Here is a 40,947-nt window from a genome sequence, read left to right on the forward strand (position 1 = left end):
CTCGTTAATGCCGCCCTTCCGCGCGCCGAGGAATAAGCGGATGTTGCCGGCGAACAGGTCGTCATTGTGCGCCTTATAGAGACGCTGAAGTTCCTCGGCGCTGATCGAGCCGACCCAAGCCCGCCCGTACTCACCATTATCCTCGATGTGGCCGCCACTGAAGTTCAAGGTGTCCTCGGCGATACCTCGTTCAGATGAGACCAAGGTCTTGTACCGCGCCAGGATGTCCTCCTGCGAGAAGTAGAAGTAGCCCACGTCGACGTTACGCGGGTCTTCTTGATGAGCGGTCACGGAATCGCTGATTTCCTTAGACTTTAATCCCAAGGTAATCAGACCCGCGGCGACAGCATAGTCCGGATAGCTTTCCTTAAGATTTTCTATCGTTTCGGCCATGTCGGGGCGACCGGCCTTAGCAAGCTGCTTCGGGTCGTGCACGAACGGAATGGACGAGATCACGGCGTCCCATTTCGCCTTGGAGGTTTTCTTATCGAAATTGACCGGACAATGAGCCTGGATGATCACGATTTCTTGGGCGTTCTCATCGGCGAAGGCCAGGTCGATGCCCTGATCGTTGCCGCCGTCGCTTCCTGCAGCCTCAAGAGATTCGTCTTCGTCCTGGTTAAAAAAATTAATGGCGAACCAAGCAGCGAACGCCCGCTGTCGAATTATTCCGCCCCGGAGCGCAAGTTCATCGATCGACGCCAGAATGTCGGTAAGCTCTTTATTCTTATCCATAATTTGCCCTCCCAAGGAAGACACGGGGTAACCCAGTGTGGCAGGCAGCACAAGGAAAACTTGGAAGTTCTTACGGTCGCGGTTCAATCGCTGAGGTCACCCGGCGCTTAACGGCAGCCAACTGATCCTCGACGCCCGAAACCGGACAGCCTGGTATCGGCCCCACGGCTGCCAACCCTCAATTGTTTCTCTTCCGGCCAATCAAGGCCAAGGAGAAATGAAATGGGATATTCTCGATACGCTGCAGTTCGTGGCCGGGCTGCATGGAATGCTGGAAATGGTTGGACCAAACGCCCTCTGACCCAGAAACAGATCTGGGCAATCCGCTTCTTCCTGGATCGGGAGGGGCGAGTTCGCGACCGTGCCCTGTTTGATCTTGCAATCGACAGCAAGCTTCGCGGATGCGACCTCGTCAAGATCAAGACAGGCGACTTGGTCACGGGGCCGGAAGTTCGAACGCGGGCGACCGTCATTCAACAGAAAACCGGACGTCCTGTTCAATTCGAACTCACCAGCGATGTGCGTGCCAGCCTATTGACGCGGCGGCACCGTCGGTGATCACGCTTTCCCCAGTCGGATCGACCACTCGCACCACATGAGCACGCGGCAGTATGCTCGTCTGGTCGATGAATGGGTGAGCGCGATTGGGCTTCGATCATCAGACTATGGCACGCACTCGCTGCGAAGAACGAAAGCGGCCATGATCTACAAGGCAACCGGCAACCTGCGCGCCATCCAGATCTTGCTCGGACACACCAAGATTGAGAACACGGTTCGATATCTCGGTGTGGACATCGAGGATGCGCTGCTTCTGGCCGAACGAACCGAGATCTGAACATGGAGCGGTCATTCGTTTATACCGGATGACCGCTCCGCGCGGCTGGCTCTTCGCCCACGACATCCGCAAGTGGGGTGGGAAGGGGCCGTTCGCTTTCCGCACGGATTGCGCGAAAGCGGATGTCATGGTGCTGAGCCTTCTGTATCTGCTTTGGCAAAGGCACCTGCCCGAACGCGATGAGGATCGATCAAGCGACGACGACAGTGATCAGCACCTCGCTGCCATCGAATCAGAGCGAAGGCTCAACCGAGAGCCGGATCGCACCGGTCAACCGAGGCGCGCGCTTTTCGGAATTTTGACTATTCACAGGCATTCCAACAACGCCCACCCAAGGCGCTACTCATAACTTATCATGTCTTCTACAATCACTGCGGGAGAATCACACATGGTTATGAATTTTGACAGTCTTTCGCGACCCAAGGGCATGTCGGCGCCAACGGATCCGTTCGAAATCTTCTCCAAGACCCCCAACCAGAAGAACGTTCCGAACGATCTTTGGAAAGGGCAAGCCGAAGCCCTAACCCGATGGCACAAGAGCCGCACGAATGAAGACAGCGTGATCCTGCTGAACACAGGCGCAGGCAAATCGATAGTCGGTGTTCTGATGGCGCAGAGTCTGGTCAACGAAGCGATCGGGCCCGTTGTCTTCGCATGCGCCACAATCGACCTGATCGAGCAGACGGCACGGGAGTGCGAACGTCTGGGGATCAAATATACTAAGCGTGCCGCAGGCAATTTCTCCAACGACTTGTTCGAAACGGGCAAGGCATTCTGCATCACGACCTATCAGTCATTGTTCGTCGCGAAGTCGACCTTCACAGGAATAAAAGCGCCTGCCGCTGTCATCTTTGACGACGCGCACGTCGGAGAGCGTGTAATCCGAGACGCGTTCACCCTGACTATCAGCAAGGAGCAGCACCCCGCGCTGTTCCACGAGGTCGTCGAGATCGTCCGGCCCGAGTTCGAGGGCCTCGGGAAAGGGCCGCATTTCAGTACCGTTCTGGAGCAGGTGGGCCACCAGGCGGTCACGATGTGTCCGCCTTCGACCGCCTTCCGGCATCGAGAAGCCATCCTTGATGCGATCAAGAAGATCGACTGGCGGAACTCGGACATGATGTTCCCAGCGATTCGTCTGTGGGAGAATCTCGGCACCTGCGCTGTTTTCGTGTCGGCGAACGCCATCGAGATCACGCCTCCGTTCATCCCTACCGGGGTCTATGACTTCCTCGGAAAAGGGGTCCGACGCATCTATCTGTCGGCCACCGTGGAGTTTGAGACGGACTTCGTCAGAGGGTTCGGACGGCGCGCGAAGGACCCTATCGTGCCGGACAACGACGCTGGCAACGGAGAACGACTGATCCTTCTCAGCAGCAGGTTCGATCAGAAGGTCGACAAGAAGGACGTGGCGGCGGAGATCCTGAAGACACACAAGCTACTGATCTCGGTGCCGTCGTACCCGAAAGCCACGGCTTGGAAGGTCTTCGGGACACCGCCGAAGCGCGGCGATTTCACAGACGAGTTGCAGGCCTTCCGGACTTCTAAGACAGGTTCCTTCATTCTCGTCTCCCGTATCGACGGCATCGATCTGCCTCAGGACACCTGCCGCGTTATGCTGATCGACGGCGCGCCGTCGGGATCGAGCCTCATGGACCAGTACCTGTTCCAGAACCTGTCGCTGGCGAACCTGTTCTCCACAAAGATGGCCAGCCGCATCACGCAGCTTCTAGGGCGCATTAACCGGGGTCGAAGCGACTACAGCGCGTTCGTCATCTACGGCGGAGACATCAACGTGTGGCTGAAGACCGACCGCAATGTGGCGCTGCTACCGCCGCTCATCCGTAAGCAGGTAATCCTGAGCCAAACGGTACAGGAAGGCATGGACCAGTACGACCCGGCGAAGATCGCAGATCTGGTCACGCAGGTGCTCGGCCGAGATCAGAGCTGGATGAATTTCTACCGCGAAACGGTCGACGGCTTGGAGGTCTCATCCGAGGCGTTGGAGAAGGTGAAGGAGCGCGAAACGCAGCTCGCCGCATCTGCCGAGGCCGAGTGCAAATTCATGACTAGGTTGTGGCAGGGTGACATTGACGGTGCCCGGACAGCACTGCTTGACGTTCTGGACGACACCGCGCTGGCGGATGCTAAGCTTGCCGGCTGGTATTCGGTTTGGCTTGCCGCCTCATACGAAGCCGAAGGTGACAGCGAAACGGCGATAGCCCATTTCAAAAAGGCAAGGGCCAGACTGTCGCCGAAGCTTAACGTTCCGGCTCGAAGCGAGTTGGACCGCGAGTTCGAGAAAGGCGGTGCGAAGACACTGCTTCAGAGGCGCCTTCTTGAAGTGAACCACCATGGCCCGCAGGCGCTGGGTAATCTCATCGCCAAGCTCAAGATACAAGCCAAGATACTGGGGGACACAGCCTCTTCGTCGAATGCCAAGGAAGAGGCCGTCCGTATGTACGGTGAGCTGATCGGCTTCTCGGCCAGTCGGCCGGACAACGAATTTCATCATGGGCCCGACGTAATATGGAAGGACGACGAGGCAGCGACGCTTGTAGCGTTCGAGCTGAAAACCGAGAAAAACGAGCCAGCGCAGTACACGAAGGCAGAGGTCGGACAAGCCCACAATCACCTGCAGTGGCTGAAGGACAGCGAGGGAGAAACCCGGTCCGGCGGACTTCTCCTGGTGGGTCCGCCTGGTATCTGCAAGTCCGAAGCCAGCCCGTCCGACGACATCTATCTTGTCGAGACCAGCGCTCTCGTCGAGAGGATGCGATCGTTCATCTCCAAGATCGACGACACTAGAGGGAGAACGGCCATCGATCGCTGGACGCTACTGAACGAACTAGGTGGTCTTGCGGAATGGCAGCCGACCGGTTTCTTCGGGGCTCTGGCAACTAAGACGTTGAAGTCGCTGAAGGTGCCTTGAGCCAGGCGGAATGACGGTTCAGGCGGCGACCTCAGCCGCCCTACGTCCGCTTTCGGGCGCCTTCAATCAGTTGCGGGATGGCTTATACGAGGTCGGTTGCCGAACGACGGCTTACTGAGTTTTTCCGCCAGAACCGGACAGGCAGCAGACGGCCTAATATGAGACGTGCGTTACCTCGCTGGATGTGGGGTGCCGACCGAGACATCCCCGGCCAAAAATGCAAAAAACCGTCCCGGTTAGACCGGGGCGGTTAGCGTGTTATGACAGAAGTGGCTGCGGGGAGGCGCAGCATGTATCGTCCATGAGGAAATAGGGCGTCTGTGGGCGACGGCGCCAGTGCGGCGACCAAGGGCGGCGTGCTCAAGCTTGACGTGGCGATGCGACAGGCTTGTAAGTGATCAGACACTGCAGGTAACCGATGGCAAGCCGACAAGTCCAGAGCATCACGGAGCGACTGCCCTACTCTTTGAGAGAAGGTGTGAACGGCTATGTTGACGCCGTTGCCGCGGTAGTTCCTGACATCGCTAGGGACGCGCGCGTCGAGATCAGCGGCGATAGGCTGGACCAATTCCTGCTCGTCGTCGCCATCCGGAGGATCTGGTCCACTGTAAACAGCCAGTTCTGGATCATGAACGACTGCATCAGCGTGGCAACGCGAACACCTCCGGGGTCGGAAGGCCCGCCTCAAACACGCGGCTTCCGCATCGGGCGGGACGAAATCAGCCAAGATTCCTCGGCAGTCGTGGAAGGGAGAAACCTTCGTCAGGAACTCTATAAGTTGATAGTTAAGCTCGACATCGAACATCTCGTTGCGGAAAGCAGCAGTCTGAGTGATGTGGCCGCGAAGATGTTTGTGAGGGAAGGTTGAACGTCGCCGAAATTGAGAAAGAGCTTAAAGCTTTCATCAACAAGCACTCCGTTCAACTCGAGCACCTGGCGGTTAGGGAGACTGCGCTTCTAGAGCTGGGCGCCCTCACTATGGCGACCGAACATTACCGGCTGGCTGGGTACACGATCACGGTGGAGAACGCGATCAACGGCCTCTTCGTAGCCAAGCTGTCGTCTCGCGGGTACCCTTATAATTTCTCATGGTTCAAGTGTGTTAAAGGTGACGAGCTTTACGAGATACATTCCAACCTCTCGGTCATGGGTGGCCATAATGATGAGGCAGTCTATGTCGTCGACGTGGCTGTCGTTGTAGGCGACGACAAGGTGCCAAAGGCTAAGCCAAAGCAGAAATGGGTAGCGCTGGACAACAAGGCGCTGGCGACGTTCGCTGAAGTGAAAAAGCTGGTCGTGTACCCGATGCTACTCGCTCAGTTCATCGGAATTGTGCACGAAATCACGCCTTCAAGGCTCAAAAAGCTGAAGGCCAGCCTGCCTGCCGACAACCACTTTCCGCCTTCTCTGATCACCCTAGGGTATCTGACCGCGACCTCAAGCAAGGCCCTGAAGGGGTTTGCGAAACGGAAGTTCAGGGTTTGCGTCGTCCACAACTTCGATATGTATCTCTCGCAAATGAGGCGAGGTGAGGCATCGAAGTCGCCTTTCGTGATGGTCCAGACCATCCTGTAATAGAAACCCGCCTGAAACCGGGTCCGTGGCAGGTCGGCGTAGAGAAGAAAGCTCACGGGACACATCGCGTTCCGCCAGCTGCTGCCGTTTTTGGACAGGGTGAGCCGGTCCATAAGCCATCGGCGAGCTTTCCATGAAGACCGTTGCGCCGCCGGGCTATTCCTTGCGTTGCGGCATGAGGGGAACAAAGGAACCATGATGTGGCCGCTTCCGCCGCAATGCTGCCGGGCCGCAGTGCGCCTCATCTCAGTCATTCGATCGCCGGATCTCGATTCCGGGAGCTGCCGTTCGCCGACTTGGCTATGGATCCGTAGCTCGCATTCTGATTAGTCTTGGCGTATTGCTGCGCTGTCAGTTCCCCGACTGCTTGAATATTCGCCCGGTTGGTCGAAAAGGACGCAGCGCTGCTGAGATTGGGTGAATCCGAAGGCGATGCATTGGTCCAGTGCCGAGCAGCCCCGTTCGCACTCGTTGCGAGAGCGGGCGCTCAGCACCCGGAACCCGTTGCCTGAAAAAGCCTTGCCGTTGAAATACTCGAAATAGGGAGCCGCACTCGACGCCGGCGGCATGTCATCTCCCGAGATAACGCCGCTAGTAGCGCGGGCGTTCATCAAGAGTTGACCTTGTCGCTTCTTGAGAAAGCACTTTCGGTTCCACGCGTCGTAAGTGAAAGCCCTGCACCAGCTCTCCGAAGCTCGGCACATGGATTCACACTGTTCCACGTTGTCAGCTTGACGGGTCTCTGCGGCCTCACTCTTCAGATCCCTGTTGAGGAAACGCCTGAAAGATCCGGATGGCGGCGTGACGGCCACCGCCTCCTCTTCCAACTCGCCAGGCTCCGGCGGCGGTTCTGCAGCCTGTGGAGAGGCAGGTGGATTGACTGGCGGATGATAGCCAGTGACCAGACTGCGAGTGCCGGCCGTGTGTCCTTGGCTTTCCTGCGCGCCTGCTACGCTCGAGAACAGCCTGCAGACGCCGCCATCCGACGAATGATCAAAGCCCGCGCACCCCGAGCGCGCGGAACAAAGCTTGCTGCAGGCCTCAAGCGGCACGCTGACCGTGGCGCTGACCGCCCCGTTCAGGAAGGTCTGCGGGTAGCGGAAGAGCTCCTGGGCCGATTGCGCGTTTGCGGGCCGACCTCCGGCCGGCGGAACAATAGCAGCCGCAACTGCGACCACAAACCCTATCAGTAGTCCAACGGTTCTGCCGCTTAATTGCCGACGACAAATGCGATCAGCAAACATCCGCGGGCAGGCAGGATGCACGTCCGATGGTGGCTCGGACACTTGGAGCACCTGCGGATTGTTCATCTGTGACATTGGTTGCCTTTCTCCGCCGTTTTCCGAAGAGAGCCTCAAAAGCTTCCGGGACCGCTCAGCGGACATTTCCGGGATGCGAGAACCGAGAAGGTCCCAAATTGGTTGTTGCAGATGCGGAACTTAGACGGACGTGCCGTCGACGCCGAGGAGGTCGGATCTGGTGAGGCCGCTTTTGACTTTGCTGCCGGCCGCTGACTTGTCGCCTCTCGTTGTTTTTTACGTCTTGGTTTCGCTCGGACGATCGCCGCAGGCTTGCCAGTCTTTTGCGATGTGGCGCTTTTCTGCTTCGTCGCTTCCGCTTCTGACGCACCTTGGCTCCGCTGCGGTGTCGGTTGAGCTGCGACTGGCGGATTGGCTGGCGGACGGTAGCCCATGACGAGACTGCGTGTTCCGGCGATGTGTGGCGGCTCTCACCCGCGCCAGCCACGTTCGCGAACAGCCGACAGACACCGTCGGACGACGAGTAGTCGAAGCCGATGCATCCCGAACGCGCGAAGCAGAGGTTTCTGCACGACTTCAGCGGCACGCTGACCGTGGCGCTGACGGTTCCATTCAGGAGGGTTTGTGGATAATCGAAGAACTCTCCTGTCGACTGCGCGTTCGCTGGCAGAATCCCCGTTGGCGGCACGACAGCAGCAAGCGCGCCCGCAAGTCCCAAAAGAAGTCCCGCCATCCCGCGACGAAGACCACCTGCCAGCATGTTTCCTCCTCGCCTGCTCAGCCTCGCGCTACCGTTCCTGTACAATGGTCGTGTCCGCGGAAACGGCCGGTGCGAGCTTCCTTTTCAGGCGGATGATGTTCTCGTAGGATTTCTGTATCCGCTCAAGCATTTCCGGGTCCTTGCGCGCTTCCTCAGACAGGAGGGCGGCAACCTTTTCCGGGACCAGGGGGTCTGGATGTTTGTCGTTGGCGAATATCAGGATGTCGTTCCCTGCCAAAACGGCTCGGCGCACCGAGTCCTCGAAGCTGATGGTGTTGGTAATGGCCTGCATCTGCATGTCGTCGCTGATAACCACGCCCTTGAAGTGCATCTTGTCCCGCAGCAGCCCGGTTAACGTCGCGCGGGAAAGCGAGGAGGGGATTTGGGCCGAAAAGGAAAGCTTGTTATTTATCACATGGGCCGACATGACCATGTCGACATCTCCCGACGCGATCAGGTTCTTGTAGGGGAGAAGTTCCTTATCGCTCCATGTCTTGGAAACGTCGGCCATGCCCTTGTGGCTGTCCTTGGTGCTGGAACCGTGCCCAGGGAAGTGTTTCAAGACCGTTAGCACTCCCTTCGCCCGATGCGCTTCGACGAAAGCCTTCGCGTATGCCTCGACCGTCTGCGGATCGGCGGAAAAGCTCCTGCCAAGCTTGCCAATGATGGGATTTGCCGGGTTGACGTTGACATCGACGACGGGAGCCAAGTTGAGGTTGAATCCCAGATCCGAGAGAGCGGAAGCGAGGTTCTGGTAAACCACGCCGGCCTCGTCTGGACTCATGGACTTAGCCACAGTCGCCTCGCTCGGCGTCTCGTTGAACCCCATGGCTCCAGTGAACCTCTGGATACGGCCGCCCTCCTGGTCGACAGCAATGAGCAGCGGGGTTGCCGCGAAACGCTGCAGGCCCTCGTTCAGTTGCCGCACTTGCTTCAGGCCGTCGATATTGCGCCCCAGATAAATGACGCCCGTGATCTTTCCTTCCTCCGCTTGCCTGACGACTCTCGCGTATCCCTCGGCATCGGGCTCGCTGCCGACAAAGCCAACCAACACCATCTGCCCGATCATCTGACGCAGCCTGGCGTCTTCGATTATTCGATGCAGGTCGACGATTGGGATGCGGGCTCTCGGCACTGGGGGGTCAGCCTTCAGCGGTGAGGAAAGACAAAAGAAGGCGCAGGCAACAGCGGTGAGAAATGCGATCCGCGGCGGCATGTTTTAGTCCCTCGGAGCGACGGGATGTACAAAGTCGGGAGTGACCGTCCGGCTGTTTTTTCGCGCCGACGTCATGCCTTTTCGCCGCACCGGGTACAGGTTGGTTCCCTGGACCAGGAAACATCGGTTGGGTCTCACGGTCACCCACGTAAACCCACCGCATCCACCGTCCGAGTGACATTGCCCCATGCATTCCTGATAGGAGATCGCAGGCGATTCCATGCCGTTTCCAATGAAGCCGCTCAGGGTGAAAAGCTCCCAGTCGGCAGTCAAGGTCGGAGGAGGGGCCGATGGTTTAGCCTTGAAATAGAGGCCGGACCGTCCCAAAGGGTAGGATTGCACGAAATCGAAGCCCGATTTTAAAAAGCATCGATTCACCTCCTGATTGTAGGTGAACGCCCGGCAGGAGGTTCGGCTGTCACACAGAGCCGAGCAGCTTTCGGCGTTGGGCGCATCGATGCCTTTTGACACGAGATCGCCCCCCCAAAGGTCAACCCCGCTGAAGGACGCATAGTACCAGGACTCGGCATTGGCGGGATCGTGATAGCCTGGAATCCGCTGGCGGGTGCCGCCGGTCGAGAGCGGGTCAGGTTGTGCTGAGGCGACCGCTGGAAACAAACGGCAGAGGTTGGTTGAAGAGGAGTGATCGAACCCGGCGCAGCCCGAACGCTCCAGGCAGATTTTCCGGCAGTCGTCCAAAGGTCGCCGGAACTCGGCACTGGGGGTTCCCCTCAATGCGGTCTCTGGATATTCGAGAAGTTCGCCTCCTGACGCCTGCGCCAATGCCTGCGTAGCAATTCCAGGCATCGCAAGCGAAAATGTCAGCAGAAACGCCGCCGACGCTGTTCCGACCACGCGCAACCAATGCCGCCTCCGCTGCATTCCGCTTCCCTTGGCCCAACCCATGAAACCGATATGTAAGAGCGGTTGGGTCAAGGACTGATCGACCCTTCGCAGTAGGTGGTGCGAAGGAAATTCTCGTATGCGTTGGCGTGGTTCGAGCCCGTGTCGCTAGCGTCGACGCAAAGCGAGCTCAGCAGGTTGTTGGCTTGCGCATTGCCCTCTAGCGCGAGTTCGAAATACGAACGCGCCGCCTTATTGGAGTCGATCGCGTCCACGCGGTCCGGCGCGAAGGTCCTTGGATCATACCATTTCGCCATTTCGAGCTTCGCGTCCTGGTTGCCTCTCTGCATTGCGAGATTGATCGCCTGCAGCCCGACGCTCCGGTCTCCGCGCTTGAAAGCCTCCTCGCTTAGCGCGAAGAGTTCATGGCCGTCAGTGTCGGTTTCCTTGAGCTTCGCCAGCCTGGCTGCAAGCGGAGGATTTGTCGGGTCGGTGTAATTCGAAAGCAGGCTGCGCGTCGCAGCGGTCGAACCCACGTTCACGCGTCCGGCGCCCACGCTCGCGAACAGGCGGCACTCGTCCTTTTGAGAATGGTCAAACCCCTGACATCCCGAACGCGCCTCGCAGAGTTTCCGGCATTCTTCTATCGGCTTGGAAAACTGGGCGCTGACGATCCCGTTCAGCAGAGTGTCCGGGTAGTTGAAAAGCTCGTTCGCCGCGGAATTTTCCTGTGCTCCCGCTGACAGGGTCATGCCCAGCAAGATTGCAGCAGCCATAGCCGCCATGTACCCCCTGAAGTGGAGGAAATACTTGTCGAAGCTGCTCTTCAGCATGCCATTGTCCCTCTGACGGTTCCATAGGCGGCGAATTGCCGGACCTTGTGATTTTCAATCATTATTCCAGCGTCCCCTCGCAATAAGTGTCCTTCAGGAACCCATTGAACCCAAGGTCTTGAGGAGAACTCGCGCTCTTCGCGCAGAGGGAGCGGAGCATTTCCCTGGCCGCTGTCTCGCCTTCTACCGACAGTTCGAAATAGGCCCTCGCCGCCCTGTTCGCATCCGGTCGATCTGCTCTGCTGGGCTCGAAGGAGCTTGGATCGTACCAGCGCGCAATCTCGAGTTTCGCGTCCTTGTTGCCCCGCTCCATCGCAAGATTGATCGCCTGCAAGCCGATTCCGCCGGCGCCTTCCCGGTATGCCTCGCCGCTTAGGGCGAACAGCGCAACGCCGTTAGTGTCCGTCAGCTTCAGCCTCTCGAAACGCGCGAGCAAAGGCTCGGGGTTGTTGAACCAACCCCTGCTGTCGGCAATGTAGTATCCTCCCCCTGCCAGAAGCAGCGCCAACGGGATCAGTAGGTACAAGAACCGCCTCTTCTTTGGCGGCTGGGTCAAAGGCTGGGGTTTCGGCTCCACCACCCGTGGCAGCTCAACAACCTGTTCGAGGGCCTCTTCAAGCTCCCGTTCTATAGCCTGAGGAATGGACATCTTGAAAGGGGTCAGTTCCTGGGACCAAGCTCCCGGGCTAGGTGGGATCGGCGGCCAGAAGGCGCTCCCCTCAATGTCATGGCCTTCGACTTCGATCTTCACCTGCAGGTCGACCGGGATCTGGTCGCAGACCTCGGGTCCGACGACCAGCGTGGCCGAATTCGCGCCGCGGCTGACGACCGCTGCCTCTACGGTTGCGGGACGCGCCTGCCATCCGGCGGCGCCAAGATAGGGAGCGTCCTTGGACTTGCGCATGATCGACAGTCGCAACCCCGGAGAGCTGCCTAGTTCCTGCGGGAACGTGATCAGGGCATGCCCGAACAGGCGCGTCTCGTCCTCGCTGACTTTGACCGCAACCTTGTTCATCGAGCAGTCCCAACGGGCGCACCAAGCAGCGGCGCGGACTCATCGAGCGCGTCCAGTATGGCCCTCAGGCGCTCGTTCTCCTCGACGTTTATAATGATCCCTTCGCCCGAGAGGACGTTCTCAGTAACCACTTGGTGGAAGGCGTACATCCACTCCGAGAGCGCGAGGTAGGAGAAGTTCCGCCGCTCCACCCCAAGCCCGTCGCAGTCTGAAACGCTCGGACGGCGGGCAAAAACCCTAACTTCACCGTTCTCAGTGCCGTCAGGAGCCAGAGGCCGCTTGTTCTCGGGCATCGCGTCGAAGCCAAGCGTGCTGACGAAACGGTTGATGTGGCTCGTGGCAAGAAAGCCAGCCTTCTCGAGCAGGATGTCGGACCTTTCGACTGAACTTCCCGAGAGCTTGGCAAGGTCCCTGGCTATGCGCTCTTCGAGCCCCGATCGCCGCGCGGCAGATGTAAGCTCGGCGACCAACTCGCTTGCGGACTCTTGCCCGAGGCCAATGGCCTGCAACGCATTGTCGTTTCTCGCGAGTGCGAAAAGGCCGTCCGTCCAATGCCTGATGGCTGACCGGGCGAGATAGGCTTCGCGCGGCAGCGCTTTCTGCGAAACCGACTCCCCGGAGGAAACCACGGCCGCGGCCACCTTCTTCTTGCTGCCGGGCAATGGAGGGGCGCCGGGCCGCGGAGGCGCCGGTCGCTTCTTCGCCGCGGCGTCGGTCCGTCCTTCGGAACCTTCCTCCGGCGCGTTCTGCCGCTTGAGGCGGTTGCCGTACTCGATGTGAAGGTGTTCGGAGATTCCGTTCTGCGATATCTGCAGCATCTTCATGGCGGTCCCGAACTGGTCCCGCTCCCAAACCTCGGTGAAGTTTGCGAGAATCTGGTCCGAGACTTCCCGACGCTCGGCTATCCGCTTGTTGATGTCGCTTTCGATGAAATACGGAGCGAGCACACGGCGAATATCGTGGGCTATGTCCCCGACGCGGCCTCGTATCTGTGAATACTTGATGTCGGGACGACAGATGGCCGCGAGGTTCTCCGCCAGATAGCTTACGCCGCCATCGTTCAGCCTGAGGGCCTCGTCGAAGGCCTTGGCCGGCTCGCGGAAGTGCTGCTGAACTTCACTGACCTGAAGATACGCCTCGCGCAGCGCGGCGACCTTCGCGACCTTGTCGGGCAATATCTCGGTCTCCACGCCGCCTTTGTACTTGATCAGGGACTCTGCCTTGAAGTTCGGGTTGCGCAGCCAGTAAGAGTTGTTGAAAGGCCTGTCCGGCATCCATTCGAACGGCCACTTGTGGGCCTTGCCGAAAAAGCGCGTTAGCGAGGCGCCCAGGCGCGCGCTGAAACGATCCGCCAGGCTCTGTCCTTCCTCGCCCGCCTTTTCGCTGAAGTGCATGTCGAACATCGTCAGCACCAGGAACAGCGCAGTCTCGGTCCGGGCCCGATCGAGCGGGCTTTCCCCGTGCGAGGTTCTGATCCAGTCGTCGATCATGTCGGGAAGGGTCGCGACGTCCTGGTTCGAGGGCTTGATGCACAGCAGCATGCTCGAAAGCTCCTGCTCTGCAACGTAGCGGTCGAAGAGGTAGGCAACCTTGCCCCGGACGAAGAGTTCCTTGAGCGCGTCGGGGTTGCCCTCGATGAAGGCCTGAAGGTCCACCTTCTGCCTGCTGCGAGCGCCCGGGAAGTCCAGGAGGTCTGTGTGCTCGAAGAACGGCCATGGCTGTTCCGATATCGCAATCCGGAGTTCAGCCACCAATGCGGCGATAACGGGTCTCGGCAACGAAACCGTCGATCCTTTCATTGGCCGGATCAGCAGCTCGTCCTGGCCGGATTTTCCGAGCCCCCGCAGCGTCTCGACGTCTATGATGCTGCTTTCCCGGGGAACCAGCGCCTCGACAGGGCAGTAGGCATCCTTGGCGAACCCAAGGCTCTCAAGGGCGGTGACGAGTTCGACGAAGAGATCGGTAAATTTCTGCAGACCGCCCCATAGCACGGAAAAAAGGTCGCCGCGGTCGGCAATGGAAAGCCGGGAGCCAAGGAAGGCCGCTTCCTCCCAGTAGGCCCCCAGCGTCTCGATGTTCGGCAACCCGGCGAACTGCTTCTCGAAATACTCCTGGAGGTCCCACACGTCCTCCTCGGCCAGGCCATCCGTCGCTGCCTGCGGCATAGCCCGGCTCTTCGCCCTTTCCAGGGTGGACAGGACGGTGTCGGAAGTCAGCGGCGCGCGTTTCTTCGCGTCTCCGTCAAGGAAGAAGCTGTTGCCCAGGACCTTGGCCACGTCCGTTTCGCTCAGCATCCTCAGCACAACGGGCGCGCCGGGCGGACTTGGCTCTTCTCGAACCGAAAAGCGGGTGACAAGCCCGGTCGACTCCCGATCGCCACCGGGGTTGATCTCCCGGATGAAATCGACCTCCCGCCCGAGATCGCCGAAGCGAGCCATCAAGGGCGCGCTTCCATTGCGGGCCAGGACGGACACAAGATAAGACTTGCCAGCCTGGCTGGGGCCGAACACCCCGACGCACATGGGGCGGTCTATGGCCAGCATCGCCTTCCGGGTGGCAACGATCGACTTCTTGAGCTGCTGCTCGGCGCCCGAGCGCGTGCTGCCGACCCGCTCCGCGTTTGCTGAGGCTCCGATCCAGACAAGGCCCTCCTGCGCCGATTTCAGCGCCGTGTCGCAGGTCTTCTTCAACTCTTTACGCATGCCTTCAGCTTTCACTGGATGGAGATAATTCCGGTATCGAGCCAGTAGCCGTCGCCCGCCTCGACCGCGAGCGTGTCCAGCTTCAGCTCCATGATGCGCTTGACCGGAGAGCCGTCGGCGTCCTCCGCGTCCTGAACCACGAACTCCTCGCGGGTCGCCTCGCTCGTAAGAAGCGCGATCTCGTTCGCCTCGTCGTCTTCCGGCACCTGCACATTGCGCGCGATCGTGACGCGGACCGGCTTTCGCACGCTCTGCGCCGATCGCGTCTGCGCGGTGGTCAGCTTGTAGAGCGGAGTCGCCACCCAGCGCTCCAGTGGAAGCTGCCTGAAGCCAATGCGAAGCGGGCTGTGGTAGTCGAATTCCGCCTCGGCTTCCGCCGTTGCGGCATCGAGGTCGATGTCCGAGAAAAGCAGGGTTTCGTCCGGCAGCACGGAGCTGCCCTGAAGCCGACCGATGTACCGGGCCGTCGACTTCATCCTGAGGTACTGGGAATAGAGGGTGAAGTTGGTGATCTGCCGTTCCGCGAGCGCGCACAGCATTGCGCCCACGACCGCGGTCGTCTTTGGATCGTCGATGTGCGTGTTGCTGACGCCCCGGAAGGGATACCACGTGCCGACGCGATAGTCCTTGATCGGAATGACGCGGTCAGGCCGGACCGACATCTTGTTCATGAACAGGCTTATCATCTGTGGCAGGCGCATCGGCCGCCCGGTCAGCAGCACCACGTCAGCGTCCAGATGGTTGATCGCTTCCGCGATGTTGTCGAACACGCCGTCGAAGATCGACAGGACGCACTCTTCGACCGCCAGCGGGTCGACTGCTATGTCGCAGTCGGAGACCGTGAACTCTCCGGCTCCCAGAGCCCCTATGCTGTCCTTGAGATATCCGAGGATGCGCGCGTCAACCGGAATGTCGCCTCCGGCCGTCGTTCGTCCCCCGGTCTCGAAGAAACTGCCTGCCTTCCGGATTTCCGTCTTGCGGCTCGTCGCAGGCATCGCTTCGCATTCGGACAGAACCGCGATGGCGATTGGCTGCAGAACCTGCAGAACGAACTGGCGTCGCAGGTGCTTTTCCTGCTCGGACATGTTCGGGTTGTCGCCTGCGAAGCGGTCCTTGAGATAGTTCCGCGCGTTCGGGAGGCCCGCTTGAGCCAGGCCTTCCTCGAGCCTGGGTATGACAAGCCGCTCGATAACCACCTTGAGGAGGTCGTCCCCCGCGATACGGAATCCCTCCCGAAAGTTCTGGTCGGGGAAAAGGGCGACATTGTCGGTTTGAAAATAGGTCGTAACCATGAGGTCGGTGGTGCCGCCGCCCACGTCGACGCTGGCGACGCGCAGGGACCGTTCGAGCTTCTCCTTGGCCTTGGACGCCGGGAGCGCCTTCGGCCTCTCCCTGTCCTTGCCGAGCATGTCGAACAGCGTCCTGATCGACCCGCCCAGCTTGTGCACGGCCTCGCCGTAGAGATAGACCAGATGAACTGAACTCGCCTCGTCCCAGGAGCAGTGGATTTCCGGACGCTGGCTGTTTATGCCGCTGTCGCTGTCGCCCCATCCCGACAGGGACCAGAGAAGCTTGACCGCGGCTTCCGCGCGCGACCGCAGGATGCGCTGCTCCTGGATCGGGGTCGCTGACGGGATCGTCAGGATGATCCTGCGCAGGCGTCGCGGAGAATCTTTGAGTCTTCTCTCCCGGCGGGTGCCGGGGTTGTTCATCATCGACATCGCCTGCGCAATGATTTCGACAAGCATGAACGTGAAGAAGGACGACCTCGAGAAGCAGAAGCGGCTCGCCGTCTGCAGTTCGCTCTCTTTGACTTTCAACCTGAACTGGCGCCTGTCGCTCTCGAGCTGTTCGAGGACGTCGCCGCGGTCGTTTATGAAGCGGTACATGGAGCGCTCGATCAGCGGCTCGGTTCCCGCATGGCCCGCCGAGGCCGAGCGGAACTTCCACTCCTGGAGAACCGGATCGGAACTCCACAGGTACCGCTTCGGCGAAGAAAGCCCCGTGGCCGCCTCGGTGCCTTCCGACTCCCCGCGCAGGCGGGAGGCCTCGGGGCCGATGCGGAGCAGGCTTGGCCAAAAGAATGCCCGCGGTCGGCCTGACCGCCTGGCGATGTCTTCCGCTCCGAATTCCCCGGCCACCAGTTCGCACTGGCTTTCGAACGGATCGCGATAGACGAGTTCGGGCTTGGAAAGGTCGCGCAATTCCAGCACGACGGAGTTGTTGAGGTCGACGTTCACGTCGTCCGGGAACGACTGGATCAGAAGTCCGCACGACCGCGAGTTCCCGATGTCGAGCACCAGGTCGACGTCGACTGGATGGACGTTCCTGTTGTCGCTGACCGTGTCGATGAGGGTGACGCGAACGGGCTTGATCACGCTGGCGAGAAACTGGACGAAGGTTATGTAGCGGGCGAGGTGCTCGAACTGGAAAGGAAAGTCATCGGGCCTCAGCTCCTTGCCCTTCCTCTGAAGCTTCTTGAAGGAGTGGAGGATGTCCCTCAGCCAATCGTCCAGCCATTTCTGGGCGTCCACGGGCCCTTGTCCGGGAACGTCGACCTTATGGGACAGGAACGAGATGACGTCTGGAAGCTGGCTGACGAACCGGAACGATTCTGTCCGCATCGCGTCTTCCGGACAGGGCGCGAGATAGGGACGGTTCGTCTTGCGGGGCGCAAGCGAGCTGTCGAATGCGAAGATTGCCCTGTGCGTTCCCTTCCGGTCGCCATGGGCGTTCCTGGTTTCCGTAACCCTTACCCGGACCCAGTCGGTCGGGCCCTGTGCGTAAATTTCGTTGCCCAGCGAGTCCTTTCCGGGTTCGATCTTGAAGAACGGCACCGGAACCCAGCGGTCGAGGAAGGTCTCGAGCGCCCTCGACTTCGCGATGTCGTATACCACGTCGTCGCCACTCGGGGGATACGGCGGCTGGTCAGAGTCGGGGTCGTCATCGTTCCAGTTCGGAAGCAGGCGGATCAGCGTCTTTCCATCCGACCCCGTTTCGCCCGGCGACACACGCTCGATGAACGACCTCGTAAGGCGCGGCGAAGCGTCGAAGTCAAACCCGAACTCGACGAACTGGATGCCGCTGTCCGGCACCAGCGTGAAGCCGTCGCTGAAATCGGCGAGGTTGGTCAGCATCGATTCGTCCTGTCAGGCTGGTGGCGGCTTGCTGCAGTCATGGAACATTGAACTCCGTGACTTTCATCTGCGTCGCGGCGTGAGACTCTTCAGTCACGCTGCCCGGGTAGCTTTGCGTGGCGTCACCCTTCTTGAGGATGACGTTGAAATCCGTCCGCCGGGCAGGATCTCCGCGCTTGTTGAACATTCTCAGGTAGACCTCGTAGTGTCCGGGCGGTGGCTTGCTCGCCCACGTTATGTGTTCGACCGGCTTGGTGCTCTCTCCATTGAGATTCATGTCGATGTCGTGCACGCCCCCGCATTTCGGCTGTCCGTCCAGAAGCACCATTCCGCCGTCCGGGCACTTCACGAAGAGGTCCAGGTCGGTCCGGTTGTTCCAGATGAGCGTCACCTGCGTCTGGCCTTCCGCACCGCCTGCGTTTTCGACGCGATTGTCTGCTTCCTGTGCTGGGTCAGTCTGCTCGGCCCTTGGCGCCGGAGCGGGGGGCTGGCACGAGTTCAGGTGCCGCCGCAGCTGCTCCTCGATGACAGCTTCTTCCGACATGAGTTCCCGCGTGCGCAAGCTGCTCTGGTCGACAGTCGGCTGCGGCGGCGCAAGGGCGCAGTAAGCGCCTCCGCCCTTTCCAAATGCGGTGACTCCGAACGGAAGGACCAAGCCGCAAGCGGGGAGCAGCAGCCACGCGGTCGCCCCCGCGAGTGCTACGGGAACAAGCCAAAGAAGCCTGCGGGCGACCGACTGCCACCAGGCAGGTCCAGCAGATCGCACGGGCCGCTCCGTTGCTGTGTCCGCAACAGAAGCCGTCGGCGGGCGGTCCCGGGCGACTTCAGCAATCTGTCCCTTGCCGCTGGTTTCCGCGTCATGTTTTTCGTAACCCCATGCCGTAAGGACGAGCACTCCGTCGCTCCCGTCGGAGCCGCCGGAAACCCATACGTTCTCGTCGTCGGGGAATGTCACCGCGTTGCGCAGCGCAGTAGCCGTCGAGCGGGCTGCCGGGTCGGTGCGAGCCTCATGCGCGGCGGCCGCACGAAGAACTGCGCGGACGGATTGGTCGAGCTGCGCCTTGTAGACGGACGCCGTTTCGGGCGGGAGATCCGTCAGCCGGACAAGAGGCTCGTCGCGCTCGGTATACCAGTCGATCCCAGAGCCGTCCTTGCGCGGTACCGGTTCGGCCAACTCGAGCCCGATGCCCCCGGGGAATTCCCGTCCGAGCACGGCTTGAAGCCTATGGACCGAGCGCTCCGCGGTCGACCCGAGGGAACGCATCAGGCTGAGGGTCGTGGTGGCGACGAACTGGCTCATTTGACAGGGCCTTCCGTTGGCCCTGCGGCCGCGGCTATTCCCGTGGCCGGATTACACGGCTGATCGGCGACGGCCACCGTCACGCCGTTGGCTGACAGGAACCGGATGGCGTCGCTCGCGCCGAGGGAGAAGTTCAGCTTCTGAACATTCTCCCCGTCGAGGACTATGAAGGTGTTGACTCCGACCGCCCGGCCGCAGGCGTCCGAAAGGGGACCTCCGCTGTTGCCGGGGGAAATGTTCGCGGAATGGGTAATGACCTTTGCCGCCCCGCCCTGAGGCATGGCCATGACGTTGCCCTGCGTGACGACCATCTCAAGATTGGCAAGCCCCGTGGTGTCGCCATTGAGGATCGCTCGATAAGTGCTGTCCATCGACATCACGAAGGACGGAAAGCCCCCCGCGATGACGCTGTCCAGCCTCGCGATTTCCGTAGAAAGGTGCAGGGGCCTCACAGTGCTGGGGGCATCATCCACCCGAAGGAGGGCAAAGTCCGGATTTCCAGTCTCGCTGCTTGCGGATCTTGCAACGACACGGGCGGGAACCGCACCCCCGAGTGCCTTGCTGGCGACGAATACCGTCTCCCCGGCGCCCTCGACAACGTGGTTGTTGGTGAGGATTTCCCTCTGGCTCACGAAGAACCCGCTTCCAGTGCTGAGCGAGTCCGCCGAGGGTGCGAGCACGAGGACCGTCGCCGAGTCCAGGGCGGCGAGAAGCGAATGCGGTGAGCCGGGGGCAGGCGCCTGCCCGCGGGCGGCTCCTGACGCGCCGTTTTCTGTTCCACCGCCGGACTCATGGAGCGGCGGACCGAGAACAGATGAATCTGCCTCGCATGCAGCCTTTGCGAGCTCCCTTTTCATTTTGCCGATTCGCTCTTCAAGGCTCCGGTTGACCTCCTCGTTGTTCACGAGTGGAGCTGTCGGTGGCGGCGGGAGCGCTTCCGGATAAACGAGGTTGCCCGGCGAGGCCGCGTAGATCAGGCAGGCGGCGAACACCAACGAAAGGGCAGCTATGGGCCAAAGCCAAGACTGTTTGTGTCGAGCTGGCGCCGTTGATTGAGCCTCTTGCGTGGATGCTGCGGTGGCCTCGGGTGCAATCACGCGCCGCGGGGGAGACAGTCCGGCAGTGGCGAAACCTCCCAGGGCAGCCCACGCCTGACCAGGCACCCGGGGGGACATGCCGCTTGGAAGGTAGGGGCCAATTGTCTTCTCGCTGTGCCGCACGAATGCGGCGCGGGAGGAGCGGGCTTCCTCCGGCAGCACTCCCCAATTCGTGAGGACGGCGTTCTCGCCGACGGCGACGATAGAGGCTTCGTCCGCGACATTGAGCATCGCCCCAACGGTCCCGCCGATTTCCCGGTCCGCCAGGGCTGGTCGAAGCGCCTCGATCCGCGCGGCCAAGTTCGACTCGATCCGCGACCGTTTTCCCCGATCGAGTTCGCCCAGCTGCTTCGGCTCGTCGTCGAAGCTGCTGAACCACGCCACGACCAGGCGGCCGCCCTCCTGCTCCTTGGCGTTCGGTTCCGCGAACAGCCGCGAGGTGTTGTCCCCGCACAGTTCATCTATGCGGGCGAATGCCGTTTCGCAGTCGCGCCATAGCGGTTTCCCTGCGACAGCCAACACGTCCACGGCACGCGCGGACGTTGAACGAACGAAGTGGACATTGCCCCCCCGAGCCATTAGGCACCTTCCCCTTGCCGCAATAAATCGTTAACCATGCGGCGTCCCCGGCCGCATATTTCGACGTAAAAAACGCAGTGTCAACGAGCCCTCAAGTAGATTCGACTCAGATGCTTAACCTGTAGCGGGCTCGCAGCCTATTTCACGTCTTGGCGACAGTTTCTATCTTGATTCCAATTTCGCGGTGCGCATCCCCCATTTAGGGCTGGAAATGCAAATTCTGGAGAATTACGGTCGCGCCGGGCTGGTATTGCCGAGCCCAAAAAGGGGCATTGCCTACGGCAAAGAAAAATGGGGCAACAGGAAAGATCGCGACCTGTCATGAGAATCCTGGCTGGCCGTCTAGTTCGACCCTTCACGTCGCCAGTCATGACATCAAGCCGGCGAACTTCGCTGACTTGGCGATCAAGTCCACTTGAAACAGAATAACAGCGGCCGGGGGAAACATGTTTGCGCATCTTTTTCGCTGCGGATTCCAAGAGTTCGTGCTCGGAGTCGCCGGGTCGTCTCTGGCAGCTCTCGTCCTTCTAGTCGGCATTCAACCGATCGGCGCGCAAACCACGGCAGTGTTCTTCGACTATCCCGGGACCTCACTGAACGGGTTCGTCAGCGCGCAGGTCATCGCACCCTTGGAGGCGTGTCGTTCCCTTTGCACCTCGCGTTCGGGCTGCGTTGGGTTTGACCACTCGACCGAGGGCGGCGTTTGTCGGCTTTTGGCGAGCGTAGGCTCCGCCAGCCAAAATCGGCTTTCGACGGCAGCCACGCGGAACCTGATCGCCGGCTATCGTCCTCCCTCAAACCCACCCGAGGCGCCTTCCGCCGTCCAGCCGAAACCCGCAGTTGTGCGCTCGGAGCCGCCAGACATCAGTGGCCGCAAGGTGAGTTATCGATCGATTCCCGGCGATCCGAGGCCGATAGGCTGGGTCTATATCAATGTCTGCAGCGGAGCCCCGGTCGATGCGGCCTCACTTCGCAGTTCCATCAACGGATATGTTTTTGAATCGTTGCGCGTTATTCCGGGCAGAATTGAACAGTTTGACAGGAATACCACACCGCAATGTGCGCTGGTGCCCAAGGCCGTTGGCTATGCCTCGCCGAGCGCCGAGGAATGGAGAATTGGAGCGGTGCTGGAGGAGATGCGTCCGATCCTTCGTGCTGCAGGAGTGTGAACGCGCGCGGACGGTCTATTGCCCATGCAAGGTTCTGACCGCTACCGCATCGATATATGGCTTAGTCACGAGTGAATGCCTCGGCTTCACTGCGGGACTGGCAGCGCGGCGAAATCCGAACCGAATGCCGTTGGGATAAGCGAAAATATCGTGATCGGGATGTCCCAAGACCCTTCGACGCTAATATGCGAAGGTAAGCCCCACCAGATGGACACTTCAACGGCTCGATCGTATCAGCAGCCATCGAGTGCTTTTATGCCTTCGATGTAGTCCTTGCCGCCCTCATTCACTGTCCTCACTTCGGCGCGGCCAGTGCATGTCGTCGCACCCTTCCTGAACGCATAGCTGACGAAGAACAAGTCTTCTGCCTTCGCTTGGATGCCGAGAAGCTTAAGCGGCGCCTGCATCCCTCCGTAGAAGCCACTCAGGGCGGCTGCGGAGAGAGGACCCTTGGCGCTCTTTTCTGGAACTACAAACCGCGCCGCCTCCTTGCCGTCCCCAGTGCAGAGGGCCAGATAAAACGCCCGCACGACAGTCGCGGCAGTGCCGTATTGGTCAGTGATGTCCTCTTCAGGCGCGATGCTCCCGACAACGGCCATGAGCGGGGCTCGGTGATTTGCGTTATTTGCAGCCCATCGATCAACGACGCCGACAGTCACGCGGCGTCCGATCAACGATGCCATGGCGCTTTCCATACCGCCCACCGGCACGACGTGAACCTCGCGGAAACTGGATGCGGGATCAGCAAAGTCCGCGCCCTCAAGGCAGATGTCGGCATCCAGTTCCAGTAGGTAAGTCGGCTCGGGCTGATCTCCTGCCTGCACGTCTTTGTAGTTCGGCGGCCCGGGAAGTATCCGACGATCGAGTTGGCCGCTCAGCTGCGATGGCTGCCCTTTTGAGATGTCGTAGCAGGCGGCCTGCGCTCCGCTGACCGCAACGATACCGTAGAAAACCAATGCGGTTGCCCCAAGATATTTCATAGTTCGCTCCCAACAAAGCCAACGCCATATGGCATTCATTCATGGCGTCGTTCAACCGATACATGACCGAGTGTTTTTAACCCTCGTTCTTTGCAAGATCGTCGCCAAATGCTCGATGCGCATCATAACCTCGCCGCGTGACGGCTGGTTCGGCGAACGCCAGGCAAGAGTCGGGCAGCATGTGCGCGCAGGCACTGTTGGTCGCCGTCGTGCCTCGGAGCGTCTGGGTCGTGGCTAATTTTCAAGGAGACACAGATTGCCGCGTTGTGCATTGGCGACAGGATTGCAGTATCAGTCGATGCCGTCCCCGGGAGGGGCGCATTGAGAGCTTGTCGCCAGCCAGCGAGGCACAGTTTGCACTCCTACCGGCAGACAACGCGACCCGCAATTTCACCCGCATCGTTCAACGCATACCAGTTAAGATTACCTTAGATCAGGGGAAACCAGGCCTCGATTGCTTGCGACCTGGTATGTCAGCTTTCGTGGCACTGTCACCTGCTAGGTGTTTGATCCCAGGCTTTGATGGCGCATACTTTTCGTCCGAATCAAAGGATGCGCTATGGGCCAGGTTCTTCATGGGAGCGCCACGACGACAGAGGCGATCCGTCGAGCGATACAGCATAGTCAAGAGAGCCTGAGGGCGCTGGCGAAGCGCTACGGCATCAATCAGAAGACGGTTAGGAAGTGGAGGAACCGGACGTCGGCCGCCGATCTTCCGACTGGCCCCAGAGATCCGAAGTCGACAGTGCTATCGACTGAGGAAGAGGCGGTCATCGTCGCCTTTCGGCGTTATACGCTGCTGCCACTGGACGATTGCCTCTATGCTCTCCAACCGACGATCCCGCATCTGTCGCGGTCATCCTTGCATCGCTGCCTGCAGCGTCACGGGATAGGCAGGTTGCCGGATGTCGAGGGCGACAAGCCGGCAAGGAAGAAGTTCAAGGCCTATCCAATCGGCTACTTCCATATCGACGTCGCCGAGGTCCGAACCGAGCAGGGCAAGCTGCATATGTTCGTGGCCATAGATCGGACCTCGAAGTTCGCTTTCGTCGAGCTGCACGAGAAGGCAACGACAGCGGTCTCCGCCGATTTCCTGCGCCATCTTCTTGATGCTGTCCCTTACAAGATCCACACAGTGCTTACCGACAACGGCATTCAGTTCACGACCCCAGGTGCCGGCGGCTCGGCCGTTCCGCTGATCAAGGAAGCCATGGCGGCGGGAGAAATCATATGGGCGCACGCCTTCGAACATACTTGCGCCAAGGCCGATATCGACCACCGAACGACAAAGCCAAGGCACCCATGGACCAACGGCCAGGTCGAACGCATGAACCGCACGATCAAGGATGCGACCGTCAAACGCTTCTACTACGAGAGCCATGACCAACTGCGCCAGCATCTCGCCGATTTCGTCTTAGCCTATAATTTCGGCCGTCGACTGAAGACCCTCAAGGGCCTCACGCCCTTTGAATACATCTGCAAAATCTGGACAAAAGAGCCCGAACGATTCAGGCTCGATCCAACCCATCAAACCTTGGGACTAAACAGCTAGGCATCCCGGACGACAGAGTGGAACCTTAACGGCGCAAATTGATGATCTGAAGTGATGGCCGGCGACGGGAGGAGCTCGCCCGCTCCCATGACCAGACACGAACGTCGTCAATGGGACGGCAGCGAAACGTCCGCCTATTCACGACTTCAGCCCAAAAGCTGCCAGTCAGCTGCCGGCCCCATACAAGTCATTCGCTGGTCACCTCGCGATGACATTTCTTGGCGAACCCAACCGTCCAAGCCTGCAACGTTCGCAGGATCGCAGGGGCGCGTATATTGGGTATCTTCGATACTCTGAAACGTCACGCCATGCTGCTTCCGTTTAACAAACCTCGGAGGCTGCGCCCATGACACCGACGAAGCTCCTTGTCGGTCAGATCGTAGTTGTATTCGCCATCGTCATCCTCGGCGTATGGACAGCGACTCAATGGTGCGCCCACATGCTGGATAATCAGCCGCAGCTTGGCGCGCCATGGTTTGTCGCGGCGGCCTGGCCGATCTACAAGCCGTGGAAACTGTTCGAATGGTGGTTTCAATTCGACGCCTACGCCCCTGGGGTCTTCGACAAGGCCGGCATGCTTGCCGGAGCCAGCGGGTTCCTGGGCTGTGCGGCCGCAATAGCTGGCTCCCTCTGGCGCGCGCGGCAGAGGGGGTTGGTCACCACCTATGGCTCCTCACGATGGGCCGCGGCTCGGGAAATCGAGAAAGCAGGCCTGTTTCAGCCGACCGGCGTTTTCCTTGGCAAACTGAAGGATCACTATCTGCGCCATGACGGGCCGGAACACGTCATGGCCTTTGCGCCGACACGTTCGGGCAAGGGCGTCGGATTGGTCGTTCCAACTCTTCTTTCCTGGACCGGCTCGGCCGTCATTCACGACATCAAAGGCGAGAACTGGCAGCTGACCTCCGGCTGGCGGTCGAAGTTCTCGTACTCCCTTTTGTTCAACCCGACCGATCCAAGGTCGGCGCGGTACAACCCGCTGCTGGAAGTGCGCAGGGGCTCAGATGAGGTCCGCGACGTTCAGAACATCGCCGACATTCTCGTCGATCCGGAAGGCGCGCTGGAGCGGCGGAATCATTGGGAGAAGACTAGTCATTCACTCTTGGTCGGGGCCATCTTGCACGTGCTCTACGCGGAAGAAGAAAAGACGCTCGCGCGCGTCGCCACTTTCCTGTCGGATCCGCAACGCTCGTTTGCCGCGACACTGCTGCGGATGATGACCACCAACCACCTCGGCACGGCGGACACACCTCGGGTCCATCCCGTCGTGGCCTCGGCGGCTCGCGAGGTGCTGAACAAGTCAGAGAACGAGCGTTCTGGCGTTCTCTCGACCGCAATGTCGTTTCTCGGGCTCTATCGTGATCCGACGGTTGCCTCGGCAACATCGGCCTGCGACTGGCGCATTGCCGACCTCATGGATGCGGAACGACCGATGTCGCTCTACCTAGTGGTGCCGCCATCGGATATTTCGCGCACCAAGCCACTGGTGCGACTGGTGCTCAATCAGATCGGCAGGCGACTGACGGAGCGGCTGGAAGGTGACCCGAAGAAAAGCCGCAAGTACCAACTGCTCATGATGCTAGACGAATTTCCGGCTCTTGGTCGCCTCGACTTCTTCGAGACCGCGCTCGCCTTCATGGCGGGTTACGGCATCCGCGCCTATCTGATCGCGCAATCCTTGAACCAGATCTCCAAAGCCTATGGCGAGAACAACGCCATTCTCGACAATTGCCATGTGCGCATTGCCTTTTCCTCCAACGACGAGCGCACGGCCAAACGCATATCGGATGCGCTCGGTACGGCGACGGAACTCAGGTCCATGCGCAACTACGCCGGCCACCGGCTGGCTCCCTGGCTTTCGCACGTCATGGTCAGTCGCCAGGAGACTGCTCGCCCGCTGCTGACGCCTGGCGAAGTGATGCAGTTGCCGCAAGCTGACGAATTAATCCTTGTTTCCGGGTTGCCGCCGATCCGCGCCCAGAAGTTGCGCTATTACCAGGATCCGAATTTCACCGAACGGGTGCTGCCGGCGCCGGTGTTGCGGGAGGGTCTGTACGCGGACCGTCCTACGTCGCGCCCCGACGATTGGAGCGGACAAGTCCGCAGTGTTGACCGCCGTCTCGCTGCCGATGACGAACACGCCGGCGCGGCAATCGAAGAAGGGAGCGGCGTGCAACAGCAGCGTCATCCCGGCCTGCCTGAAGAACACGTCGTCGTCTCTCGGGAGCCTGATCAGGATGACCTCTTCAATCTGTCGGACGATGACGCCGAGGCACTCGCAGACAAGCGCGTCATGGACCGGGTTTCTACCGCGGCGAGCGCCTACGGCCTCAACGAGGGAAGGGGCGAAGACAAGGACATCATCCCCGGCTTCTGAACGCTTTCCGCAACTGAGGCGTATCTCGGCGTAGATAACGCCCATAAGCGATTTTGCGGATTTCGGCGATGTTCGTTCGCACCGCCGGCGCATCAGCGCCGGCCAGTCGGAACGAGACGTATGAAGCCCCATCGCATTCGCCACCAGTTTCTGCTCGAACCCGAATTGAGCGAGAAGCTGGAAACCCTCAGCCGCAACCCGTCGACCACGAAATCGGCAATCGTCGCGAAAGCGGTCGAGGCCTTCATCGAACGGCGTGGTGAAAACGAGCTCGACCAGCGCTACGGCAACCGGCTGGACCGTCTTTCCCGCGATCTCGACCATGTCAGGCGCGACGCCGAAATAACTCTGGAGAGCCTGGCGCTCTTAATCCGCTTTTCAATCACGCTTCATGCCCACACGCCAATTCCGGATCGGGCGACACAGGCGATCGCCCAAGAGCGCTTTGACAAATTCGTCGAGCAGGTCGGTCGCCAGATAGCCTCCGGGAAGCGCTCGCTTGGTTACGGCAATGGCAACGGAGGCGAAGGATGAACTCTCATCCCGCAGCCGACCACCGCCGCCGAGCCATGCTGCGCACAGCCATGGGCGCCGCGATCACCGAGGCCCTTTCCGATTCGACCGTCATCGAGGTGATGGTCAATCCCGACGGCACGTTGAGGCTCGACCGGTTGGGAGAAGGCCGGGTCGATACAGGCGTGCATATGCATCCTTCCGAGGCGGAACGCATCATCCGGCTCGTCGCCTCCCATGTACGCGCCGAGGCGCATGCAGATAGTCCGATTGTCAGTGCCGAATTGCCATCAGGCGAGCGCTTCGAGGGTCTGCTACCGCCGGTCGTGCTGGCGCCATGCTTCGCCATCCGCAAACCGGCGGCAAAACTCTACACGCTGGCCAACTACGTCGCCGATCGCGTCATGCTCCCGCTGCAGGCTGATGCCCTGAGGAAGGCAGTGCGCGAGCGGCGCAACATCCTGGTCGCCGGCGGCACATCGTCGGGCAAAACGACACTTACCAATGCTCTACTGGCAGAAGTCGCCGAATGCGATGAGCGGGTGATCCTGATTGAGGACACCCGCGAGCTGCAATGCGCGGCCAAGGACTGCGTTGCCATGAGGACGAGGCGAGGCTCCATCACACTCGCCGATCTCGTACGCTCGACCTTACGGCTGAGGCCCGACCGCATCATCGTCGGCGAAGTCAGAGGCGCGGAAGCGCTCGATATGCTGAAGGCATGGAACACCGGACATCCCGGCGGCATTGCCACGGTTCACGCCAATTCGGCACGCTCCGCACTCTATCGTATTGAGCAGCTCGCCCAGGAAGCCGTTGTCACCGTTCCCCGCCGGCTGATCGCCGATGCCGTCGATTTGGTCATCTTTATTGCCGGAAGAGGACCCGCGCGCCGCGTTGACGCGATCGCCGAGGTCACGGGTCTCGACGGCAGCGGCGATTACGCCGTCACCCCGCTCACACTTCCGCAACTCCAGCAGCTCTGAAAGGTCACCTCATGCGCAAGAAGCTTCGCTTTCTTTCGTTCGCCGCCGTCGCGCTTCTTCTCACGGCCCAGGCCCACGCTGCCGGCTCCGGCATGCCGTGGGAACAGCCGCTTCAGCAGATTCTGGAATCGGTGCAGGGACCGGTCGCCAAGATCATCGCGGTGATCATCATCATCACCACCGGCCTGACCCTTGCCTTCGGCGACACGGCGGGCGGTTTCCGCCGGCTGATCCAAATCGTCTTCGGCCTGTCGATCGCCTTCGCGGCTTCGAGCTTCTTTCTTTCCTTCTTCTCCTTTGGCGGCGGGGCAGTCGTCTGATGAGCACCGGAGAGCAGCATATCGAAGGCTTCGAGGTTCTGGTCCATCGGGCGCTCACCGAGCCGATCCTGCTCGGCGGCGCGCCGCGGGCGGTGGCGATCCTCAATGGCACGGTGGCCGCGGCCATCGGCCTAGGCCTGCAGCAGTGGATTGCCGGTCTGATCCTCTGGATCGCCGGCCACACGCTCGCGGTCTTTGCCGCACGGCGTGATCCGGATTTTGCCAGCGTGCTTGTCCGTCATCTTCGTCAAAAGGGCTGGCTTGCATGCTGAAGCTTTCCGAATACCGCGGCAAAGCCGACCGGCTTGCCGACCATCTGCCGTGGGCAGCACTCGTCGCGCCCGGCATCGTGCTCAACAAGGATGGCAGCTCCCAGCGGACATTGCGGTTTCGTGGCCCCGACCTTGAAAGCGCGACGGAGGCCGAACTTATCGGCATATGTGCGCGGGCAAACAATGCGCTGAGAAGGCTCGGCTCCGGCTGGGCATTATTCTTCGAGGCCGAGCGCAGCGAAGCGCTGGGCTATCCGAGCTCGGCGCTTCCCGATGCTGCCTCATGGCTGATCGATGAGGAACGGCGCGCGGCCTTCGAGGGCAAGGTCGCGCATTTCGAGAGCATCTATCATCTGACCTTGGTCTTCATGCCTGGGCCCGATGGCCAAGCGCGCGCGGAAAGTGCTCTCGTCGACTCGCATGACTTGGGAGGGGAAAGAGACTGGCGCCAGGAGCTTGCCCGGTTCCGAGACGAGACTGACCGTGTTCTCGATCTTCTTTCGGGCTTCATGCCCGAGGTGCGCGCGCTCGACGATGCCGAGACCCTGACGTACCTGCACGGCACGATCTCGACACGCCGTCATCCGGTCGCCGTGCCGGAAACGCCAATGTATCTCGACGGCGTCCTGGTTGACGCGCCGCTGACCGGCGGCCTAGAGCCGATGCTGGGCGAGCAGCATCTGCGCACGCTCACAGTTCTCGGCTTTCCGAACGTCACCCGGCCAGGAATCCTTGATGCGCTCAATAACCAGGATTTCGCCTATCGCTGGGTGACGCGCTTCATTCCACTCGACAAGGCGGAAGCCACGAAGACGCTGACTCGGCTCCGCCGGCAGTGGTTTGCCAAGCGCAAATCGATCGCGGCTATTCTGCGCGAGGTGGTGACCAACGAACCGGTGCCTCTCGTCGACAGCGACGCCGACAACAAGGCGCTCGATGCCGATGCAGCACTGCAGGCATTGGGCGGCGATCATGTCGGCTTCGGCTATCTCACCACAACGGTGACGGTGTGGGATCAGAACCGTAAAGCCGCCGCGGAAAAGCTTCGCGCCGTCGAGCGGATCGTCAACGGGCTCGGCTTCACCACCATTCGCGAAAGCATCAATGCCGTCGAAGCGTGGCTTGGTTCATTGCCGGGTCATGTCTACGCCAACGTTCGCCAGCCGCTCGTTCACACGCTTAACCTTGCCCATCTCGTGCCGCTGTCGTCCGTGTGGGCAGGTCCAGCGGAGAACGAGCACCTTGCCGAGGTCACCGGCGATTACGCTCCGCCGCTTCTTTTCGCCGAAACCAGCGGCTCGACGCCGTTTCGGCTTTCGACCCATATCGGCGATGTCGGCCACATGCTGATTGTCGGGCCGACCGGTGCCGGCAAGTCGGTTCTGCTTGCCCTGATCGCTTTGCAGTTCCGGCGCTACGCTGGCGCGCAAATCTATGTCTTCGACAAAGGCAATTCGGCCCGCGCCGCCGCGCTTGCCATGGGCGGCGACCACCATGCGTTGGGTGCGAATGGTGCGCTTGGTTTCCAACCGCTGCGCCACATCGACGACCCGGCCACACAGAGCTGGGCGGCCGAATGGATCGCCGGCCTCATTGCCCACGAGAATGTCACCGTCACCCCGGAGGTGAAGGAGGCAATCTGGTCGGCGCTCACCAGCCTCGCCACCGCGCCGGCGCAGGAACGCACGCTGACTGGCCTGTCGGTCCTGCTTCAGTCCAATGCGCTCAAATCGGCATTGATGCCCTACACGCTCGACGGACCATTCGGCCGCCTGCTCGATGCCGATGACGACCGGCTGGCCATCTCGGATGTGCAGTGTTTCGAAACCCAGGAGCTGATGCACAGCCAAGGCGCTGTGCTGCCTGTGCTCACCTATCTGTTCCATCGTCTTGAGGACCGGTTTGACGGGCGGCCGACGCTGCTCATGCTCGACGAGGCCTGGGTCTATCTCGACAACCCGCTCTTTGCCGCCCGCATCCGCGAATGGCTTAAGGTGCTGCGTAAGAAAAACGTCTCCGTCATCTTCGCGACGCAGTCGCTTGCCGACATCGCCGGCTCTTCTATCGCACCCGCAATCATCGAGAGCTGCCCGCAGCGCATTTTTCTCCCCAATGATCGTGCGGTGGAGCCGCAGGCACGGGCAGCCTATGAGCGCTTCGGTCTTAATGAGCGACAGATCGAATTGGTCGCCCGCGCCACGCCGAAGCGCCACTACTATCTGCAGTCGCGCCGCGGCAATCGCCTCTTCGAGCTCGGGCTAGGCCCGATCGCTCTTGCGCTTTGCGGCGCCTCGGACCCGGCCGCGCAGACCCTGATCGACAATATTCTTTCCGAAGAAGGGCAGGGCAGCTTTGCCGCCCGTTTCTTCAGTGCGCGCGGCCTGGATTGGGCTGCCGAGCTTCTCCAGCAATTTCCTCAACCTAACAAGGAGCAATCGTCATGATCGGACGCCGCCTTTTTACTAGCCTGGTCACCGTTTCCCTGATTGCCAAACCGATGGCTGACTACGTCCAGCCGGCCTATGCGCTCATCGTGTTTGACCCGTCCAACTATACGCAGAATGTGCTGTCGGCAGCACGCGCATTGGAGCAGATCAACAACCAAATCCAGTCGCTTCAGAACCAGGCGACCATGCTGCAGAACATGGCGCGCAACCTTCAGCGCCTGGATTTCTCTTCCGTGGGCCAGCTTACCGGCTCGCTCCAACGGATTGACGGTCTGATGACCCAGGCGAGCGGCCTGAGCTTCGATCTCGACAAGCTGCAGGACCAGTGGCGCCAGCAATATCCGGAAAGCTACGACGCCACCATCAAGGTCAGCGATGTGGCGAGCGCCGCGCGCGAGCGCTGGCAGAGCGCCATGCAGGCGTTCCGCCAGACCATGAGCGCGCAGTCGCAGATCGTCGAGAACGTGCAGGCCGATGGCGACCTGCTTACCGACCTCGTCAATCGCAGTCAGGGCGCGGCAGGTGCCCTCGAGGCAAGCCAGGCCACCAATCAGCTGATCGCGCTTTCGACCAAGCAGCAGATGCAGGTCCAGACGCTGCTTGCGACCCAGTTCCGGGCCGAGGCCGAGGATGCGGCGCGCAAGGCGCAGTCTGAGGAAGCCGCTCGCGAGACGACGAAGCGTTTCCTGGGCACCGGCACGGCTTATCCCGGCAACTGAGCGGCAGTTCTTCAAGACAACGAGGAAGGCGGCGAAATGAACGACCTCGGAGTCATCGATCGCTTCATGGAGACCTTTACCCGCTACATTGACAGTGGGTTCGGTCTGCTTTCGGGCGACGTCGCCTTTCTCACCACCATTCTGATCGGCATTGACATCACGCTCGCGGGCTTGGTCTGGGCGTTCGGCGACGAGCCCAACATACTTGGCCGGCTTGTTCGCAAAGTGCTCTATGTCGGCGCCTTCGCCTTCGTCCTGAACAATTTCAAGAACCTCGCCGACATAATTTACCGCTCCTTTGCCGGTCTCGGCATCAACGCATCGCCCGGCAACCTGTCCGCCGACAGTCTCCTGCGGCCAGGCCGCATTGCCGCGGCCGGCTTCGAGGGCGCCTGGCCGCTCCTCAATCAAGCGAGCCAGCTAGTAGGCTTCCCCGAGATCTTCGGTAACGCGCTCACCATCTTCGTGCTGCTTCTGGCCTGGTTCCTGGTCCTCATCGCCTTCTTCATTCTTTCCATCCAGCTCTTCATCACCATCCTCGAGTTCAAGCTCACCACGCTGGCCGGCTTCGTCCTGGTGCCCTTCGCGCTCTGGAACCGCTCGGCGTTTCTGGCCGAGCGCGTGCTCGGCAATGTGATTTCGTCGGGCATCAAGGTGATGGTGCTTGCCGTCATCGTCGGCATCGGCTCCACGCTCTTTGGCGAGTTCGCTTCCGCCCTGCAGGGCCAGGAGCCGGACCTGGCGGCGGCCATGTCTCAGGTACTGGGTGCACTGGCGCTGCTTGGGCTCGGCATTTTCGGCCCCGGGATTGCCTCGGGTCTTGTTTCCGGCGCGCCGCAGCTTGGCGCCGGCGCGGCACTTGGAACAACGGCGGCCGCAGCTGGATCAACGCTCGTTGCCGGAGGCGCTGCGTTTGCCGGCGCGCGCATGGCAACAGGCGGCGGCCTCGCCGCAGTCCGTGCCGGCGCCGCTATGGGGTCCGCTGCCACCGTCGCTTGGCAGACGGGGCGCGCGACATCGCCCGAGTCCGGGCTGTCCGGGGTAGCTGCTGGGCTGCAGGGGGTTGCGAGTGCCGCTAGCGGCGCCGCGGTGCGGGGAATGCGATCCGCAGCAGAACCATTCCGCCGTAGTGCCGACGCCGGTCGCGATGCCGGCTGGACCGCGACCGGCGGCATGCCGACCAGCTCGATGAGCGGAAGCTCTCCAGTTATAGCTCCCGCGGCCGCGCCTGCCTGGGCAAGGCGTCTGCGTTCCGAACAGACCGCACGCGCCCATCGCAATGCTGCCACGCAGGCGGTGCGCGATGGAGATCGGGGCGGAAGCGGCGCCAATCCCTCCCTCAATGACAAGGAAGACTAGATGCTCTTCAAGCGACCCGTTCAGCGTTATGGAAAGACGCCCGAACCCGTAACACCCTACCAGAAGGCCAGCCAACTCTGGGATGAGCGCATCGGCGCGGCGCGCGTGCAGGCCAAGAACTGGCGCTTCATGGCCTTTGGCTGCCTGGCTCTGACGACGGGGCTTTCCGGTGGGCTTCTGTGGCAGTCGATGCAGGGCCGCGTCGTGCCTTATGTCGTCGAGGTCGACCGCTTTGGCGAGGCGCACGCGGTCGGGCCGGCAGTCCAAAACTACCAGCCCGACGATGCCCAGATCGCCTGGCATCTCAGCCGCTTCATCCAGAATGTTCGTTCGGTTTCCACCGATGCGGTTCTGGTGCGGCAGAATTGGCTGTCGGCCTACGACTTTGCCACCGACCGAGCGGCGCTCTTCCTCAACGAATATGCCAAGGCGAACGACCCTTTCGGCCAAATCGGCACGCGCAGCGTGTCAGTACAGGTGACCAGCGTGGTCAGGGCTTCCGACAGCTCGTTCCAGGTCAAATGGACCGAGCAGGTGTTCGAGCGCGGCAGCCTCGCCAGCACGACGCGCTGGATCGGGATCCTCACCATCCTCATCCGCCCGCCTAGGACAACCGAGCAGCTGCGCAAGAACCCGCTCGGCGTCTTCATCAACGCCATCGACTGGTCGCGCGAGCTCGACAGCGCCGCGCCAACCCCCGTTTCCCCTAAGGAGCCCGCCAATGACAAATAGAGCCCCATTGCTTCGTGCTGCCTTGATCCTGTCGGCGTCTGTTGCGGTTCTTTCGGCCTGTGCCTCGAAGCCAGTGCCGCCGCCTCAGATTTCCTATGACCACGAGGACTTCAAACCAGCCGCGATCGAGAAGGCGCCGGAGAAGCCGGTCAAGGTCGTGGAAGTGCCGAAACCGTTACCGTTGCCTGGTCAGTTGATGCCCGCACCCGGCAAGCCCGCCCCAGATAAGCGCTCGCCGGAAGAACAGGTCGCCGATGCCAACAAGGCGGCGACGCAACAACCCACCAAGTTTGGCTATGTCAATGCGGTGCAGGTTTACCCCTTTGCCGACGGCGCGCTCTACCAGCTCTACGCCGCGCCGGAGCGCGTCACCGATATCTCATTGCAGCGGGGCGAGAAGCTGACCTCGGTCTCAGCCGGCGATACGGTCCGTTGGGTAATCGGTGACACCGTTAGTGGCTCAGGCGATGACCAGCGCACTCATGTGCTGGTGAAGCCATTCGCGCCGGGGCTTGCCACCAATCTGGTCATCACGACGGACAGGCGATCCTATCACCTGCAGCTTCAAAGCACTGAGAAAACTGCCATGGCGGCGCTCTCCTGGATTTACAGCGAAGACCAACTCGTGGCGCTTCGGCGGCGCAACGCTCAGGCAGAGGCTGAAATGCCCGCGGCCTCGAACGTAGCACTCGAAAACATCCGCTTCCGCTATTCGATCGCCGGCGACACGCCACCGTGGAGACCGACGCGCGCCTTTGATGATGGCAGCAAGGTCTATATCGAATTCCCGCGCCGTATCGACCAAGGTGAGGCGCCGCCGCTCTTCATCGTCGGAGCCGACGGGGACAACCAGCTCGTCAACTATCGCATGCGCGCCAACTACTACATCGTCGATCGCCTCTTTGCTGCGGCCGAGCTAAGGCTGGGCACCAAACAGCAGCAGGTGGTGCGCATTACGAGAACCGACGGTCGGCAACCGCCGCGGCGGGTTTCGCTGTTTTCGCGTTTTGGCAGGTAAGGGGAGGCTCATGACCGATACTTCCCACCCGAATGCTCCGCCGAAGCTCAATCCCGAACAGCTGCAGCTGCGAGCCTCACCCCGCCGAGCGGTGCGGTTCAGGCGCGGCATAATTGTCGCCATCGCTGCTGTTGGTTCCGGCGCTGTTTTTGGCGTCACGATGATGGCGCTGCAGGGGCCCGCATTGCGCCTGAAACAGCAGGCCGAAGAGCTCTACAGCACGGACCGCAAGCCGACCGCCGAGGGACTTGAATCGCTGCCCAAGGACTATTCCGGGAGCAAGCCGAAGGCTCCGGTGCTTGGACCGCCGCTGCCCGGGGATCTCGGCCGTCCTATTCTCGAGCACCAGCGCCAGCTTGGCATCGCACCTGGGCAAGACGTTTCCGCCGAGGCGCAGCGGCTTGCACAACAAGCCATTGAAGCGCGCGAGTCGCAAGTCCTGTTCCGCATCGAAACCCGACTCCAGCAAACGGAAGCTTTTAGCAATGGGCAGGGCGGACGTTCACCTTTCGAGACGGCGCCTCCGCAGCCAGATACCGAAGGCGCGCGAGCTTCCGTCGCCCCGGCCGAGGGCGACCAGAACAACCAACAGCGCAAGCTCGATTTTATCGATCAACGGAACACCAGCGGGATCTACAATCCGCATGCGCGGCAGACGCCGGCCTCGCCGTATCAGATCATGGCCGGCAGCGTGATCGCTGCAAGCCTGATCACCGGCATCAATTCCGACTTGCCCGGCCTCGTTGTCGCGCAGGTTACCGAGAATGTGCGCGACAGCGTCACCGGCAGCACCCTGCTCATCCCGCAGGGCTCACGGCTGATCGGCACCTACGATAGTGTTGTAGCCTTTGGCCAAAGGCGCGCTCTGTTGGTGTGGCAACGCATTGTGATGCCGGACGGCTCATCGATCGAAATCGACAATCTGCCCGTGACCGACGCGGCCGGCTATGCCGGGCTCGAGGACAAGGTGGATTTCCATACTTGGCAGCTGATCAAGGGCGTCGCGGTGGCCACATTGCTGGGGGTTGGTACCGAGTTGAGCTTTGGGGAAAATGAAAGCGACTTGGTCAAGGCAATTCGTGAATCCACCCAGCAGAACGTCAGTCAAGCCGGCCAACGGATCACTGAAAAGAACCTGAACATCCAACCCACGATCACCGTCCGCCCTGGTTGGCCGTTGCGCGTCATCGTGCACAAGGACCTCGTGTTGCGGCCATACACGGGGTGAACAGGAGGACTTTCATGGCTAACCTGAAACTCGGAAAACTTCCGGACCGGACGCCTTCGAAGATCACCATCACTGTTGGCGCCGACTTGAGCCAAGCACTCAACGACTATGCCGCACTTTACCGTGAGACCTATGGAGAGTCCGAAACCGTGGCGGAACTGATCCCCTTTATGCTGGTCGGGTTCCTGGAAGGCGACCGGGCGTTTGCCAAGGCCAGAAAGGAAGGTCTGCCGGGCGCTGGCGTGTCGGAGAAACCACGAAGGCAATCATCTTCCACACTGGACAACGGTTAGCGCTTGGTGTCGTTTTGGAGCACGCTAGGTTCTTGATCCTGACCGGGTTGCCGCCGGTCCGTACTCCACCAGTTCGAGTGCCCCCTCCTTTGTGCAGGAATTCGCCTGAGCGAGTTCGGAGCGCCTCTTCAAGGAAGCGATGATTGCGCTCCTGTACATCGAGGTGCGCCGGCGTCGGAAAGCACGCGACAATCCATTGCCACACGCGGTGTTGAAACGAGCCTGAAGGCATGTCTAATTCCAGCGGTTACCCTGAGAAGACACTGAGTCTGAGGGAGATTCAAGTTTCAGGGGAACAACTGAGCCTGCTAGACAATAAAGGTTGTGCATAAAAAGCCGTGGCTTTTTCTTGCGGCCGGCCTCGTTCTCTTCGGACAAAAAATCGATCTTGTCACGATGCCGCCAGACCGGATGCTGAATGACAGCTTCTCGCCAACAGTAATTGAATAGCGGACCAGACCGCTCCCGGCCCCGACAACGTTGTTGAGTTCTCGACCAGCGGTCATTCTCGATGGTACCGTGGCGAAAGGTCGATCGCACATTGTTGCGTGGCCCAATGATTTTATATAGGTTCGTATATGAAGGTTGCCGATATGTGAACCTATATAGCGTTAAAGTTGATATAGTAACGTATATTGACACCCGTCATATACGAGCCTATATCAGGCTAGCTCATACAGAAATCATATACGCCATGAAGATCAAAACAGCTCGCGACATTGGAATCCTGATCAAGGAGGCCCGCACCCGGCGCGGCCTGTCACAGGCTGCCTTGGCCAAAGTGATCAACACGACGCAGACGTGGGTGTCGTGGATCGAGAACGGCAAGCCCAGCGCCGAGATCGGCAACGTGCTGCTGGCGCTGACCACGCTTGGTGTGGAGATGGACTTTCAGATCCCGCCGGCGCCGACGTCGGCTGATCATCATCATAATGCCGATGAACGGCATGTCGACGATGACGACGAGGAGATTCCCTACAAGCTCTAGATGACGATGATCATGATGAACCCGATCGACACCCTCGACGTCTATATCGCTGGCAGACCGGTTGGGGGGCTCCACCACCTGCAGGGCGGCAAGCTTTCGTTCTCCTATCACGAGGCATGGATGGAAGGCCGGGTGGCAATCCCGCTCTCCCTGTCCATGCCGACGATCACCAGGACCTACGAGGGCAAGGTCGTCGAGGCATTCCTCTGGGGCCTACTGCCGGATAATGAGCAGACCCTCGCCAGATGGGCGCAGAGGTTCCAGGTCTCCGCCCGAAACCCGTTTGCCCTGCTCAAGAATGTCGGCCGCGACTGCGCCGGCGCCGTCCAGTTCCTTTCGCGTGGCGACCAGATTTCCCGCGGCGAGAACGTGGAGTTGCTCACCGAGGCGCAGATCGGCGACCGCCTGCGCGATCTGCGCAAGGATGGTGCAGCGACCCGGCGAATCGGCGATCCTGGTCAGTTCAGTCTCGCTGGTGCGCAGGCAAAGACGGCGTTCCATTTCGACACGGGCAGCAATCGCTGGGGTATTCCTCTAGGCGACACGCCCACGACACACATCTTAAAGCCGCCTTTGCCGCACTTGCACGGGCATACTGAAAACGAGCATTTCTGCCTGCAGCTTGCATGCAAGCTCGGCATGGACGCTGCACACAGCCAGGTTCTCGACTTTGCAGGCGAAAAGGCGATCGTTCTCGAGCGCTACGACCGCCGCAACATCGACGGCAAGACCATCCGCATCCATCAGGAGGACATGTGCCAGGCCCTGTCGGTGATGCCGACGCTAAAGTACGAGAACCAGGGTGGGCCAGGTATCACGACGATCTCCAAAAAGGTGCTGTCGGCCTCCCTCGACCCCGTCCAAGACCGTCAGACCTTCATGGCCGCGAACGTCTTCAACTGGATCATCGCCGGCACGGACGCGCATGCAAAGAACTACTCGATGCTGCTCGGTGCCCAGGGCGAGGCCCGCCTAGCTCCGCTCTACGACATCTCCTCCATTCTGCCGCACCTCGGCGAGGGAGAGATCCAAGCTGAGATGCGCGACCTTAAACTGGCGATGAAGATCGACAGAGTTTACCCGATCGACGAGATCATGCCGCGCCACTGGGGGCGCTGTGCGTCCTCAGCAAAGGTCGGCGCCGAGTACACGGTGCGGACGATCCGCCATCAGCTCGCGGTGATGCCCGATATGGCATCGGAGTGCGCCCAAGAGCTTCGCCAAGAGGGGATCATCCATGAGATCGTTGGTCGCCTCGTCGACGCGATCGCGACGCGCATCAAGGGCTTGTCCCGGATCTATGGAGAGGAAGCCGCCGCGGAGCCCCTGGAGGTTGTGGAGGTGAAAGTCGGGCGGGGATAGCGGATCCACGGACTAATGCCGGCGAAACGGACGCGACCGCACACTGCCCAAGGGATTCTCGCTCTAGTAGCGCGGCCCCGGGCCGGGTAGATGGCCGGTTTCGGAACCGGCCATCCGGCATCTTGAATGATGGGAATGGGGTCGGCTGCAGAACGGCAGCTTCCCGCCAAACGTTGCCCAAGAGCGGCCAGTCCAGTCCGCTCTCGGCCAACCGTCATCATTCACCAACCTTATTGATTCCCCGGAGAGAAAGTTGATCCTCCGGGCCGACGATTTGGCGCGAGTTTCGGCGTTTTTCGACGGTCAGTATGATTTCCGGCGGTTAGAGATTTGCATCGGCGTTTGGTGAACGGCCGCTGTTGGGTTCAAAGTGGACGGTCGCGTTGGCTTGCGGCGTCCCTCGATTGAGATCACCCGCGGGTTTTTGCTCTTGAGTTCATCCAGATAGTCGGCCCACCATTGCATCATTTTCACGCGCTCGTCCCAGTGCTCTGCCCGGGCGTAGGCGCGCCGAACGTCGTTGTTCTCAATGTGGGCCAGCTGCCGCTCTATGGCGTCCGGATGCCACTTGCCGCATTCGTTCAGCAGAGTTGATGCCGTTGCTCGAAAACCATGCGCGGTTGCTTCTTCCTTGCCGTAACCCATACGACGCAGCGCGGCGTTAAGCGTGTTGTCGGAAATCGGACGCGAAGCCGACCGAACACTAGGAAACAGCAGCGATCCATCACCAGAGATTTCTCTCAGTGAAGTCAGGACGCTGATCGCTTGCTTTGATAGGGGTACGCGGTGCGGCCGTCGCATTTTCATGCGTGCTTCAGGGATCGTCCACACCGAGCTTTCAAAATCGAACTCTTCCCATTCAGCGGCGCGAAGCTCGCCGGGGCGGGGAAACAGCAGCGCTATCAGCTTTAGACCGGCTCGGGTTGTAGGCTGTCCATCAAATGCATCGATCCCCCTCAGCAAACCGCCCAAGGCCTTCGGATCGGTAATCGCGGCGCGAGACGTTACCTTCGGACTGATGAGTGCGCCTCTGAGGGCGAAGGTCGGATCTGTCTCGGCGCGTGCGGTCGCGATTGCGTATCGAAACACGCTGCCGATGGTGGAGCGCAGTCGCCTAGCCGACTCGTATCGACCGCGAACCTCGACGCGACGGAGGGCGGTAAGGATGATAGCCGGATCGATCTTCCGAATGCACTTATCGCCGATTATCGGATAGGCAAAGTCGAGCAGCCATTTGACCTTGCTGATCGTCCGGACGGCACGTCCCTCCTTCTTCAGCTTGTCAACATATTCGTCCGCGATTGAGCGAAAGGAGTCCTTTGCCGAATCGGCCTTCCGCAAGCTGCGTTCCTTTCCAGGGTCGACGCCAGCTAGCAGGAGCCTTTTAGCATCATCGCGCGCCTCCCGTGCCTCGGCGAGAGAGATAAGCGGATAGCTCCCCAGCGCGAGCAGTTTCTGCTTGCCGTCAAAGCGGTAGGCGAGCCGCCAGAGGCGAGAGCCCGTGGGCTGTACCCATAGCTGCAGCCCGCCCCCGTCAGACAATTTCACGAGTTTGGAAGCAGGGCGGGCGTTTCGACATTTCACGTCGGATAGGGCCATTCGTCAGGTCTCCCTTGGCTGTTTCGATACCATCAGGATGTCGAATACCAACGGAAATACCATCCCCCCGCCTCGTTGGACCAAATGCGCCCGAAGCGCTCTCTGTCCCGCTTAATTGCGCAATGCGACGGAAAAAGATCAACAATTCCAGTGGGTTGCAGAAGCTGCAGCGCAAAAGGTTCGGCTTAACGGAGTGTCGGGAGAAGAGGGAATGGTGC

The 40,947-nt window shown here is 60.6% G+C and carries 32 protein-coding genes and 1 pseudogene (1 of these 33 cut by a window edge); 20 read left to right on the forward strand and 13 right to left on the reverse strand.

What is annotated here, in order from left to right; all coding sequences use genetic code 11:
• Positions 1-735: the start of an AIPR family protein gene (locus tag AC3CCE_RS03130; protein WP_352627326.1), read on the reverse strand. It extends 1,032 nt beyond the left edge of the window; only the first 735 of its 1,767 coding nucleotides appear in the window; the start codon lies at positions 733-735; the stop codon falls past the left edge of the window.
• A 222-nt stretch (positions 736-957) separates the two neighbouring features.
• On the opposite strand from AC3CCE_RS03130, the pseudogene AC3CCE_RS03135 reads away from it, so the two are divergent.
• The 4 genes and pseudogenes from AC3CCE_RS03135 (at position 958) to AC3CCE_RS03150 (ending at position 6,074) form a co-directional block, all read left to right on the forward strand.
• Positions 958-1,570 (forward strand): annotated as a pseudogene (locus AC3CCE_RS03135) (tyrosine-type recombinase/integrase).
• Positions 1,571-1,958: 388 nt separating this feature from the next.
• The gene (locus AC3CCE_RS03140) at positions 1,959-4,499 is read left to right on the forward strand and encodes a DEAD/DEAH box helicase family protein (protein WP_352544020.1); all 2,541 of its coding nucleotides are present in this window, start codon (positions 1,959-1,961) and stop codon (positions 4,497-4,499) included.
• A gap of 478 nt (positions 4,500-4,977) precedes the next feature.
• Entirely contained in the window at positions 4,978-5,367 is a 390-nt protein-coding gene (locus AC3CCE_RS03145; RefSeq protein ID WP_352544019.1) for a hypothetical protein, read from the forward strand.
• A complete protein-coding gene (locus tag AC3CCE_RS03150; RefSeq protein WP_352627324.1) occupies positions 5,364-6,074 on the forward strand; it encodes a hypothetical protein in 711 nt (236 codons plus the stop codon). Before AC3CCE_RS03145 ends, AC3CCE_RS03150 begins: the two co-directional genes overlap by 4 nt.
• Positions 6,075-6,400: 326 nt before the next feature.
• Here the strand turns inward: AC3CCE_RS03150 and AC3CCE_RS03155 are convergent, their stop codons facing one another.
• From AC3CCE_RS03155 to AC3CCE_RS03200, 10 genes are all read right to left on the reverse strand, one after another.
• On the reverse strand, positions 6,401-7,393 hold the full coding sequence (locus AC3CCE_RS03155; protein WP_352544017.1) for a PAN domain-containing protein: 993 nt from the start codon (positions 7,391-7,393) through the stop codon (positions 6,401-6,403).
• Positions 7,394-7,448: 55 nt separating this feature from the next.
• Positions 7,449-8,093, reverse strand: coding sequence for a PAN domain-containing protein (locus AC3CCE_RS03160; protein WP_488377088.1), 645 nt, complete (start codon positions 8,091-8,093; stop codon positions 7,449-7,451).
• A gap of 28 nt (positions 8,094-8,121) precedes the next feature.
• Positions 8,122-9,309: a glycoside hydrolase family 3 protein gene (locus AC3CCE_RS03165; RefSeq protein ID WP_352627322.1), complete on the reverse strand. Its 1,188-nt coding sequence runs from the start codon at positions 9,307-9,309 to the stop codon at positions 8,122-8,124.
• Positions 9,310-9,312: 3 nt separating this feature from the next.
• Positions 9,313-10,245, reverse strand: coding sequence for a PAN domain-containing protein (locus tag AC3CCE_RS03170; RefSeq protein WP_023692437.1), 933 nt, complete (start codon positions 10,243-10,245; stop codon positions 9,313-9,315).
• A complete protein-coding gene (locus tag AC3CCE_RS03175) occupies positions 10,242-10,985 on the reverse strand; it encodes a PAN domain-containing protein (protein WP_023692436.1) in 744 nt (247 codons plus the stop codon). Before AC3CCE_RS03175 ends, AC3CCE_RS03170 begins: the two co-directional genes overlap by 4 nt.
• A 61-nt stretch (positions 10,986-11,046) precedes the next feature.
• Complete coding sequence (locus AC3CCE_RS03180) at positions 11,047-12,000, reverse strand: hypothetical protein (protein WP_352627319.1); 954 nt, start codon at positions 11,998-12,000, stop codon at positions 11,047-11,049.
• On the reverse strand, positions 11,997-14,717 hold the full coding sequence (locus tag AC3CCE_RS03185) for a virulence factor SrfC family protein (protein WP_352627317.1): 2,721 nt from the start codon (positions 14,715-14,717) through the stop codon (positions 11,997-11,999). Before AC3CCE_RS03185 ends, AC3CCE_RS03180 begins: the two co-directional genes overlap by 4 nt.
• Positions 14,714-17,839: a virulence factor SrfB gene (locus AC3CCE_RS03190; protein WP_352544013.1), complete on the reverse strand. Its 3,126-nt coding sequence runs from the start codon at positions 17,837-17,839 to the stop codon at positions 14,714-14,716. Before AC3CCE_RS03190 ends, AC3CCE_RS03185 begins: the two co-directional genes overlap by 4 nt.
• Before the next feature lie 37 nt (positions 17,840-17,876).
• The gene (locus tag AC3CCE_RS03195) at positions 17,877-19,139 is read right to left on the reverse strand and encodes a hypothetical protein (protein ID WP_352544012.1); all 1,263 of its coding nucleotides are present in this window, start codon (positions 19,137-19,139) and stop codon (positions 17,877-17,879) included.
• On the reverse strand, positions 19,136-20,764 hold the full coding sequence (locus AC3CCE_RS03200) for a S1C family serine protease (RefSeq protein ID WP_352544011.1): 1,629 nt from the start codon (positions 20,762-20,764) through the stop codon (positions 19,136-19,138). Before AC3CCE_RS03200 ends, AC3CCE_RS03195 begins: the two co-directional genes overlap by 4 nt.
• 497 nt (positions 20,765-21,261) lie before the next feature.
• Here AC3CCE_RS03200 and AC3CCE_RS03205 point away from each other — a divergent pair, with 497 nt between their 5' ends.
• Positions 21,262-21,984, forward strand: a complete 723-nt coding sequence (locus tag AC3CCE_RS03205) for a PAN domain-containing protein (protein ID WP_352627315.1) — start codon at positions 21,262-21,264, stop codon at positions 21,982-21,984.
• A gap of 233 nt (positions 21,985-22,217) precedes the next feature.
• On the opposite strand, the gene AC3CCE_RS03210 is transcribed toward AC3CCE_RS03205, so the two are convergent.
• Positions 22,218-22,964 carry a hypothetical protein gene (locus tag AC3CCE_RS03210; protein WP_352627313.1) on the reverse strand — a complete coding sequence of 249 codons (747 nt, stop codon included), beginning with the start codon at positions 22,962-22,964 and terminating at the stop codon, positions 22,218-22,220.
• 559 nt (positions 22,965-23,523) lie between these two features.
• Between AC3CCE_RS03210 and AC3CCE_RS03215 the strand changes: the two genes are divergently transcribed.
• The 15 genes from AC3CCE_RS03215 to AC3CCE_RS03285 all read left to right on the forward strand — a co-directional run bounded on the left by AC3CCE_RS03215 (position 23,524) and on the right by AC3CCE_RS03285 (position 39,130).
• Positions 23,524-24,516, forward strand: a complete 993-nt coding sequence (locus AC3CCE_RS03215; RefSeq protein ID WP_023697158.1) for an IS481 family transposase — start codon at positions 23,524-23,526, stop codon at positions 24,514-24,516.
• Between the two features lie 346 nt (positions 24,517-24,862).
• A complete protein-coding gene (locus tag AC3CCE_RS03220; protein ID WP_352626292.1) occupies positions 24,863-26,893 on the forward strand; it encodes a conjugal transfer protein TraG in 2,031 nt (676 codons plus the stop codon).
• A 120-nt stretch (positions 26,894-27,013) separates the two neighbouring features.
• Positions 27,014-27,427 (forward strand): CopG family transcriptional regulator, encoded by a 414-nt coding sequence (locus AC3CCE_RS03225; protein ID WP_352544008.1) that lies wholly within the window; start codon positions 27,014-27,016, stop codon positions 27,425-27,427.
• Positions 27,424-28,392 carry a P-type conjugative transfer ATPase TrbB gene (gene trbB / locus AC3CCE_RS03230; RefSeq protein WP_023689363.1) on the forward strand — a complete coding sequence of 323 codons (969 nt, stop codon included), beginning with the start codon at positions 27,424-27,426 and terminating at the stop codon, positions 28,390-28,392. The genes AC3CCE_RS03225 and trbB overlap by 4 nt, the downstream gene beginning before the upstream one ends.
• Before the next feature lie 11 nt (positions 28,393-28,403).
• Complete coding sequence (locus AC3CCE_RS03235; RefSeq protein ID WP_023689362.1) at positions 28,404-28,712, forward strand: TrbC/VirB2 family type IV secretion system protein; 309 nt, start codon at positions 28,404-28,406, stop codon at positions 28,710-28,712.
• On the forward strand, positions 28,712-28,984 hold the full coding sequence (locus AC3CCE_RS03240; RefSeq protein WP_023689361.1) for a VirB3 family type IV secretion system protein: 273 nt from the start codon (positions 28,712-28,714) through the stop codon (positions 28,982-28,984). The genes AC3CCE_RS03235 and AC3CCE_RS03240 overlap by 1 nt, the downstream gene beginning before the upstream one ends.
• On the forward strand, positions 28,978-31,428 hold the full coding sequence (trbE, locus tag AC3CCE_RS03245; RefSeq protein WP_352544007.1) for a conjugal transfer protein TrbE: 2,451 nt from the start codon (positions 28,978-28,980) through the stop codon (positions 31,426-31,428). Before AC3CCE_RS03240 ends, trbE begins: the two co-directional genes overlap by 7 nt.
• The gene (gene trbJ / locus AC3CCE_RS03250; protein WP_352544006.1) at positions 31,425-32,150 is read left to right on the forward strand and encodes a P-type conjugative transfer protein TrbJ; all 726 of its coding nucleotides are present in this window, start codon (positions 31,425-31,427) and stop codon (positions 32,148-32,150) included. The genes trbE and trbJ overlap by 4 nt, the downstream gene beginning before the upstream one ends.
• Positions 32,151-32,186: 36 nt before the next feature.
• Positions 32,187-33,509, forward strand: a complete 1,323-nt coding sequence (gene trbL / locus AC3CCE_RS03255) for a P-type conjugative transfer protein TrbL (protein WP_352626293.1) — start codon at positions 32,187-32,189, stop codon at positions 33,507-33,509.
• Positions 33,510-34,241 (forward strand): conjugal transfer protein TrbF, encoded by a 732-nt coding sequence (trbF, locus tag AC3CCE_RS03260; RefSeq protein WP_023766656.1) that lies wholly within the window; start codon positions 33,510-33,512, stop codon positions 34,239-34,241. It begins immediately after the preceding gene.
• Entirely contained in the window at positions 34,231-35,259 is a 1,029-nt protein-coding gene (gene trbG, locus AC3CCE_RS03265; RefSeq protein ID WP_352544005.1) for a P-type conjugative transfer protein TrbG, read from the forward strand. The genes trbF and trbG overlap by 11 nt, the downstream gene beginning before the upstream one ends.
• A gap of 10 nt (positions 35,260-35,269) precedes the next feature.
• Entirely contained in the window at positions 35,270-36,487 is a 1,218-nt protein-coding gene (locus AC3CCE_RS03270; protein ID WP_023766658.1) for a TraB/TrbI/VirB10 family type IV secretion system protein, read from the forward strand.
• A gap of 14 nt (positions 36,488-36,501) precedes the next feature.
• Positions 36,502-36,780 carry a DUF2274 domain-containing protein gene (locus tag AC3CCE_RS03275; protein ID WP_352544004.1) on the forward strand — a complete coding sequence of 93 codons (279 nt, stop codon included), beginning with the start codon at positions 36,502-36,504 and terminating at the stop codon, positions 36,778-36,780.
• 694 nt (positions 36,781-37,474) lie between these two features.
• Positions 37,475-37,768 carry a helix-turn-helix domain-containing protein gene (locus AC3CCE_RS03280; RefSeq protein ID WP_352544003.1) on the forward strand — a complete coding sequence of 98 codons (294 nt, stop codon included), beginning with the start codon at positions 37,475-37,477 and terminating at the stop codon, positions 37,766-37,768.
• Positions 37,769-39,130, forward strand: coding sequence for a type II toxin-antitoxin system HipA family toxin (locus AC3CCE_RS03285; RefSeq protein ID WP_050589496.1), 1,362 nt, complete (start codon positions 37,769-37,771; stop codon positions 39,128-39,130).
• 303 nt (positions 39,131-39,433) lie between these two features.
• Here AC3CCE_RS03285 and AC3CCE_RS03290 read toward each other — a convergent pair whose 3' ends face one another.
• Positions 39,434-40,729 carry a tyrosine-type recombinase/integrase gene (locus AC3CCE_RS03290; RefSeq protein WP_352514695.1) on the reverse strand — a complete coding sequence of 432 codons (1,296 nt, stop codon included), beginning with the start codon at positions 40,727-40,729 and terminating at the stop codon, positions 39,434-39,436.
• Between the last annotated feature and the right edge of the window lie 218 nt (positions 40,730-40,947).

Source organism: Mesorhizobium sp. P160187 (assembly GCF_057766425.1).

Coding starts and splice junctions, on each gene's coding strand:
- AC3CCE_RS03285 (WP_050589496.1), top strand. CDS start 37,769: ATGACGATGATCATGATGAACCCGATCGACACCCTCGACGTCTATATC.
- AC3CCE_RS03290 (WP_352514695.1), bottom strand. CDS start 40,729: ATGGCCCTATCCGACGTGAAATGTCGAAACGCCCGCCCTGCTTCCAAA.
- AC3CCE_RS03275 (WP_352544004.1), top strand. CDS start 36,502: ATGGCTAACCTGAAACTCGGAAAACTTCCGGACCGGACGCCTTCGAAG.
- AC3CCE_RS03235 (WP_023689362.1), top strand. CDS start 28,404: ATGCGCAAGAAGCTTCGCTTTCTTTCGTTCGCCGCCGTCGCGCTTCTT.
- trbF (WP_023766656.1), top strand. CDS start 33,510: ATGCTCTTCAAGCGACCCGTTCAGCGTTATGGAAAGACGCCCGAACCC.
- AC3CCE_RS03225 (WP_352544008.1), top strand. CDS start 27,014: ATGAAGCCCCATCGCATTCGCCACCAGTTTCTGCTCGAACCCGAATTG.
- AC3CCE_RS03240 (WP_023689361.1), top strand. CDS start 28,712: ATGAGCACCGGAGAGCAGCATATCGAAGGCTTCGAGGTTCTGGTCCAT.
- AC3CCE_RS03175 (WP_023692436.1), bottom strand. CDS start 10,985: ATGCTGAAGAGCAGCTTCGACAAGTATTTCCTCCACTTCAGGGGGTAC.
- AC3CCE_RS03215 (WP_023697158.1), top strand. CDS start 23,524: ATGGGCCAGGTTCTTCATGGGAGCGCCACGACGACAGAGGCGATCCGT.
- AC3CCE_RS03195 (WP_352544012.1), bottom strand. CDS start 19,139: ATGAGCCAGTTCGTCGCCACCACGACCCTCAGCCTGATGCGTTCCCTC.
- trbJ (WP_352544006.1), top strand. CDS start 31,425: ATGATCGGACGCCGCCTTTTTACTAGCCTGGTCACCGTTTCCCTGATT.
- AC3CCE_RS03205 (WP_352627315.1), top strand. CDS start 21,262: ATGTTTGCGCATCTTTTTCGCTGCGGATTCCAAGAGTTCGTGCTCGGA.
- AC3CCE_RS03210 (WP_352627313.1), bottom strand. CDS start 22,964: ATGAAATATCTTGGGGCAACCGCATTGGTTTTCTACGGTATCGTTGCG.
- AC3CCE_RS03180 (WP_352627319.1), bottom strand. CDS start 12,000: ATGAACAAGGTTGCGGTCAAAGTCAGCGAGGACGAGACGCGCCTGTTC.
- AC3CCE_RS03155 (WP_352544017.1), bottom strand. CDS start 7,393: ATGTCACAGATGAACAATCCGCAGGTGCTCCAAGTGTCCGAGCCACCA.
- AC3CCE_RS03165 (WP_352627322.1), bottom strand. CDS start 9,309: ATGCCGCCGCGGATCGCATTTCTCACCGCTGTTGCCTGCGCCTTCTTT.
- trbG (WP_352544005.1), top strand. CDS start 34,231: ATGACAAATAGAGCCCCATTGCTTCGTGCTGCCTTGATCCTGTCGGCG.
- AC3CCE_RS03270 (WP_023766658.1), top strand. CDS start 35,270: ATGACCGATACTTCCCACCCGAATGCTCCGCCGAAGCTCAATCCCGAA.
- AC3CCE_RS03160 (WP_488377088.1), bottom strand. CDS start 8,093: ATGCTGGCAGGTGGTCTTCGTCGCGGGATGGCGGGACTTCTTTTGGGA.
- trbB (WP_023689363.1), top strand. CDS start 27,424: ATGAACTCTCATCCCGCAGCCGACCACCGCCGCCGAGCCATGCTGCGC.
- trbE (WP_352544007.1), top strand. CDS start 28,978: ATGCTGAAGCTTTCCGAATACCGCGGCAAAGCCGACCGGCTTGCCGAC.
- AC3CCE_RS03190 (WP_352544013.1), bottom strand. CDS start 17,839: ATGCTGACCAACCTCGCCGATTTCAGCGACGGCTTCACGCTGGTGCCG.
- AC3CCE_RS03220 (WP_352626292.1), top strand. CDS start 24,863: ATGACACCGACGAAGCTCCTTGTCGGTCAGATCGTAGTTGTATTCGCC.
- AC3CCE_RS03140 (WP_352544020.1), top strand. CDS start 1,959: ATGGTTATGAATTTTGACAGTCTTTCGCGACCCAAGGGCATGTCGGCG.
- trbL (WP_352626293.1), top strand. CDS start 32,187: ATGAACGACCTCGGAGTCATCGATCGCTTCATGGAGACCTTTACCCGC.
- AC3CCE_RS03280 (WP_352544003.1), top strand. CDS start 37,475: ATGAAGATCAAAACAGCTCGCGACATTGGAATCCTGATCAAGGAGGCC.